Raw genomic sequence first — 57,671 nt, 5'->3', positions numbered from 1 at the left:
AGGCTGCCCACATGACTGAGCCCGCTGGTGCGTAACCGCGTCTCAAGGGTTTCTACCAATAGGGCTAGTTCAGGTGCGCCGCAGTAACGGCTTGCTCCATTGAGCCCATGTACCCAGTCAAGCAGCATCGCCAGGTTTTTCTGGGCATAGGCGGCACGCATTTGCGTTTCTGTTTCATCCAGGCTGTCAATCAGGCGTATAAGCTGTGCATAGGCAACGCTCTCTTTACCGCCCGCAAGCTTTGTGCCCATGGTTAAATCGACGGCCGCGAGTGCCTCACTGGGAAATTCAGTAGTGCCTTTTCGTTGCAAGGCAGTCGCTGATGTAACGCTAGGCAGAGAAGGGGTTACGGCCAAAAAACGCAGCAACAATTGTTGTAGCTGCGCCTCATCAACAGGCTTTATCAGTACATCATCCAGCCCAGCCGCCAGCCACTGCTGACGTTCGCTGCTTAAGGCATGAGCGGTTACCGCAATAATAGGGCAGCGTGACCAGTGATTATTGATACGGCGCAGCGCTTGGCTGGTTTCAACGCCGTCCATACTCGGCATACGAATATCCATTAGCACCATGTCAGCCGTGTAATTAACTGCCAAGGCAAGCGCTTCATGCCCACTATCGGCAAGCGTAATACGTAGCTGATCCGTTTCAAGCAGCGCCTTAAGCAACTCACGGTTGGAGGCATTGTCATCAACGATCAAAATATCAATGACGGAAGCGTCCGTTGGCGGAGGCGCTTTTGATTGAGCGGACGCTATCTCTTGATCTGCGGGCTGCAGCAAATGGCGCAATGTCGTGACCAACTGGGCTCGAGTGAAAGGTTTGCAGAGCATTTCCCCACCATGAGGAAGCTCCCAAGGCGGTAAGTCATAGCTGGTGGTATTTGCCAGAATCAATACGGGGCAGGCGGCTTGATCAATCAAATCTCGCCAGTAGTCTCTCTTCTCTATTTCGAACTCATCTTGATCCAGGCATAACATCAGCAGATCTTCGGGTTCATTAGCGGTAAAGGCGACGGGGGTAGCCCCCCAGCGCTCTAGCAAGTACTCAAGCGTATTGCGAGTAGGCGTATGGGTTTCATAAAGACGTACGACCGGGCTTTTCAGAGTAAGCTCTGCGGGGCGTTCGCCGCTTTGGTTAGCCAATAGTGGAAGGGTAAATGAGAACGTTGAGCCGTGGCCTACCTCGCTTTCCACGCTGATAGTGCCGCCCATTCGCTCAATCAACTGGCGACAAATCGATAAGCCCAGCCCGCTACCGCCAAATTGGCGTGAATGGCTGGGTTTTGCTTGGGAAAAGGCGCTAAAAAGCTGTTTTTGATGCTCTTCACTCAAACCAATGCCGCTATCACTAATACTGATACGCAGTACCACGTGCTGACCTTCCTGGGTGTCGAGCATCACACGAACAATAACGTCGCCTTCGTGGGTAAACTTGAGTGCATTGCCGATCAGGTTACTAAGCACCTGATGAATACGCAGCGGGTCGCCGCTAAGCGGCGTAGGCACATCATCGTAAATCATTGCCACCAAGTGCAGGTGTTTACGTTGCGCCTCAGGCGCATGCAAGCCAATCACTTCATCCAAAAGCGAGACAATATCAATGTCGACTTCTTCAAGTGTGAGGCGATTTGCTTCAAGTTTGGAAAAATCGAGCACGTCATTGACGAGCATTAGCAGGTTGTCACAGGCACGGTGAACGTGCTCTAACCACCCCTGTTGGCGGTTATCCAACCTGGAGCGGCCCAGTAACCGGCAAAAACCGATAATGCCATTGAGTGGTGTGCGTATCTCATGACTCATATTGGCTAAAAATTCGGATTTAACGGCATTAGCACGAAGCGCGCTGCGGTGGGCCAGGTCGAGCTTGATATTTTGCTCTTCAATGGTTTCCATTGATTCCTGCAATTCGCTGGTCGCCTGCTCAATCTGGGTCTGCATATCGCGCTGCGACTGCTGAAAGTGCTCAGCCAAGCTATTCACATGAACGGCTAGTTGGCGAAGTTCGCTTGGTCGTGCAGGCGTTAACTGCAGCCGATAGTCGCCACGAGATAAGCGATATAAGGCCTGGTTAGCTTCCTCAATAGGCCGGGAAATATACCGACTAACAGCAAAGGCACCCAGAAAAAGCAGTAGCCCTAACAGCATGCCGCCCAGGCTTAAACTGGCCAACAGTTTGTAGCGTTCAAGCGTCAAGGGGCGGGCGTTTGCCTCGGCTTCAAGCCAGCCCACCCCTGTCGGGTTCATGTTGGGGAGCGCGCTATCAAGAGGGACTAGAAGTCGCCAAATATGCTCTTCTTCTTCTATCAGGGGGGCACTGGGCGCTGTTAAACGTAGATGAGGTGGGGTGGAGCGGCCTAGCACGAACAAACGGTTACCTTGCTCATCAAAGAGGCTGACAGAACTAAGCCCATAACGGTCCAGCAGCCGTCGAGAAAGCCTTTCCATACGCTGGAAGTCTGCGTCTACCATGGCGAGCTGGAAACTTGGGGTTAATAGCTCACCGGCATCTTTAAGTCGCTCGTGAAGCGCAGCACGTTCAGCCGTATCACTTTGTACCATGAGCAAAATAGCCATCATGGCGTACACCAGAAGCGGAAAGCCGAGTAGCGCGAACAGCAAACGTGTGTTTAAAGACATGGAAGAAACTCGTTGATTCAATGTGGTTGCCTGTCCAGCGTACGACAGCACCGATATAATGCAGCATAACGGTAATGATAAGGAACGTGTGATGAATTATCCCATGCTAGAGGATGTGGTTGGCAACACTCCCTTGGTGCGTTTGAAGCGGATCACTGCTGGGCGCAACAATACGCTGTTGGCGAAGCTTGAGGGCAACAACCCCGCTGGTTCGGTAAAGGATCGTCCCGCGCTTTCGATGTTGAACGAAGCGGAAGCGCGTGGAGAAATAAAACCAGGCGATACCCTGATCGAGGCAACCTCGGGAAATACTGGTATTGCGCTCGCCATGGCGGCGGCTATCAAAGGCTACAACATGGTTCTGGTGATGCCTGAGAATGCGTCGGAGGAGCGTAAGCAGGCCATGGTGGCTTACGGCGCGACGCTGATTTCTGCCAGTAAGGCCGGTGGTATGGAAGAGGCCCGGGATATTGCCGATGCCATGATTGAACGGGGCGAAGGCAAGCCGCTGAACCAGTTTTCCAATCCGGACAACCCCTTGGCGCACTACCGTACAACGGGGCCTGAAATATGGCAGCAAACCCAGGGGGAGGTTACCCATTTTGTAAGCTCCATGGGCACAACGGGCACTATTATGGGGGTGTCTCGCTACCTCAAGGAGCAGAACGACGCTATTCAGATTGTCGGCTTGCAGCCCTCTGATGGCGCCAGCATTCCCGGTATTCGCCGTTGGCCGCAGGCGTACCTGCCCGAGATTTTTGAAGCCCCGCGGGTAGATATTACGCTGGATATTAGCCAGCAAGAGGCTGAGAGCAATATGCGCCGTCTGGCCCGTGAAGAGGGCATTCTGGCGGGTGTTTCATCGGGCGGCAGTCTTGCGGGTGCGCTGCGTATTGCTGAGCAAGTAGAAAATGCGGTCATCGTGTTTGTTGTGTGTGATCGGGGGGATCGTTACCTCTCAATGGGCCTATTCGGCCCGGAGCTATAAATGGCCATGCTGGGTAAGCGGCGCCCATCGCGCGCTGCATCAGGCAAATCAGGGCTGGTACGCCAGCCCGCTGCTAAATCAACAAGTGCTTCTGACACGAGTGATGCGCTGGTGGTTGAGCGATTGGCGCATGATGGCCGGGGAGTTGCTCATGACGCCACAGGTAAAACCGTGTTTATTGACCGGGCGCTTCCCGGCGAGCGTGTTGACGCTGCCGTGCATGTCAACCGCAAACGCTTTGATGAAGCGCATGTAAAAGCGCTGCTACACCGTTCTCAACAGCGCGTTGAGCCCCCCTGCGTTTATTTTGGCCAGTGCGGTGGTTGCCAATTGCAGCATATGGCGATTGAAGCACAACGCACGCATAAACAAGACGTTCTTTGCGAGCTGTTTGCTCGTCAGGGTATTGAACTGGGACCGCCCCATGTGCTTCATGGCAGTTCTGAGCACTATCGCCGCCGAGCGCGACTAGGCGTAAAAATAGATGGGCAGGGGAACGTGTTGCTGGGGTTTCGCGCAGCTCATAGTCATCGGTTAGTCGATATTCATCAGTGCCATGTATTGGTGGAGCCCTTACAAGCGCTTTTGCCTCCCTTGAGGGCCTTGTTAGCAACGCTTGAGGCGCCGCGTCTGGTGGGCCACATCGAGCTATTGGCCACTGCATCGGAATGCGTGCTCTTGGTCCGCCAGCTTAAAGCACATGCGCTGGATGCCGAGCGCTGGCAGGCGTTTGCCAAGCAACAGGGGGGGGCGCTTGGCGCGTGGCTGGGCCGCGAGTCTGCCAGTCTACACTGGTACAGCGCTGAACCGGTGCTGGAAGAGACCCTGCAGATAGAAGGCCAACCACCGCTCACGCTCACCTTTGCTCCCGGCGATTTTTTACAGGTTAATGCTGACGTTAACCAACAAATGGTGGCGCAAGTGGTGAAATGGCTTGCTCCCGCGCCTGGCCAGCATGTTATGGACCTGTTTGCCGGAATGGGTAACTTTAGCCTGCCCATCGCCTCGGGCGGTGCCAAGGTACATGCCGTTGAAGGCAGCGCTTCAATGGTGGCGCGCATCAGCAGCAATGCGGCGCGTAACGGGCTAGACGTAAGTGCTCAACAGGCTGATTTAAGCGATAGCGCAGCGGTTGAGACCTTGTTGACAAACCAGCAGCACCTTGATGCGCTGGTGCTGGACCCACCGCGTAACGGTGCAGAAACAGTGTGCAAGGCGCTGAGTCGTTACCCGGTACCCAGGCTTGCGTATGTGTCGTGTGACCCGGCAACGCTTGCCCGTGATGCGGCGCACTTGGTGCAGGCAGGCTATCGTATTAAGCAAGTAGCAGTGGCAGATATGTTCCTGCACACTGCACATATGGAATCGCTTATGCTGTTCGAGTACGAAGGCTAGTCCGCCTATCGCATCAAGCCACGGTATTCGCCGTCAAGACGAATACCCTGAAGGGATGAGTAAGAGTCATGGTGAAAGTGCGTGAAGACCAGCCGCTAATGGATAGCGGCGGGGTAGACATACAACAATGGTTAACGCGCCTGCAAGAAGATGTGCGTCTAAGTGAGCCTGAGCGTCTTATTGAAGCCTGCGAACTGGCAGAGCAACTCGAACGTGAGGCGCCTCGTACTCATCGTGAATGGCTATCTCTTGGTTCAAGCTTCCGTATGGGGCTTGAAATGGCAGACATTTTGGCAGACCTAAAGCTTGACCAGGCGACCCTGGAAGCGGCAGTGCTCTATCGCGCCGTGCGCGAAGGACTGTTGAGTCTGGAGGCCGTTTCCAAACGGTTTGGCAGTGAAGTTGCCACGTTAATTGATGGCGTCCTGCAAATGGCTGCCATCAGCTATCCACACGCTCCCAACCACGGTATGGCCCAGCATAATCAGCAGGAAAACCTGCGTAAAATGCTGGTCAATATGGTGAGCGATGTTCGCGTTGCGCTCATTAAAATCGCCGAGCGCACCTGTGCGCTGCGTCAGGTCAAGGATGCTCCGCTTGAAAAATGTCTGCAGGTAGCCCGCGAAGTCGCCGACATTTATGCACCCCTCGCGCATCGCTTAGGAGTGGGGCAAATCAAGTGGGAACTTGAAGACCTGTCGTTTCGCTATCTGCACGAAGAAGAGTACAAGGCGATCGCCAAGCTGCTTGCTGAGAAGCGCCTGGATCGAGAGCACTATATTCATGACGTGGTCGAAACGCTTAAAACGTTGATGGAAGCTCAGCATATTACCCATCACGACGTGAGTGGCCGAGCCAAACATATTTACTCGATCTGGCGTAAAATGAAGCGCAAAGGGATCGAATTTTCTGACGTACACGACGTTCGTGCAGTACGCATTTTGGTGCCAGAAGTCACCGACTGCTACACCGTATTAGGGATTGTTCATTCGCGTTGGCACCACGTCCCAGACGAATTTGACGACTATATCGCCAACCCTAAAAAGAACGGCTATCAATCGCTTCATACTGCGGTGGTCGGGCCTGAAAACAAAGTCCTCGAAATTCAAATCCGCACGTTTGCCATGCATGACGACGCAGAACTTGGGGTATGTGCCCACTGGCGCTATAAAGGGCACGACACCAACGCGAAAAGCCGCAGCTACGAAGAAAAAATTGCCTGGCTGCGTCAAGTGCTTGAATGGCAGGACGAAGTGGGCGATTTTGGTGATCTGCGCGAAGGGCTTTCAAGCGACGTTGCCCCGGACCGCAACTATGTCTTTACGCCTGACGGTCATGTTATCGACTTGCCGCGTATTGCCACCCCGATTGATTTTGCATACCGGGTTCATACCGAAATTGGCCACCGTTGCCGGGGCGCCAAAATTAACGGGCGCATTGTTCCGCTGACCTATGAGCTTAAAACGGGCCAGCAGGTGGAAATTCTTACCGCCACCAAAGCTGGGCCAAGCCGCGACTGGCTCAATCCTAATCTTGGCTACGTGCGCACATCACGAGCGCGCGCCAAAATTCAGGCATGGTTTAAGCATCAGGCCAGAGGCCAGAACCTGGAAGAGGGCCGGGTACTTTTTGAGCGAGAAATGCGCCGTCTTGATGTCGACGGGTTGGATCTACCCAAATTGGCCGACGCGGTTAATTATCAAAACGCTGATGATATGTATGCCGCTATCGGGGCAGGCGACCTGCGTATCGGGCAGGTATTGAACCAGGCCCAGCAGTTATTTGGCGAGACTGACGATCAGGAACAGCTGGAACGTTTACTTGCCAAACCGCGCAAGCAGCCGAGCAAACCCCCTAAAAGTGACATTACCGTGCTTGGCGTGGGCAATCTTAAAACCAGCATGGCTAACTGCTGCCGCCCCGTTCCGGGTGAGCAGATTGTGGGGTTTATCACCCAAGGGCGAGGAGTTACCGTACACCGTCAGGACTGCAGCAATATCCTCCAACTGCGTATGGAAGAGCCCCAGCGGATCATTGAAGTAGAATGGGGCGAGCGCGCCCATACGCGTTATCCGGTCACTATCGAAATCCAGGCTTGGGATCGCTCGGGCCTACTGCGCGATGTGACGGGCCTTCTAGGCAATGAGAAAGTCAATGTGCTGGCGGTGAATACGCTAACGGATACCAACGAAGGCATCGCCCGCCTGAGGATTACGTTAGAAGTGGATGGACTTGAATCTTTGGGGCGGCTCTTCTCACGTATTCAGCAACTGCCCAATGTGACCGAAGTGCGCCGCCTGCGAAACGCAGACCCTGAAAAAGGTGCCTAATATGGAGCGGCTTGATGCGCTATGATCTGGATGACCTGCTGACATTGATGCAGGTACTGCGCGACCCCGAACAAGGGTGCCCGTGGGATATTAAGCAAGGCTGGGACAGTATCGTTCCTCATACGCTGGAAGAAGCCTACGAGGTTGCCGATGCCATTGAGCGGCGCGCCTTTGATGAACTGCCGGGGGAGCTTGGCGATTTACTCTTTCAAGTCATCTATTACGCTCAGTTTGGTGCAGAAGAGCAGCGCTTTGATTTTCACGATATCGTACATACGTTGACGGCTAAAATGCTGCGCAGGCACCCGCATGTGTTTCCGGAGGGTACGCTTGGCTCGCGTAGGCCGCCAGGTGTTAGCGCTGAAGCGCTACAGACCCAACAGATTAATCAGCGCTGGGAGTCACTTAAGGCGGAAGAGCGCGCCCAACGTGTCATTGAGGCGCCTTCGGTACTTGATGACGTACCTCGCGCGTTGCCTGCGTTAAGCCGTGCGAACAAGCTTTCAAAGCGCGCGGCCCGGGTAGGTTTTGATTGGCCCGATACGCAGGGCGTTCTGGATAAAATTCGTGAAGAGCTGGGTGAGGTAGAAGAAGCACTGGCGACAGGAGATACACGCCATGCTCAGGAAGAAGTCGGTGATTTACTGTTTGCGGTCACCAATTTAGCCCGCAGTCTGGGTGCTGATCCTGAACAGTGCTTGCGTGGAACCAATCGTAAATTTGAACGTCGTTTTCGCTATGTGGAGCATGCCTTAAACGCGGCCCATCGACCGATAACGGAAGCCTCGCTGGAAGAGATGGAAGCTCACTGGCAGGCGGCTAAACATCAAGAATAAAGCATAAATTGATCATTAATAATGACGCGACCCCGCTAGGAGGCCTTGCCAATGAGTCACGACCTGCACGAATCGCTGCGCGATAACGTACGCATTTTAGGAGATAGCCTGGGACGCACCATAGCGGACGACCTGGGACAGGCATTTGTAGATAAAATTGAGACGATCCGAGCGCATGCCAAGCAAGGTCGTCAAGGTGACTCACTCCAGCAGCGCGCACTTATTGAGTATTTACGTCAGTTACCCGAGCGTGATCTGCTACCCGTTACGCGTGCCTTTAACCAGTTCTTGAATCTTGCCAACATTGCCGAGCAGCACTATCGCGCACGTTTTCGCCGTGTAGAAGACTACAAACCCGGCACCCAGCCAACCCTCAACGGGCTGCTTGAGCGGGCCCAACTGGCGGGTAATTCACCGCGTAAGCTGGTCGAAACACTCGCCAATATGCGGGTGGAACTGGTGCTTACTGCCCACCCGACAGAAGTTATTCGCCGTACGCTAATCCAAAAATACGACGCAATTGATGAGTGCCTAACCGCCATCGAAGGTTCTGGCGACTATCCAGAGCGCGGTACGCGCGCTCACGGGCGGTTAGAAGAATTGATTAGCCAGGCATGGCATACCGATGAAATTCGCCATGAGCGGCCAACCCCGGTTGATGAAGCCAAATGGGGATTTGCGGTTATCGAGAACTCGCTATGGCAAGCCGTGCCTGACTTCCATCGTGATCTGGATAATCTACTGCTGGATACTGCTGGTGAGCGCCTTCCGCTGGATGCTGCACCCATTCGCTATGCTTCATGGATGGGGGGCGACCGGGACGGCAACCCTAATGTTACTTCACGAATCACCCGAGAAGTGCTTCTTCTGGGGCGCTGGATGGCCGCAGACCTTTACCTGCGCGACCTGGAACAGCTTAAAACTGAGCTTTCCATGTGGAAGGCCAATAGCGCACTAAAAGCAGAAGTGGGCGATGTCGCCGAGCCGTATCGCGAGCTGCTTAAACGCCTTTTAGCCAAGGTGGAAGCAACCCGGGACTGGGCCAAGGCGAAGCTTGATGGCCGCAATTACGACGGCGGGCCGATTATTGAAACTCGCGACCAACTTTATGCGCCGCTGCTGGCTTGCTACCGCTCTTTATGCGATGTGGGTTTGGACACCATTGCCAATGGTGCCTTGCTCGATACGCTGCGCCGCGTCGCCGTGTTTGGAGTAACGCTGACCAAGCTGGATTTACGTCAAGAAGCCAGCCGCCACGCCCAAGTGATCGAAGAACTCACCAGCACATTAGGCCTGGGACACTACCAGGAGTGGAGCGAAGCTCAGCGCCAGGCGTTCCTGTTGGAGGAGCTGGCGTCTAGCCGACCCCTGATCCCACGCCGTTGGGAGTGTTCTGCCGAGTGTCGTGAAGTACTGGATACTTTTAAGGTCATCGCCCAGGAGCATTCAGAGGCACTGGGTACCTACATTATTTCCATGGCTGGCGAGCCGTCAGATGTACTGACCGTTGCGCTGTTAATGAAAGAGGTGGGTGGCCAAGTCACGCTGCCCATTGCACCACTGTTTGAAACCCTCAACGACTTGGATCACGCGGGTGCGGTTGTCGAACAGCTCCTGTCGCTGCCTGGTTACCGAGCACTGATTAATGACCGTCAGGAAATCATGATCGGTTACTCCGACTCTGCCAAGGATGCCGGGCAACTGGCGGCTGCCTGGGCGCAGTATCGGGCTCAGGAAGCGTTGGTTAATGTGTGTGAAAAACACGGTGTTGACCTGACCCTGTTCCACGGCCGCGGCGGCACCGTCGGCCGTGGGGGCGGCCCCGCTCACGCAGCGATCTTGTCGCAGCCACCGGGCTCGGTAAACGGCAGTTTGCGGGTGACAGAGCAGGGAGAAATGATTCGCTTCAAGTTCGGCCAGCCGGATATCGCGCTGCGGTCAATGGAAATTTACGCTTGCGCGGTGCTTGAAGCCACCTTGCTACCGCCACCGGCGCCTGACCCCCGCTGGCGCGAAGAGATGGATAAGCTCGCTCACATTGCGCACGTCGGTTATGTGGGCGTGGTGCGCGAGGACCCTGACTTTGTGCCTTACTTCCGTGCGGTAACGCCAGAAGGGGCACTAGGTAGGCTGCCGCTGGGGTCACGCCCCACCAAGCGGCGTCAGGACGGTGGCGTGGAAACGCTCCGTGCGATTCCGTGGATTTTCGCCTGGACCCAAATTCGCCTAATGCTGCCCGCATGGCTAGGCAGTGGCGAAGCGTTCCTGCAGCGCCTGGAAGAGCCCGGCGGACGCGAGCTGCTCCAGGAAATGCGTGATCAATGGCCATTTTTTGGCACCTATCTGGATATGTTGGAAATGTTACTGGCCAAAGCCGATGTGGCCATTGCGGCGTACTACGAGCACCGGCTAGTGGATGAGCCATCCTTAAAAGCCTTAGGCAAAAAGCTTCGCGAGCGTTTTGAGCGGTTGGAAAACGTGGTGCTGGAAATACTCGAGCAGGATGAGTTGCTTGAGAAGACGCCACTGATCCGCCAGGCCATTGACGTGCGTAACCCCTACATTGACCCGCTGCATGGGCTGCAGGCTGAGCTTTTACAGCGTAACCGCGACGCCGATGGCGCGATCAGCGGTGACCTTTCCCGGGCGCTCATGGTGACCATGGCAGGTATCTCGGCGGGGCTGCGCAATACGGGTTAATTAGCGGCAACATTAGAAATGCGTATACCGCCAGTACGGCTGGCGGCATTTATGTATGTTCTCAGGAGGCGGCAATGAATTTGGATGCTCAAGCGGTGTTGCAGTTCTGGTTTAATGAACTAACCCCGGCGCAGTGGTTTAAGAAAGACACCGAGATGGACGCCGCTATCATGGCGCGTTTTGGAGAGTTGCACGGCCATGTTGTCCAGTGCGAATGTTATACGTGGCGGGATACACCGCAGGGGCGTCTGGCCGAAATTATTGTGCTTGATCAGTTTTCGCGCAATATGTACCGCGATAATGCCCGCGCGTTTGCGTTTGATGCGCTCGCGCTTGCCCTCGCCCAGGAAGCCGTGGCAGCAGGTGCCGACATGGCGTTAACGCCTGAAGAGCGCAGCTTTGTATATATGCCTTATATGCATAGCGAATCGAAAACGATTCATGCCCAGGCAATGGTACTCTTCGACCAGCCAGGGCTTGAAAACAATCTTGATTTTGAAGTTCGTCATAAGGCGATTATTGACCGCTTTGGTCGTTACCCTCATCGCAATATGCTATTGGGGAGAGCGTCCAGCGATGAAGAAATCGCCTTTCTAGAACAGCCTGGCTCCTCTTTCTAGCGGCGCTTTTATCCACTTTTAGCCTTACGGCGTGTTATGTCATTACGAAAATCGACTCGAATCAATAAATATATTAGTGAAAGCGGCCTTTGCTCGCGCCGTGAGGCAGACCGCTATGTAGAGCAGGGCAATGTCTGGATCAACGGCCGTCGTGCGACAACCGGTGACCAGGTAGTGGCTGGTGACCGTGTAAAGGTGAATGGTCAGGAAATTGAACCCCAAGAGGAAGAGGACTTTATTCTGATTGCGCTCAATAAGCCTGTTGGTATTGTGAGCACGACTGAATCGAGTGAAAAAGACAATATTGTTGAGTTCGTAAAACATGGAGCACGTATTTTCCCCATTGGTCGGCTGGATAAAGACTCCCAAGGGCTGATTTTTTTAACCAATAATGGGGATCTGGTTAATAAAATCCTCCGTGCCAACAACAATCACGAAAAAGAGTACCAGGTAACGGTTAACAAGCCGATTACGGAGGAATTTGTTGAGGGGATGCAAAAGGGTGTGCCGATTCTTGGCCAGGTCACCAAAAAGTGCCAGGTGCAGAAAGTGTCCACTTTTGTGTTCACTGTCACGCTAGTGCAGGGGTTAAATCGCCAGATACGCCGGATGTGCGAATACTTCGGTTATGACGTTACCCAATTAATACGCACGCGGATCATGAATGTGTCTTTGAAGGGATTGGCGCTGGGTGACTGGCGTGATTTAACGCCCAAAGAGGTGGAGACTATCATTGCCCTGACGGAGAGCGCTGACGATAGTGCAGCGCCTCCTAAACCGGCTAAGCCGAAAGCCAAGCCTCGGGCACCTACTGGGCAACATCCACGTAAGGGAAAACCGGGAACGGGGGCAAAATCCGATAGCGCTGGTAAAGCGGCGGGCAGTAAATCGCGCTCAAACGCCAGGGGCAAACCCGGTACTTCCAAAGCTCACCCAAAAGCAAAAGCCGCAGCGGGCGGCAAACCGGCAGCCCAAGGTAAACGTAATGGTAAGCCTTTCGGTAAAGGGCAGCCCGGGGCAGGTAAACCAGCAGCGCGAGGAAAAGCGCCACGCCCCAAAACAAAACGCTAAGCTTTTTAGGCGATGAAGGTAAAGGTCGTTAAACCACTTGCCAACATTAAAAAGTGGGAGACGCCATTAAAGGGCCTCCCGCTTTTTTTGTGGTGTATTTTAAAATGAATTATGCCAGCAAGAAGTTGGCAATCAGCTCTTTACCCCCTTCGGTGGCAAAGGATTCGGGGTGAAACTGAATGCCGTGGATCGGATAGTCGCGGTGCTTGACGCCCATCAGCTCGAACTCCCCAGTGGCTTCCCAGTGCTCTCGCTGTTCAAAGTGGATCGCCTCCAGGCTACCCACCGCAGCGGTCACTTCCAGGCACTCGGGTAGCGAGCCTGCATCAGCAATTAGCGAGTGGTAGCGCATCACCTCAAGCTGGTCCGGCACGCCTTTAAATACCGACTGCTGATTATGCGTAACCGGACTGATCTTGCCGTGCATGGGGAGCGGTGCTTTCACCACTTGGCCGCCAAACACATGAACAATCCCCTGCATCCCCAGGCAGACACCCAGCAGCGGTGTTGTCTTCCCCAGCTCTTTGATGACCTCTGCACAGACGCCGAAGTAGCGTGGGTCGTCTGGCGAGCCAGGCCCCGGCGAGATAATAATACGGTCCGGCGCCATTGCCACAATATCGGTAAATTGAACCTGGTCGTTGCGCTTTACCACAATCTCAAAGTCATTCACCGCGCCACGGTTTTTTTCTGTAGTGAGAATCTCGCCAATAAATTGGTACAGGTTATAGGTGAACGAATCGTAGTTATCGATGATTAACACTTTCATGCCAGGCTCTCCGAATCCATAAAGGGGGCTAAGGCTTTACGCGTACCGGCAAATTTACGGCGTATTTCTTCATACTCATCGGCGGCGTTACTATCAAAAACGTTGCCACCACAGGTCTGCACATAGGCCCGCTCGCCGCTGACAAACACGGTGCGAATCGGAATCGCAAAAGTGCAGTCACCGTTAAACGAAAACTGGCCAACCGCGCCGCCGTAAGGGCCCCGGCCATCGTTTTCCAGGTCATCGATAATTTTCATGGCTTCAATTTTGGGCGCACCGGTAAGCGTGCCCGCAGGGAAGTTGCTGGCCAAGGCACTAAACATGTCTTCGCCCTCGGCAATAATGCCGACGATTTCGCTGGAAATATGCTGAACATGGCTAAAGCGCTTAATGTCCATCAGGCTGCGCACCTTGACCGTGCCAAACTGGGCAACCCGGCCAATATCATTGCGATGTAGATCAACAATCATATTGTGCTCGGCAATCTCTTTAGGATCGTTAAGCAGGGTACGGGCCAGCTGAGTATCTTCTTGGGGCGTTTGGCCACGGGTAGTGGTGCCTGCCAGCGGGAAGGTTTCCATTTCACCCTGGCGCAGGCGAAACAGCAGCTCGGGGCTTGCTCCTATCAGCTTCTGATCACCAAACTTCATGTAGTACATCTGAGGAGAAGGGTTAATCGTGCGCAGCTGGTCGTACAGAGCGACCGTATCGCCCTCGATACGAAAGCGCTTTTTAAACCCGACTTCACACTGGAACACCTTGCCGTCGATAATATCCTGCTTGACCTTGGCGACCGCTGCGGCGTGTTCTGCTTGGCTCATGGTGTCGCCAAGCGCGGTAATTTTCAGGTCGTCGCTCTCGATATCCTCAGCGTCGATAAGCGTTTGCAGGAAATCAGAGCGGCTATGGTCGTAATAGAAGTAGGTTACCTCGCCGGTCATCTTATCGAGGATAAGCCCATCTTTATAAAGCCCAAACCGAAACGTATCAAAGTCATCATTGGCTTTTAAGGAAAGCGTAGGCTCAAAGTACTGCATCGCGTCATAGCCTAAATACCCGCTCAGCCCACCAGCATACTTACGCGAAATAATATTTTGCGGGATCAGGCTGCGCAGTAATTCATAAGGATTATCGCTTGGGTAGTGCTCGGCCTTGCCGGCACGGTCCTCGATGGTCAGCGTCTGGCCATTCGCGTAAATGGTATATTCAGGATCAAATCCAATGATTGAATGACGGGCGATGTGGCTGTCTTCACCCAGCGATTCAAGCATGTAACAGGTATCGAACTGCTTCTCTATTTTTTTGAATAGGCCAAAAAAGTCACAGTCTGCGGCAAGTGTGACGTAGTGGGGCTTACGCGACAGAGTAAACGGACGCGGGCCAGCATCTGATTGAGCGTGGATAGTCATGATTCAGCGATCCAGTAATGAGTGAGAAGTGCCTAGCGCACGTGAGCCGCGAGAAACCGTCGCAATACCAACTCCCAGCAATTCAGCAATTTTGCGGTGTGGCACGCCATCACGCAGTAAATTAAAAATCTGCAGACGTTTGCTGATTTCCTGGTACTCCGCCGGCGTCAGAAGGCTTTCAAGTGCTTCATTCATGGCCTCAGAGCTATCAATGGCCACAAGGTAATTAATCAATTCAGTTTGGTAAACATCATCGGTAGAACTGGATATAGGCATGAGCGCACCAATATTTGAATGCTGTACTAGCGTACTAGTACGATATATTGGTTGGCGAAGAAGTCAAGTCATTCGAGGGGCAAGTCACTCAAAGAGCAAGTCGTTCGATGGAATAGCCCTACGAGTAATTTGGTGCAGCAAGGGCAGGGTACTGGCGTATCAAGTTATCTAAATACGAGAGGATGCTAAGGTTTTAAATAAAAAGCGCATGCTTGTATAAACAAGTGCGAAGCATTAACGGGCGCTCATCGTCTAATATAGCGATATCTTGTTTAAGGAGTGCGGTATGACGGCCTATTTTATTCAAGCATTTATCTACCTTTTGGCGGCAGTCATTGCGGTGCCACTGGCCAAGCGGTTGGGTTTGGGGTCAGTGTTGGGCTATCTTATCGCCGGGGTTGTCATTGGCCCGGTATTTGGCTTGGTAGGGCAGGAAACCAACACCATTCAGCACTTTGCCGAGTTTGGCGTGGTCATGATGCTGTTTCTGGTCGGTATGGAGCTTGACCCCAAAAGCCTTTGGGCGATGCGGGTTCGCCTGGTCGGCCTTGGTGGCTTGCAAGTAATCATTACCGCAGCGGCAGGTACGCTGATTGCATGGTGGTTAGGTCTGGTATGGCAAACGGCGCTAACCGTTGGGTTGATTTTTGCGCTCTCTTCTACCGCTATTGTGTTGCAAACCCTCAATGAAAAAGGCTTGGCTAGAACCGAGGGCGGGCGTAGCGCGTTCTCGGTTTTGCTTTTTCAGGATATAGCGGTTATTCCCATGTTGGCGCTTATTCCGCTTTTAGCTCTGCCCGAATTAATGGGGGCACCAGGTGGTGAGCCCGACCATGGTAGCTTCAATTTGGTCGCGCACCTGACTGGCTGGACCCATGCGCTCGTGGTGGTCGGCTCCATTGCTGCGGTGATACTTGGTGGGTACTACCTGGGGCCGTTGCTCTTTCGTTATGTGGTGGGCGCAGGGCTTCGCGAAGTATTTACCGCCACGGCGCTGATGGTGGTTATCGGTATTGCAGCACTTATGAGCCTAGTGAATTTATCGCCAGCACTGGGGGCATTTTTGGCCGGTGTCGTGCTTGCCAACAGTGAGTTTAAGCATGAGCTGGAAGCCAATATCGAGCCCTTTAAAGGTTTACTGCTGGGGCTATTCTTCATCACTGTTGGTGCGGGCATTAATTTCGATGTGCTGGCGGCCGAGTGGGCCACCGTCGTGTCGTTGGGTATTGCAGTTATTGTTGTTAAAGCGGTCGTGTTATTGGCGCTTGCCTGGTTGTTTAAGATCAAGGGAAGCAACTTTTGGCTCTTTGCGCTAAGCCTGGCCCAAGCGGGCGAGTTTGGGTTTGTACTGCTGACCTACAGCGTACAAAGCAGCGTGATACCGGCAGACACCGCGCAGATACTCTCACTGGTCGTCGCACTTTCAATGTTTTTAACGCCGCTTCTGTTTATTGCTTATGACCGCTTGGTGCTGCCGCATTATCTGGTTGCAAAAGAGGGCCGAGACGCCGATGCCATTGAGGAACAGGCGCCCGTTATCATTGCGGGAGTAGGACGCTTTGGGCAAATCATCTGCCGCCTGCTGCGGGCCAATAATATCCCGATGGTAGTGCTTGACCTTGAGCTGGAGCAGATCGAAAACTCTCGTCGAATCAATATTAAAAGCTACTTTGGCGATGCCAGCCGTTCTGATCTCTTGGAAAGGGCGGGCATTGAAAGCACCCGCCTTTTGGTGGTCGCCATTGATGATCGTGAGCGTGCTGTACAGATGATTCAACACGTAAAACACTATTATCCCAACGTGTGGGTGCTGGCACGCGCCTTTGACCGTGGGCATGGTTATCAACTGCGTGAAGCCGGGGCCGATGATGTGGTGAGTGAAACGTATCATTCCGCATTGGAGCTTGGTGGCCATGCACTATCGGCCATGGGCGTACATCCCATGCGGGCCAAGCAAATGACCTGGTCATTTGTACAAAATGAAGAAGCCCATGAAGACGAGCTATTTGAGGCTTGGAAAGAGATCGAAGGCGGCATCAGCTTTAGCCCGCGTTATGGTGAGCTATTTATGAAATTGGAGGAGTCACTTAATAGTGCTATGCAACAAGACTGGCAGGAACCCAAACGTGAGGATGTGCCGGTTTGGACAGCACCTGTAGAAGACCAGCGGTAGGTTAATAACGCAAACGTACTGAGAGGTAACGACTAAAACGGCAAATGCAGCGAGGCGCTGAGTTGATTGAGGTGGCTTAACGTCGGCGCATCTACGCGCTCATATTCCAAGCGCGTGACCATCTGGTTAAGCGTCATGGTGGCACCAAAGCCTTGAAGCCAAGCAGTGCCGCCTTCGTCTGCACCCTGAAGCTCATGGGTGTCGCCGCGCCACTCGGTCAGGCCAGATTTAGCGTACATGCTAAAAGCGCCCATACGTACGCCCGCTACAATGGCACCGCCTAAACTAAGCGTATCCATAATCATTGGCGACATGCTGGAGGCAATCGGGACTTCTTCGCTTTCGCGGTAGGCGATTTCAGCGCCAATATCCAATTGAGGGAGTTGCCAAGGGCTAAAACCAGCGGTCACTCGAAAGCCTGACGTGTAGGTGTCCAGGCTGCTTAAGTCGCTGCCTTCCAGCACCACACCATTGTCCAGTTGCAGGAGTTCACTGTTGGGTGAGGCATACGCGATCACCGGCAACGTATCATTGGCGGCAGCGGTGAGTAAAGGTAGGGTTGAACCAACAACGCTGTACAGGAGTACCCCAGTCAAGCGTTTCATTGATGTTCCTCATCCTTGGTCTTGATTGTTATCTCAACCAGCATAGCAAGAGGCTTTAACTTCTACCAAATTAATTGCGTGGTTTTGGAGGTTAAACACCAGATTTCTGCCCATTTCCATAAAGCGCTCACCAAAGATCCATTGGGGAGACAAGGCAGATGCCTGAGTCGTTTGCTCCTTTATTCGCTGGCGTTCACGCCACTCAAGCGCTCTATCACTCCAGTCAACGTTATGCTCGACAATAAAACCACAGCAGCTTAATTGTTCAATGAGCGCTTCATGGCTAAGCAGGCAGGAGTGAACGGGCGTTGCCGCCCAGGGAATAGGGTAGCGCAAGGCTTCTGCATTTTGGCCTCTCACCACTTCGTGCATTACCAAATGCCCGCCCGGGCGAAGTACGCGGTAGCTCTCGGTAAGCACCTGATTAATGTTAGGCATATTCAACAGGCTGTGCTGAAACACAAGCGCATCAAAGCTGTTATCGACAAAGGGAAGGGCGCAAGCATCACCGGTTACCCAATTTAGCGAGGCGCTCTGAGAAGATGCCAACGTGCTAAGCGTTTTATTAAGTGCGTTAAAGCGTTGGGTGATGTCCAGGCCGGTCATGTGAAAACCTAACGCCGACCCTTGGCGCATTAACCCACCCAGCCCCGCGCCAATATCCAATACGCGTGGATGAAGGGCCGGGTCCAGCAGGGCGAGCAGCCGGGCGGAGGCCGTTACGCCGCCTATATGAAGCTGGTCCAGCGGTGCTAACTGATGCAGAGTAGGCCCCGCAGGGTAATGGCGCTGAATCTGCGCTAGCACCTCGGCATCGCGTAGCCCTTGCTGATAATGCGCCGCTAACGAGGGGGTCATGACAACACTCTGGCCAAAGCAACGTTTGAGGTCGGCTTACGCCCCAGTGCTTGGGTAATCCAATGGCCTGTATCCAGCACGGCCTGCAGGTCAATCCCCGTTTCAATGCCTAAACCTTCCAGCAGGTAGAGCACGTCTTCAGTGGCGACGTTGCCAGAGGCACCTTTGGCGTAAGGGCAACCGCCCAAACCGCCGGTCGCGGCATCAATCACGCTAATGCCTTCTTCCATGACCGCATAAAGATTGGCAATAGCCATACCGTAGGTATCGTGAAAATGCGCCGCCAGCCGATCAATCGGCACCTGCCGAGAGACAGCCTCAATCATTCGTTTGGCCGCCAGCGGCGTACCCACCCCAATGGTGTCGCCGAGGGAAATCTCATAGCAGCCCATGTCATAAAGTGCCTTGGCCACCTGAGCGACTTTCTCGGGTGGAATATCGCCTTCATAAGGGCAGCCCAGTACGCAGGAAACGTAGCCACGCACACGCACATTGGCTTCCTGGGCACGCTTGAGCACAGGCTCGAATCGCTCAAGGGATTCCGCAATCGAGCAGTTGATGTTCTTCTGCGAAAACGCCTCAGAGGCCGCGCCAAATACCGCGACTTCATCGACCCCTGCAGCCAACGCATTTTCAAGCCCCTTGAGATTAGGGGTAAGAGCCGAGTAAACCACGCCGGGAGTGCGGGTAATGCCCTGCATTACTTCGGTAGCATCACTCATTTGCGGCACCCATGTAGGCGATACAAAGCTTGCCGCTTCAATATGGCGGATGCCGGCATTGGCAAGCCGATGAATCAGCTCAATTTTAGTTGCGGTAGGCACCATGGCCCCCGGCTCGTTTTGCAGGCCGTCTCGGGGGGCCATTTCGAACAGGCGTACGCGCAGGGGTAGGCTGGATGGGCGCAGTGCCATAGTAAAGCTCCTTATTCGCCAGGGGCGAAGTCGAGTAATACATCGCCCTGGCTAACGGTATCGCCTGCCTGAAAGCAGAAACCTTCCACGCGGCCGTTAGTCGGCGCGGTTATGGTGTGTTCCATCTTCATGGCTTCCATGACCATCAAGGGAATGCCTTTTTCAACGCTCGTACCGGCTTCAACCAATAGCGCCACCACCGTGCCATGCATGGGGGCGGTAAAGCTTGCCTGCACTTCATGCTGGCCGTGATCAATCGCATCAATGCGCTGCCAATAAAGGCGGGTTTCGCCCTGCGGGTCGACCATGATTAACACATTGCCATCGTGCTGGGCTTGCAAGCGGCGGCGGTGTCCGTTAAGGGTAATTGCCACGGCATTGCCGATAAGCGGTTGAAGGCTGGCGCTAAAGGTTTGCCCTTTAACGGCGTGGCCATTAATGGTTAGGTGCCATTCTGGGTCACCCGGGTGTCGTTTGCCTTCTACCACCACTAGGGGGCTTGCGTCCTCCAGCGCCTGAGCGTGCTTGGGATCATGCAAGGCGATGCGCACCGTGCGTGGCGCGTTAAGTCGAAATCCATCGTGACGATCCCAGGGCGAGTTGCTTTCACACTCCTGGGCCAGTTGGTGTAACGCCAGCAACGCGGCGCTGGCATACTCTTCAGGCTGATAGTGGTGCGCGGCAAACAGAGTGGCCTCGTGGCGCTCGATAAACCGCGTATCCAGCTCTACGTTCTTAAACGCGGGGTGAGTCGCCAGGCGCTGCAAAAAAGCCCGGTTGGTGACCACGCCCTGTATGTCGAGGGCCGCTAGCGCACGGTTAAGCGTAGCCAGGGCGGCGTCCCGGTCACTGCCATGCACAATCAGCTTGGCAAGCATGGGGTCGTAGTGCATGGAAACTGTATCACCGCTTTCCACACCGCTATCCAGACGTACTTGATCGGCCTGTAAGTTGGTACCCGCTAAATCGAGCGCAAAGCGAGTAAGCTGCCCCGTGGCGGGTAAAAAGTCCTGATCAGGGTCTTCGGCATAAAGGCGTGCTTCAAAACTGTGCCCGGTGATCGTCAATTCATCTTGCGTGCAAGGCAGTGATTCACCCATTGCCACGCGCAGCTGCCATTCAACCAAATCCTGGCCGGTGATCATTTCAGTCACCGGGTGCTCAACCTGAAGGCGGGTGTTCATCTCCATAAAGTAGAATGACCCATCCTGCCCTGGTGACGCGTCGAGCAGAAACTCAACCGTGCCCGCGCCCACGTAGCCAATTTCCTGAGCGGCACGTACCGCCGCATTGCCTATCGCTGCGCGTAATTCAGGCGTCATGCCGGGGGCGGGGGCTTCTTCGAGGACTTTTTGGTGGCGGCGTTGAACGCTGCAGTCGCGCTCGAACAGGTACACGCCGTGGCCATGGCGATCACAAAACACCTGTACTTCCACGTGGCGTGGCTGAACCAGGTATTTTTCAATCAGCATACGATCATCGCCGAAGGCGGCTTTAGACTCGCGGCGACAGCCTTCCAGTGCCGCCTGAAAGGCCTCGCTTTTTTCGACCACGCGCATGCCTTTGCCGCCACCACCGGCGCTGGCTTTGAGCATGACCGGGTAACCGATGTTATCGGCCTCGGCGCGTAGCAAATCATCATCCTGGTTATCGCCGTGGTAGCCCGGCACCAGCGGTACATCCGCATTGGCCATGCGCGCTTTGGCGGCCGATTTATCCCCCATGGCGGCAATGGCTGACGCGGGCGGCCCTATAAAGGTGATACCTGCTTCTTCGAGCGCTTTTACAAACGCGCCGTTTTCCGAAAGAAAGCCGTAGCCAGGGTGAATGGCGCCACTACCGGTGCGCTTGGCGGCGTCAATCACCGCCTCGATATTTAGATAACTTTCGCGCGCAGCGGCGGGGCCAATGCGAATGGCTTCATCGGCTTCACGTACGTGGCGGGCGTTGGCGTCGGCATCGGAATACACGGCAACGGTTTTAAGCCCCATAAGGCGTGCGGTGCGCATTATCCGGCAGGCAATTTCACCCCGGTTGGCGATCAGCAGCGTGTCAAAGGGTGTGGTACGCAGGTTAGGTTCAGACGACGTTAGGTGGCTCATGAGCGGCGCTCCTTGGCATAGCCGGATAGAGGCGTTTCAGCCCAGGCGGGGCGACGCTTTTCAAAAAATCCAGCCAGACCTTCCTGGCCTTCCTGGCTAACCCGCAGCTTGGCAATCACCTGACAGGTTTGTTCGCGCGTGGCGTCAGAATCAGGCGATTGGCTGACTATTTCGAGCAGCGCTTTGGTAGCCTGCTGCGCCTGCGGTGAACCGGCGAGCAACGTTTCCAGCATGGCGTCTACCGCGCTATCCAGTGCGCCGTGTTCAACGGCCTGATGGGCCAGGCCCAGGCTGAGCGCCGTAGGCGCGTCGATGACTTCAGCGCTCAACGCGTAACGGCGCATCTGGCGCGCGCCGAGTGCACGCTGCACATAGGGGCTGATGACTGCAGGCGAGAGGCCAATCTTGACTTCTGAAAGGCAGAACCTGGCTTTATCGGAGGCAATAACGATATCGCAGCAGGCGGCCAAACCTACGGCGCCGCCAAAGGCTGGGCCTTGAACCCGGCACAGCGTGGGGCAGGGCAGCGTATCCAGGCGATGCATCAGGGTGGCGAGTTTGCGCGAATCGGCCAGATTGTCTTCAACGTCGTAATCGACCATGCGCTTCATCCAGTTCAAATCCGCGCCCGCTGAGAAACTGTTGCCTTCAGAACCCAGCACCACCACGCGAATCTCTCCGCTTTTTATCAGCGGTTGAAGCTGGTCAAGGTGTGCGTTCAGCTCGGCAATCAGCTGGTCATCAAAGGCGTTATGAACGTCCGGTCGATTAAGGGTTAAGCGGGCAACGCTTGCATCAATAGTTAACGTTGAATTTGTCATGATAGAGCCCCTTACATCCGGAACACGCCGAAGCGTGTCTCTTCAATCTCAGCATTCATGGCCGCGGCCAGCGCTAAACCCAGTACATCGCGGGTTTGTAGCGGGTCGATCACGCCGTCATCCCATAGCCGGGCACTGGCGTAGTAAGGGTGGCCCTGGTGCTCATACTGTTCGCGGGTGGGCTGCTTGAACGCCTCTTCGGCCTCTTTAGTCCATTCGCTGCCTTCGCGCTCATACTGCTCGCGCTTAACCTGAGCCAGTACGCCGGCGGCCTGCTCGCCACCCATGACGGAAATACGCGCGTTGGGCCACATGAATAGTAGGTTAGGGTCATAAGCGCGGCCGCACATACCGTAGTTGCCCGCCCCGAAGCTTCCGCCAATCAGCACGGTGAACTTGGGCACCTTGGCGCACGCCACGGCGGTGACCAGCTTGGCGCCATGCTTGGCGATACCTTCGTGCTCGTACTTGGAGCCCACCATAAAGCCGGTGATGTTCTGCAGAAAAACCAGCGGAATCTTGCGCTGGGCGCACAGCTCAATAAAGTGGGCGCCCTTGACGGCGCTTTCTGAAAACAGCACGCCGTTATTGGCCACAATGCCCACCGGGTGGCCATGAATATGCGCAAACCCGGTGACTAAGGTGTCGCCGTAGTAGCGTTTGAATTCATCAAAATCAGAGCTGTCGACGATGCGCCCGATAACTTCGCGAACATCAAAGGGCTTTTTAAGGTCGGTGCCCACAATGCCGTAAAGCTCCAACGGGTCGAGCTTGGGCGGTTCGGGCGCCTGCATGGCAAGCTTGCCGCGCTTTTGCCAGTTCAGGCGCGAGACACAGGCCCGGGCAAGCTGCAGGGCATGCATATCGTTTTCGGCATAATGGTCTGCCACGCCGCTGACTTTGGCATGCACATCGGCGCCGCCCAACGCCTCGGCACTGATGCTTTCACCGGTGGCCGCTTTGACGAGCGGCGGGCCGCCCAGAAAGATGGTGCCTTGCTCTTTAACGATAATCGATTCATCGGCCATGGCGGGCACATACGCGCCGCCTGCCGTGCAGGAACCCATCACCACGGCAATTTGCGGAATGCCTTCAGCCGACAGGGTGGCCTGATTGTAAAAAATGCGCCCGAAGTGGTCGCGGTCAGGGAAGACTTCATCCTGACGGGGTAGAAAGGCACCGCCGGAATCGACCAGATAAATACACGGCAGGCGATGCTTGCGGGCGATTTCCTGGGCGCGAATATGTTTTTTGACCGTCAGCGGAAAGTAGGTGCCGCCTTTTACCGTGGCATCGTTGGCCACAATCACGCATTCAACGCCCGAGACGCGTCCAATGCCGGTTACTACACCGGCGGCCGGTACGTCACTTTCATACACCTTGTGGGCGGCAAGCGCTGAAAATTCTAAAAAGGGCGAGCCCTCGTCGATCAGGTGATCGATGCGATCACGCACAAACAGCTTGCCACGGCTCTCATGACGCTCACGAGATTTAACGCCGCCACCCTGGGCAACGGCGGCGGTGAGTTCATGTAGCTGGGTAACCACGCCACGCATCGACTGCTCATTGGTTTGGAAGAGTTCGCTACGCGGATTAATCTGAGTGCTGAGAATGCTCATGGCGCGCCTCTACTGGCTTTCGGTAAAGAGTTCTCGGCCAATCAACATCCGCCGAATTTCACTGGTACCCGCGCCGATTTCATACAGCTTCGCGTCACGCAGCAGGCGCCCGGTGGGGTATTCGTTGATATAACCGTTGCCGCCCAGTAGCTGAATGGAATCCAACGCTACCTGAGTGGCTTTTTCGGCGCAGTAGAGGATGACGCCGGCGGCATCCTTGCGCGAGGTCTGGTCACGATCACACGCGGCGGCGACGGCATACAGGTAGGCGCGGCAGGCGTTTAGCGTGGTGTACATATCCGCCACTTTGCCCTGCACTAGCTGGAACTCGCCAATCGACTGATTAAACTGTTTGCGTTCATGAATATACGGCATCACGACATCCATGGCGGCCTGCATGATGCCGACCGGCCCGGCGGCCAGCACAGTGCGCTCATAATCCAGCCCGCTCATCAGTACGCGCACACCTTTGCCTTCTTCACCCAGCACGTTTTCAGCGGGCACCTCGCAATCCTGAAACACCAGCTCGCAGGTGTTGGAGCCGCGCATGCCCAACTTGTCGAGCTTCTGCGCCGTGGAGAACCCCGGCATGCCTTTTTCGATCAAGAAAGTGGTAATGCCTTTGGAGCCGGCCTCCGGGTCAGTCTTGGCGTAGACCACCAGCACATCGGCATCGGGACCGTTGGTGATCCACATTTTGTTGCCGTTTAAAATGTATTTGTCGCCGACTTTTTTAGCCCGCAGCTGCATGGAAACCACATCGGAGCCAGCGCCGGGTTCGGACATGGCAAGCGCGCCTACGTGCTCGCCACTGATCAGTTTGGGGAGATACTTGGCTTTCTGTTCGGCGGAGGCGTTGCGTTTGATCTGGTTCACGCACAGATTGGAGTGCGCGCCGTAAGATAGCGCTACCGATGCGCTCGCCCGGGAGATTTCTTCCATGGCGATACAGTGGGCAAGGTAGCCCATACCGCTGCCGCCATCCTCTTCAGACACGGTGATGCCTAAAAGGCCCATGTCGCCGAACTTCTTCCATAAGTCGTTGGGAAACTCATTATTGCGATCGATTTCCGCGGCGCGCGGGGCAATTTCGCTGGCGGCGAAGGCATTGACCTGCTCGCGCAGCATGTTCATTTCGTCATCCAAACCGAAATTGAGTTCTGAGTAGAGAGAGTGCATGGTCAATCACCTTTTTATTAGAAATTGTTTATTAGAAATCGTTTATTGAAAATAATTGTTGGGTAGGGAATGAGGCGCCGCTAGCGTTTGTACAATGAGTCAGGCTGGTACGACGAGGCAGAGTTTATGAAACGTCAGGAGGAGGGCGAGGGCGCTCCGGTGTGTTTTTCGTCAAACTCCTCTTTGTCATGAAGCTCATCTAGCGCTTGGCGACAGCGAATCTCGGCGTTCTCAAGCTCCAACTGCATCATGGCGATATCTTTCATCTGTTGCTCAAGAACGGCCCGGCGTTCGCTGATTTTGTTCAGCATAAGTAAAAGCTGCTTCTCACTCCCCACGCGGGTTTCATCCCACAGCTCAAACAGCTCACGAATCTCTGCCAGTGAAAGCCCTAATCGTTTACCCCGTAAGGTCAATTTAAGCCGTACGCGGTCCTGGCTGCTGTAAATGCGCGTTTGGCCTCGCCGTGCTGGGTAAAGCAGCTCCTGGTCTTCATAAAAGCGAATGCTGCGCGTGGTGATATCAAACTCGTTGGCAAGGTCGCTGATCGAGTAGGTTTTGCTCATCGTCGTTCTCTTTTTTAAAAGATTTGCTTTTCTAAAGGTTTGCTTTTACGAAGCGCATACCCTGAGGCTAAAACAAGTTTACGTTAACGTAAAGGTGCTATTGTGAAGGTTAACGCTGGCAGAGCAGTTGCGCAGCGATAATTTAGGCGATAGGTTGACGTATACGTTAACCTATCAATTTGATCAGCCGATGCTGGCGCCATTGAGTAATGCGTGGCGGCGAGGGGCGGCAAAGGCTTTTCAGCGGAGCACCGCCATGGATTTTGAGCTGAGTGAAGATCAAACCGCCTTTGCCGAGTTGGCGCGGGCATTTTCTCAAAAAGAGCTTGAGCCACATGCGGCCCAGTGGGATGCAGAGGCCTTCTTCCCGGTCGATGTTATCCGCAAAGCGGGCGAGCTGGGGTTTTGCTCGCTTTACGCGCCGGAAAGCATCGGAGGGCTTGGTCTCTCACGGCTGGATGCCAGCATTATCTTCGAGCAGCTTTCAATGGGCTGCACCTCTACCACGGCGTATCTCACCATCCATAACATGGTGACCTGGATGCTCGCGGACTTCGGCCAGCCAGAGGCTGTTAAGCAGTGGGGCGCAAAGCTTGCGACTGGCGAGCTTCTGGGTTCGTACTGTTTAACAGAACCCAATGCGGGCTCCGACGCGGCCTCGCTTAAAACCACGGCCAAGCGAGAGGGCGATGCGTATGTGCTCAACGGCAGCAAAATATTTATTTCCGGCGCGGGCAGCACTGATTTTCTGGTGGTGATGGCGCGTACCGGTAGCGAAGGTGCGGGCGGTGTTTCCGCATTTGCCGTGGATGCCAAGGCCGAAGGCATCAGCTATGGTCGCAAGGAAGACAAGATGGGCTGGAACAGCCAGCCCACCCGAATGATTACCTTTGAAGACGTGCGCGTGCCCGCGAATCATCTGCTGGGTAACGAAGGCGATGGCTTTAAAATCGCCATGAAGGGGCTGGACGGCGGGCGAATCAATATCGCCACCTGTTCTATTGGCACTGCCCAGCAGGCGCTCAATAAAGCGCGTGACTACCTGCTGGAACGCAAGCAGTTCGGCAAGCGTTTAGCGGATTTTCAAGCGCTACAGTTTCGCCTGGCGGATATGGTCACCGAGCTGGTCGCCGCCCGCCAGCTGGTGAGAATGGCCGCTGCCAAACTGGATGCCGACCATGCTGACGCTACCACCTACTGCGCCATGGCCAAGCGCTTTGCCACCGATGTAGGTTTTAAAGTGTGCGATGAGGCGCTACAGCTTTATGGCGGCAATGGCTACATTAAGGAGTACCCCATGGAACGCTATGTGCGCGATACCCGCGTACACCGCATTCTGGAAGGCACCAATGAAATCATGCGCCTGATCATTTCGCGCCGGGTACTCGCCGAAGGTGCCGCTGAGCTGTAAAAAACAGGGTTGCCGACATGATCGCGGTCGCCATTTGAGCCGATACGTAAGGATGCTGAATGAGTAGCGTACTGTTTACCGAACACGCCACCCAGGATGGCCACACGGTGGTGGAAATCAAGCTTAACGCCGAGCGTTCGCTTAACGCGTTAACGCTGGACATGATCGACGCCATTCTGCCGCAGCTGGATGCCTGGGAGGCGGACGAGCGGGTTGTTGCCATACTGCTGGATAGCGCTGGTGAAAAAGCCTTTTGCGCCGGTGGTGATGTGGTCACGCTGTATAAAGCGATTAACGGGGAAGCTGACCCAAGCTTCCCTGAACGCTTTTTTGAAAGAGAGTATCGCCTGGATTATCGGCTACACACCTATCGCAAACCAATTATTTGCTGGGGTAGCGGCATTGTAATGGGCGGCGGTATGGGCCTGCTCAACGCCAGTAGCCATCGTGTGGTGACTGAAACCTCCCGGCTGGCCATGCCGGAAGTGACGATTGGCCTTTATCCGGATGTTGGCGCCAGCTGGTTTTTAAACCGCCTGCCGAACGGGATGGGGCGTTTTCTGGCCATGACCGGCGCGCAGATCAATGCATCAGATGCCCTTTACCTGGGCCTTGCCGACCGTGGCATTGCCAGCCATCGCCGGGAAGAATTGCTTCAGCAACTGACTAGTGCCACTTGGGGAAGCGGTGAGAAGACCGATGCTCACGGCGTGGTCAATCAAGCGCTGCGCGAGCTTGAACAAGCCTCGAAAGCAGAGTTTGACGCGCTGGAAACACCCATACGACACTTCGCGCCATTAATTCGCGAGCTGATGGACCACGATACCGTCGAGCAAAGGGTGGCCGCCGTACTGGCGGTAGAAAGTGAGGATAAATGGTTCAGCAAAGCACAAAAGACGCTGGCGCATGGTAGCCCGGTCTCCATTCGGCTTATCCATGAGCAGCTAACGCGTGCCCGGCACATGTCGCTTGCCGAGGTGTTCCAGGCAGAGCTGGCGCTTTCTGTGCAGTGCTGTCGTCACCGGGAGTTTCCAGAAGGCGTACGCGCATTACTGGTGGATAAAGATGGCTTGCCAGGCTGGACGTATTCAACGGTAGGGGAAGTGGAAGATCACTTTATGGATGCGCTGTTAGCATCGCCGTGGCCCGATAGCCCGCTTGCGGACCTGAAGTAAATAAGCCGTACCGCCGGGGTGCTAAAGCGGACACTGCCAACATTTCATAATCAACGGTTATTACCAGCAGCTCGTTACTCGCCGTTTGTTATTAGCTGCTTTTATTAACTGTTTGTTATTAACAATAAGGACAATCGTTATGGCTACTGTGGCATTTATTGGTTTAGGCAATATGGGCGGCCCGATGGCGGCTAACCTGGCGAAAGAGGGGTATACCGTGCGTGCGTATGACCTTTCTGAACAAGCGCTTGAAGCCGCTAAAGATCACGGCTGTGAAGTGGCAGGCTCGGCGCGTGAAGCCGCCGCCGAGGCTGACTTTGTTATCTCCATGTTGCCTGCGGGCAAGCACGTGAAGGCGCTTTACGTTGATGGCGATGAGGCGTTGTTTGAGGTGATCAAACTAGGCGCTTTGGTGATTGATTGCTCCACCATTGATGCCGACACGGCGCGCAGCGTCGCGGCCATTGGCGAACAGCGCGGGATCGACTTTGTCGATGCTCCGGTATCGGGTGGGGTTAGCGGTGCGCTGGCGGGCACGCTGACGTTTATTGTCGGCGGGTCAAAGGCCCAGTTTGAAAAAGTGACGCCTGTGCTAGGCGTAATGGGCAGAAATATTTTCCACGCGGGCGACCATGGGGCAGGGCAAGTGGCCAAGGCGTGTAACAACATGCTGCTTTCGGTGTTGATGGCGGGCACCTGCGAAGCGATCAACATGGGCGTCAAAAATGGCCTCGACCCTGCGGTGCTTTCTGACATTATGCGCAAAAGCTCCGGCGGCAACTGGGTGCTCAATGTTTACAACCCCTACCCAGGCGTTATGGAGAGTGTGCCCGCTGCCAACGCGTATCAGGGCGGGTTCCTGGTGGACCTGATGATGAAAGACCTGGGCCTTGCCATGGATATCAGCCAGCAAAGCGCTTCCCCTGTGCCGATGGGTTCCGCCGCCCGCACGCTGTTTACTCAGCACAAGGCAAACGGTAACGGCAAGCTCGACTTCTCAAGCCTGATGCAGCTCTATCAGGATAAAGAGGGTGAAGGGTGATAGGCGAGGGGTAAGGTGTTGTAGCGCGCGGTACGCGTCTTGTGAGGAACGAGCAAATGCGGCCCCACACCCAAACCACCTTTATCTCATGGCGTGATCAGGTAAACTCTTAAAAAAACCAACCAATAAGGAACATTATGATTACGCTTTGGGGTCGCGATAACTCTACCAATGTTAAAAAAGTGCGCTGGGTGCTTAACGAGCTGGAAGTACCGTTTGAACAAATTCAGGCGGGGCTCCAGTTCGGGGTCAACAACACGCCCGAATACCAGGCCATGAATCCTAATGGGTTGGTGCCGTTACTCAAGGACGACGCCACCGACAGCCTGTTGTGGGAATCCAACACCATCATCCGCTACCTGGCCGCGCAGTATGGCCAAGGAAACTTGTGGATTGAGGAGCCTGCTCAGCGCGCCCAGGCAGAAAAATGGATGGACTGGGCCAACAGCACGCTTTCCCCTGCGCACCGAGTAATTTTAATGGGCTATGTGAGAACGCCCGAAGCGCAGCGCGATAACGCCGCCATTGAAGCAGGCATGCAAGCCTGTGAAAAACTGTTTGAACTGCTGGATAACGCACTCGCCAACCAGGCATGGTTCTCAGGCGAAGCGTTTGGCCTGGGCGACATTGCCGTTGCGCCCTTCGTTTATAACCTATGGAACATCGGCCTCACCTGGCAGCCGCGCCCCCACCTGGAACGCTGGTATCAGCAGCTAACCGAGCGCCCCGTGTTCCGCGACGTTGTGATGATCCCGGTTACCTAAACCATAATAAGCCCGCGGCAACCCCGCGGGTGTCAAATCTTGCGATGGGCATGAAGCTGGATGTAGGAGTCCGCTTCAGCGCGCGACGATCAAGCCGCCCTCCTTAAAGCCCGTCTCCAACAACGCTACCTCTCGATCCAATCCCTTCAACACCTTACACTGCAAACCATAATGCGCTTGATCTTTCCCCCAAAATAGCTTCACTCATTTGGCCCCAGCATGGTGGGGGGGCGCTAGTAGAGATTGGCTAGGTTGATAAAAATAAAGGTGAAATTTAAGTTGCTATAAATATTTGAAAAATATTGATTAATTTTATTTTGTTCGCTCTGCTCGCAAGAGTTTAAACGTGGATGCTGGGAAGTGGAGGGCCAAGATAATACCATCTGCTTACATTATGATTCGTAAGATGTTTGGTGATTCTAATCAGCTTGGCAATTACAAATGCTGGTAGGGGTTGGGCATGGTGGGCTAGGCCAAAACGCGCATCTTGTGAACGATTTATTAAAAGATTTGTTAAGGACAGCTCATGTCTCAAAATGATCCATCGGTCATCAAGCTGCACGCGACACTGGTAGAAAAAATTAACTTTGCCTGCCACCAAAGTGCCTTTGCAGTTTTGCGTGATTTGCGTATTGAAAACACAAATGAAGAACAAGACCTCTCTGACCTAACCGTCACATTAGATGCCTCTCCTGCCTTTGTTAAACAGAAAAGCTGGAGAGTTGATCGTTTAGCAGCAGGTGGGCTATTGGCGTTAAAAGACCGAGATCTTGAGCTAGATGGTGGTTTTCTTCTTGGGCTCACAGAATCGATGCGTGGGACGGTAACGTTTACGGTTCGACAGAATAGCGAGGTTTTGACTGAGCAGAATACGCCGGTGGAGCTGTTAGCCTGCAACGAGTGGGGCGGGGCTTCCTATATGCCTGAGCTATTGGCAGCCTTCTGTACACCCAACGACCCAGCAATAGACAAACTGTTGGGGCAAGCGAGCCAAATTTTGCGCAAGGCAGGCAAGCCCGATCAAATTAACGGTTATGATGCTAATAGCCGTGAGCAGATTTGGCTAATGGCTTCAGCCATTTACACTGCAATTGTCAAGTTGCAACTAGGGTATGCGCTACCGCCAGCCAGCTTTGAGAAAAACGGCCAGAAAGTTCGTCTTCCTCATCATGTTGAAAGTGCCAAGGTAGCCACCTGCTTAGATACCACCTTATTATTTGCAGCCGTACTAGAGCAGGCTCAGTTGAATCCACTGGTCATTCTTACTGAAGGCCACGCGCTGGTAGGACTTTGGCTCGAAAAAGAAGATCTTGCCAGTGTAGTGATTGATGAAGCGGAAACGTTACGTCAGCGCATCCCTTTACAAGAACTCATCCTCATTGAGACTACCTATACGACTAGCCATCCTTCGCCGCCTTTTTCTAAAGCGGTTGAGGCGGGTAACAAGCAAGTCTCGCTGGACAAAGACCATGAGTTTATTGCAGCGGTGGATATTCGTCGGGCGCGGGCGCACCGTATCAACCCTATTAGCTTAAAGTCTCAGGCAGGGGCCAGCAGCGATACCAGCGGAACAGCCGATATTTTTGAACCGGCATTAGAAGAAGCCCCAGACCTACCGGCAAATACTGTTCATATAGAGCAAGAGGTATTTGAGGATTCGCCAAGCGGGCGTTTAGAGCGCTGGCAGCGTAAGTTGCTAGACCTATCGGCTAGAAATCCATTGCTAAACCAAAAGCCCAGCAAAAGTAGTCTGCAATTGGTATGCGGTGACCCCAGCGGGCTTGAAGATTTATTGGCAACAGGTGCGCGCATTTCAATCGCTCCTTTTCCTAGATTACAGGCTCAAGAGCAAGACCAAGATATTCATCAGCAGCGAACCGGGGAGGATCTTAAAGATGTTTACTCCCGCGACGCGCTGACGAAGAAGCAAGTATTGGTCGAGCTGACCCAAGAGGAACTGGAGAAACGCTCAGTAGACATTTACCGTAAGGCCCAAACCTCATTGAAGGAGGGTGGCTCTAATACTCTGTTTTTAGCGGTAGGTTTTTTATTGTGGAAACCGAACGATAAAGGTAGCCGCCGCTATCGCGCTCCGCTGATTTTGCTGCCTGTTTCGCTAGAACGTAAGTCGGTACGCAGTGGTGTGAAGATGGTCGCAAGCGATGATGAACCGCGATTCAACACAACGTTGCTAGAGTTATTGAAGACAGATTTTGCTATCGATATCAAAGGCCTTACTGGCGCTTTGCCTGAAGACGAGAGTGGAGTCGACGTGAGCGGTATTTGGAACCGAGTGCGCCATGCCATTAAGGCGGTGCCTGGTTTTGAGGTAGTGGAAGATGTAGTGCTTGGGCACTTTTCTTTCGCTAAGTATTTGATGTGGAAAGACCTGATGGATCGCTCCGAAGCGCTAAAGGAAAGTCCAGTGGTGAAGCATCTTCTGGATACTCCTCGTGAGCCTTATGACAGCGATATTCGTTTTGTAGAAGCTAAAGATATTGATCGTGAGTACACGCCTGCAGATTTGTTAACCCCTCTGCCTGCTGATTCTTCCCAGATGTCGGCCATTGCCACAGCAGATAGAGGGAAAGATTTTGTCATCATCGGCCCGCCCGGTACGGGTAAGAGCCAAACGATCGGCAACCTTATTGCCCATATGCTAGGCAAAGGCAAAAAAGTACTTTTCGTATCTGAGAAGACAGCAGCGCTTGACGTGGTACATCGCCGCTTACGTGAAATTGGCCTTGGCCAGTTTTGCCTGGAGCTGCATTCCAATAAAGCGAAAAAAGCGGATGTGTTGGATCAGTTGCGGACTTCCTGGACTAACGCTTCTGCTTCGTCAGTTAGCGATTGGAAAGCAGAGAGCGAACGTCTTAAAACACTGCGCGATCGCTTGAATCACGTCGTGAATGCCTTGCATCGACGCCACCGTAACGGTTTGACGGCACACTATGCGATGGGCGTTAAAATTCGCGATGCCGACTTGGCTGCTAAGTTGAAACTGAGCTGGGCCAAAGCCGAGATTCACGATGAACAACAGTTGGAGCAGCTTCGCGAAATAGCGTCACTGTTAAGCCTTCAGGCGAAGGCAGTGGGTAACGTGGTGGACCACCCTCTAAGCGTCATCCAGCAACACGATTGGCGACCTCAGTGGCAGGAAGAGGTCGTCAGTGTTGCTCGGCAGCTAAAGAAAAGTGCCGATAAAATGTCGCATGAGCTATCAGCCGTTGAGAAAGCTTTGGGTATTCGCTTAGGCACTCTCAATTTTGCCAAGCTCTCTGCTGTGGCGGAGTGCTGCCAAGTGCTGTTGGATGCCTATCGTCAATCAGCTTCGTTTGCTCTTGAGCCTGACGCTCCTGACCGGCTTGACGCGCTAGAGCAGGCAGTAACTCAGCTTAAAACCTATATCGCCACCCAGGCTAAACTAAGCTGCAGCTATGCGCCTTTGGCTTGGCAGCAATTAGATACTACGGTGCTAGGCCCGGCTTGGGCGGCAGCCAATGAAACGTGGTGGCCAAAAAGCTGGTTTGCCAAGCGTGGTGTGATGAAGCAGTTGCGTGAAGGAGGAGCGCAAGGCACACCAAATCCCGATAACGATATTCCCGTTTTAACGCAGCTACGCGAAACGGGCAGCAATATTGATCGTTTAGATGCTGTGTTAAAAGGGCTTAAGGGATGGGATGCCTACAATTCTGACCCAGAAGCCATGGCTGCGTTAAAACTCTTAGGAACACGGGCCCGTGTTGCGGTGGGTAAACTGGCCGATGATGCTGAGTCCTTGGCGGCGCTGCGCACTAAGATTCGCTCGTTGTTATACGACGCCAATGATTTGCTAGCGCCAGAGGCTCCGATAGGTCGAGTCATTATTGATTTCCAAGCAACCTTTGATGAGTTTACGGCGCTGAAAAGCCAGTTCGAAGACTTGATTGGTGCAGCTCTGGAAAGACATTTACCTGCTGAAGAGCCAGCGTTAAGCGCGGTGAGCGCGCACTGCCAGCAGATTTTAGAACACCATATTTCACTTAAAGAGTGGTGCGCTTGGATGCGTCGGCGTACTGAGGCTTTGGATTATCAGCTTGGCCCGCTGGTCGATGCCATTGAGCAGGGGAGCATTGATGCAGATCAAATTGAAGATGTGTTTGAAGCCGCCTACTGTGAATGGTGGTCGTCGGCAGTCATTGGCGAAGATGACGTACTGCGAACTTTCTCATCCCCTGAGCATCAGGCTGCTATTCTAAATTTCCGCGAGCTTGATACTCGTTTCAGTGCTCTGACAGCAAAGTATATTGCTGCGCGCTTGTCTGGTGAGATTCCTGACCAAGACGCGATTCAGAAAAGCTCTTCTTGGGGTGTGCTACGTCACGAATTGCAGAAAAAAATGCGTCATAAGCCCGTTCGGGAAATGATGGAAACCATCCCGGATGCGATTACTACGCTGGCTCCGTGCCTTATGATGTCGCCGCTCTCTATCGCACAATTCCTCTCACCAGGTCAGGCATTGTTCGATGTGGTGATTTTTGATGAAGCCTCACAAATCACGGTGTGGGATGCGGTTGGCTCTCTCGCCCGGGGTAAACAAGTCATTGTGGCAGGCGACCCGAAGCAAATGCCTCCAAGCAACTTCTTTGGTCGCTCTGATGATGATCCTGATGGCGAGGTGGATGGTGAGGGAGATCTTGAAAGTATTCTTGACGAACTAATGGGCGCTAGTATTCCCCTGCGAGTACTCAATTTACATTACCGCTCTCGCCGAGAGAGTCTGATTGCGTTCTCTAATAGTCGTTACTATGACAACTCACTCGTCACCTTTCCTGCACCTGTTCATCCTGACAAAGGTGTATCGCTGGTGCGCCCAGAAGGTTTTTATGCGCGAGGCAAGGCGCGGCATAACCAAGGAGAAGCCAAGGCAATCGTCGCGGAAATTATACGGCGTCTTACCTCTGAAGATGTCGCCATACGTCGGCAGTCAATTGGCGTGGTGACCTTCAATACCGAACAGCAGAGCCTTATTGAAGACCTGCTCGATAAAGCACGTGGAGAAGACCCAAGCATTGAATGGGCGTTCTCTGATGACGAGCTAGAACCGGTATTTGTGAAAAACCTGGAAACCGTACAAGGCGATGAGCGAGACGTCATCTTGTTTAGCATCACCTACGGACCGGACGAATCTGGGCACGTGACGATGAACTTTGGCCCGTTGAACCGTAATGGTGGCGAACGACGGTTGAATGTCGCCATGACCCGCGCTCGCTCTGAAATGGTGGTATTTTCCACCCTAGCACCGGAGCGCATTGATTTATCAAGAACGTCCGCCAAGGCGGTTGCTGACTTAAAACACTTCTTGGAGTATGCCGAGCGGGGGGCTTCAGCGTTGGGCGCAGCCGTACATGGCTCTATCGGTGATTTTGAATCACCTTTTGAAGTCGCCGTAGCGAGGGGGCTGCGCGAAAAGGGCTGGATAGTGCATCCACAAATCGGTGTGTCTGCCTACCGTATTGATATGGGGATCGTGCACCCGGATAAACCCGGTGTCTACCTCGCAGGTATTGAGTGTGATGGAGCCATGTATCACAGCTCCGTTTATGCCCGTGAGCGCGACAAAGTGCGCCAGAGTGTGTTGGAAGGCTTGGGCTGGACGCTATTCAGAGTGTGGTCAACAGACTGGTGGACCCATCGTACGAAAGCGCTAGACACATTAGATACAGCATTAACCCAGCGGTTGGAGAAAAGTACCTCTGACGAGTAGCCAGGCCAATATATGTACCATCCCTCGAAATTCGGGGGATGTGAGCTCTGCTGAACAGTCGAATGTAAGAGGGGAGGTTAGCTCTAGTAACTAGCCTCCAACACCACTAACTCACGATCCAAGCCCCGTAATACCTCACAACCCACTCCACGCCGCTCACCACTCTCAATCAACGGCCCCAAAATAGCACCACGCTCGGTAAGCCGCTTACCCTCAACATCCTGCAACATCGACGCCTTATTATTCGCCGTCTTCTCAATAACGTCCCAAGCCAACGCTAGCCAAGCATCCAAGCCGCTGCCCCCGTTGGGCGCTTGAATGCCCTCGGCCCGCATAATCGCCGCTACTTCCTTAACAACCGCCTCAACACGGCCTGCGTAAGCAGCGCCACGCAACTCGCCATTACGAAGCCCATTTAACGCCACCAACGGATTAATCGCTGCATTCACCGCCAGCTTTTGCCATAGGCGGCTATGGATATCATCCACCGCCGTAGCCGCAAGCCCCGCTCGGCTAAGCTGATGCGCTAACCGCTGTGCCAACGCACCATGGCGATTCGTCAGATCCCCCACAAACGTATGCCCGCGCCCCGCATGAAACACGCCATCATCACCGGTTAAATAAGCGCCTTCCGTCGTGGTCGCACACAACACCGGCTCCCGCCAACATTCAGTCAGCCTCGGCTGGGCTAAGAAACCGTTCTGCCACAACACCAGCGGGGTAGTTGCGGGAATAACGCGCGCCACGCTTTCCAACGCCGCTTCAGCAGCCATCGCCTTGGTAGTGATATGTACAAAAGCAGGAGGCGCTGGCGCATTGGCTACTAGTTGCGAGGTGGTTATCACGTTTAAATGCTGGCTACGCGCCTCACCTTCGGGGGTTGTTATTGTTTGTTGCTCAGGTAGCGCACGGCGACCGACTAAGGTGATGTCAGCAAGAGGAGAGAGCGAATGGGCTAACAGGCGACCGATGGCGCCTGGGCCGAGAATCCAGTGTGAAGTCATCGAGTGCGTACTCAGGGGCGGTGTTGCCGATCAGCTTACCCTTTTTGTTACAAGGAAATGAAGGCGAGTAAGAGCAATGGTATGTAAGGCTAATTTCTAGTGACGTGAGGACGAGCAATCTGTTAGCGTTAGGGCTAATTATATTTGGTTCTTGTGGCGTGTTGAGTGGGTTAATTGTGGTTTTTTGATGCTGTAGTGAATAGCAGCTGACTGCCTGCTTTCGACCCAAAGCAGACGTTCTCTGAAACCCTAATTTTCGGGAGCTTTTAGCTGACACTGCGCGTTTTTCTGGTGGCGGTTGTAATATGAGTGCGCATATTTTTGGAAAAGTATGCTGTAAGTTTTGGTAAAACAATAGTTTATAAAAAGGCGTTGTGTGCTTATGTACCATTTTGAAAAAATGATCATAAAGTTAGCGCGCATGCGCATTTTTCTAACGAGCCTTACGAAAAAAATAGTATTCAACCCTTTTCTATCAGTAATTTAGGTACCTGTTGGCAAGGTACGGCTTTCCAGAAAAACGCGCATGCGCATGAATAAAACTGTTAGCTTTTTTGGAGAATCATGTGATTGAATTTAAGGAACAGATGAAGGGAATTTCTGCTATAAAAAAAGTAATTTCTAGCCTTATAGGTGAGCACGAAGCTTATCAAAGTGCGATGGAAGACCTACCTGTATCAGCTGAAGTAAATGGCAAGCTCATAATCGATAGAGAAATAATAAAGTGCCAGTTTACGATACATCACAATAATGCCGTTGTACATATTATGTGGGAAGATTATGGGTATAAAGCTTATAAAGCACTTGGCCTGTTTGGCACCATGAATACTGACTGGCAATACTTCCGTACTATCAGCGATAGCGCCTTAGAAATTAAAGATAAAGATGGTAAATACAAAATAAAAATTAATTATGCAAGCTAACAAGGCAATCAAATTCACTACGGCACTTCGTGCCTCCGTCGGACAGCTACTGCGTAGCTGCCGTTTATTGCGGCGCTACATGCCAAGGCGTGCGAACTATTGGTGTGATACCTGCTGGATTATGAAGAAGGATTTATATGAGAGATTTAAAGTATAATCGCGGCTCCGAATGGCGGAAGTGGGATCTTCACATACATACGCCAGCATCGTTTCACTGGAATGGGAAAAGGTTTAAGGCTGAACCTGACTGCTCTGATAATATAGCTCTTGTCGATGAAATGATTCGTGCAATAAATGCCGCAGAACCGGCAGTTGATGGTGATGCAAAATTATTAGGATTAGATATAAATGAAGTCATTCAAATAAAAATAAATGAACAGAAAATTACTGATGCTGATAGCATAGTATTGGCACGTGAAACTGATATTAGAAGTGAAAATGAAAAGCTAGAAAAATATGAGGTTGCGCTAATTTCTAAGCGCGAATCCATTAGTCTAAAATTAAATGCTCCACAACAAGTTTATCAAAATTATCTAGACAAACTAAAAGAATGGGAAGAAAAAAGAGCTGGCATATTAGGAAGCAGGGATTTACCAGACACCTTGAAAGGATTGGAGCATCGGAAGGAGCAGTTGGATAACTTGCCAATTAGAAGAAAAGGTTTGCAAGAGAATAGGCTAGAGAAAACCGCTCAAATATTTGATTTGTTGGATGAGCAAAGAGTTAATAGAGAGACCCTGTTTCAGCCTGTTCAGCAACTGATTCAAAATAACAGCCTTATCAGAAATGAGTATAAGTTACAGTTTAAAGCTGAACTAAGCAGCACTACAGAATTGATTGCTGATAAATTATTTTCGCTCGTCAAACAAGCGTCCGGTGAATTTAGAGGGGAATCGGAGAGTTTGGCTACAATCAAGGAATTAACAGATAGGCACGATCTAAATAGCAAGCAGTCTCTGCTCGATTTTTTATCTGAGTTACACGATAAACTTGAAAGTTCTTCGAATGGACAGATAGGCATTGAATCAATGCTACGAAAAGGTCGCTCTGCAGATGAAGTTTATGACTTCCTATTCGACTTGGAATATCTTAAACCTAGATACACTCTGATGTTTCAAGGTGCTCATATAGGGCAGCTTTCTCCGGGGCAAAGAGGCTCTTTACTTTTGATTTTCTACCTTCTGGTGGATAAAGGTAATAGTCCGATTATCTTGGATCAACCGGAAGAGAATCTAGATAACGAAACGATCGTGAGTTTATTGGTGCCAGTGTTAAATGAGGCGAAGCAAAAGCGCCAAATCATAATGGTTACGCACAACCCTAACTTGGCTGTGGTTTGCGATGCAGAGCAAATAATCCACTGTGAAATTGACAGAAAGAATTCGCAGAAAATTTCATATACATCTGGTGCTATTGAGTGCCGTGCTATAAATCGAAAGGTTGTCGATGTGCTGGAAGGTACAATGCCAGCATTTGATAATAGAAAAATGAAGTATCACTGACTTGCATGCAACAAGGCACTGCACTCGGAAATTGAACTCGCTTCGCTCCTTAAATTCCGGTGAGTGCGGCGTTATGCACAGGAGGATTGAGTGGCGTACCTCTATTTCGATGAATCAATTCGAGATCAGGGCGAATTTATTGTTGGCGCACTCATAATCTCAGATACAGAAGTATCGAATGAGATCCGCGAGCAATGGATTGCCTTTGGCTTGGATCCTGATGCGAATGAATACAAAAGCTCATCAATTAAAAATGGTGATGAGATATCGTTAAGGCAGCGCGATTATGTTGGCTACATGGTAACCCGTTCAAAACTAGCGCTTACTATACTTCCCCTTAATGATCGGAGGCAGCTTGGTAATAATCTTGCAGAATTAATTTTTCAACTAATTAAAACTGGTTTACTTGAAGAAAGCGAACATAGCGCTTATGTAGATGAAAATATAAAAATTAGCCAAGCTTATCAAGCTCGCCTCCAAGAGGCTGGGGTTAAGTTATTTTTAAACTCTAACTCTGCAACTATTGCAGGAATACAACTCTCCGACCATGCGTCGCATATTTTGGGAAGCATGTTACTTGAAGAGTTAGGAATAATTAAAAAACAAGTTAAAGCCGGAGAGAATTCTGGCTACCATCCGGATGAGTTATTTGAGCTTGGCTTTGAGTTATGGGCCAACGTGCGGTATGCATTACTTGGTAAACAAACGTACATAGAGGGGGTTTCACCACCTCCCGATGACCCCGCCAATCCTTATTTTAAAATTGAAGGCTATGGGCTTCACATAGCACCTACCTGCCCTGAACCACTAGCGCAGAGCGCTAGAAAAAGGTTTGGGATTAACTATCTTGGATGCATACACTGATAATCAGTGCATGCCTAACAAGTGGTTCAAACCGTTCGCTTCGCTCACAGGGACGGGCTAAAGCCCGCCCCTTAACTAAACGTTAAAGTACTACATTAGCGACTTCTAAAAGGCTGCTTCTGGCCGAATGCAGAGCTTCAAGCTACGCTGATGATAAGATGGCAGTTGACAACTCTGAGCGGCCATTGAGTGTCTACGAGACTAGGGTCGATTCAGCCTCCGTGCTTAATGCATTTAGCAAAGTTGAAAATATACGATGACTTGGCTTATAACCTGGGTTTAACTAACCAACTGTAAAGAGCTTCGCGCTCGTTTACCGCTCGACTATAGCGTTGCAGCTATTGCCTACCACCATGATTTATTCCCTTTGTATGCTCCATTTATCCCTGAAGAGCGCCGTAAACGATGACTTGCATGGGGGAATGGGGCACAGGGAACAGTAAACCTGGCGACGGACGTGGCGGCATCACTTGTGAAAGTACTTTGCCACGTTTAAACCCATAACAACCACTAACATTCACTAAAAAGATGGACTAAATTAGCGGCTCTATGGATCCATTCCCCCTTCTAAGCGCGTTCTGCATTACTTCATAATCAATGTTTGAGCGCTTTTTTTCCGGTAATTTGTCGGCATAGTTAACGATATCCAGCAAGTCGTTCATGTTCGTTCCTTGTTCATTAAGCGACGTAAATGCCTGCAAGTGCGGTAAGTGGTCGGCGTCCCAGCCAAGCTTGACCGGTTCATCGATAATATTGACTTGGGTGCCGTTCGGTATTTGCTCAAATACGGCTTTAATATCGTCGGGGTGCATACGAATACAACCCCGACTGGCACGCATACCAATACCATCTGGTTGGTTCGTGCCGTGGATTAAATAGCCAGGAATATCCAATAAGATAGCGTGCTGACCGAGTGGGTTATCAGGCCCTGGCGGAACGACATTGGGCGGTGGGTCGCCGCGTTCAGCCGCTTCCTGGCGAACAGATTCGGGTGGATACCAAGCGGGATCCTCAAGGCGCATAGTGGTTTTAGTAATCCCCAATGGTGTATCGAATCCATCTCGGCCGATGCCAATGGGATAAGTCTCGACGCGAGGTGTTTCTCCCTCTTGCACCTCGGGATAGTAGTAAAGCCGCAGCTCTGCGATATTAATGACCACACCTTTACGCTCCACATCCGGCAGTATGTGCTGCGCCGGTATCTGAACCTTCGTTCCTTTCCCAGGAACCCAAAGACTAGTGTCAGGATTGGCCCGTCGAATTTCCTCATATCCGACACCGTGCGCGTGAGCAATATCGAGCAAGGTATCCTCTTCGTTCTCTACTTGAACGGTATAGGCTTCACCCACGATATTGCCGGTTTCAGGCAATAGATAATGTCCTAGTGGCCGTGAGGTCTCGCCAAAAGCCGAAAATGAAACAAGCCACAATGCCATCATGAATACGCAGCGAAGCAGTCGACCACTGGCTGCAGGTTTTACAAAGCAAGAGTTCATAAGAAACGTTACTCACTATACGACCAAAAGCTCATTAGGCATGATGAACATTAACTGTAAATGAAGCGTGGATGTGGATAATGGCGGCTTTTGGCATTAAATAATGCTGTTTAGTTGTTGGTTTGGATGGTTTCGATCTGTCGGCTGCAAAATGGGGCTGCCTCATATTAACTTCATCCCCTAATGGCATACTGCTGATAGAAACCATTTTCTATGACCTTGAGGAGTAAGTATGCGGGTATTACTGGTCGAGGATGATGCCCCGGTAGCGGCTGGCGTCGAAGCAGGATTGGCACTGAGCGGCTTTGTGGTTGATACCGTCACCACCTTGGATACTGCGAAAGGCGCGCTAGCCACCATTAACTACGATGCTGTTATTCTCGACCGTCGATTGCCCGATGGAGATGGTTTGACGTTATTGAAGCATTGGCGTCATGCGAGCGTGGCGACGCCAGTGCTGATGCTAACGGCTCGAGATGCGGTAGCGAGCCGCGTCGAGGGCCTTCAGGGAGGCGCAGACGACTATTTGATCAAGCCGTTTGATCTTGACGAGTTAACAGCCCGGCTCCAATCGTTATTACGCCGTACGGCAGGGCAAGTGGATCACGCCATTCGTCACGGCAGCCTGGCATTAGACCCCGTCACACGTAGCGTCACGTTGGATGGAGAACCCGTCGTCCTGTTGCGACGCGAGTTAATGCTGCTGGAAGCATTAATTCGAGCTCGCGGGCGAATTCTGAGCGCCGATCAATTGAAGGACTGCCTTTACGGTATTGATGATGAGATCGAAAGCAATGCGCTTAATGTGCACATCTACCAACTGCGTCGCAAGCTGGGACGCAATGTGATCGAAACCGTGCGAGGTTTGGGTTATCGACTTGGCAAATACAACAGTGATGCGACCTCATGAATCTGCGCTTACGTCTGGTTGCTACACTTGGAATTACTCTCGTGCTGCTATGGAGTATCACTGCCATATGGTCAATGCGCGACCTGTCGGCGCAGTTGGAAGAGTCTCTGGATCAGCGTCTGGCTCAATCGGCGCGAATGGTGGCTGGTTTGTTGGATCGCGTGCCAGCAACGTCTTGGAACGGTACAGAAGATGAAACGCCAACGATTCCTTCGCTGGATGGTATCGCTTGTCGAGTATCATCGCTTCGTGGCCAAGTGGTGGCGGGTACGCATCCGGAAATGAACGACGTGCTTGCCGTTGAGGCTGAGGGGTATCGTTATCGCGAGCACAACGGGCAGCGCTGGCGAGTTTACACGTTAGTTGATAACGACAAGCGTATTACGGTGGCTGATCGTCTGAAAGAGAGAGAAGCACTGCTGCTGCAGGTTCGCCGGGCCGCGCTTTACCCATTTCTACTGGCGCTGGTGGGCAGTCTTGTTGCGCTATGGTGGGGGGTAACACGAGGACTTGCGCCGCTTGCCAAGTTACAACAACGACTTATTCTGCGCGAACACAATGACCTTTCGGCACTACCTCTTCATGGATTGCCTGGTGAAATTCGCCCGCTGATCGATAGTTTCAATACGCTACTGGCACGAACGCGACGTATGCTTGAATTGGAGCAGCGCTTTACCGACGATGCTGCCCACGAACTTCGTACACCGTTAACTGCCGTTCGCACACATCTGCAAATCGCGAGGCGTGTTGACGGTCACCAGCAGTACGAAGCGATGCAGCAAGCTGAAGCTGGGGTAGATCGACTAACGAAAACGCTTGGTCAGCTTTTGCTATTGGCGCGAATGGAAAGTGAGGACATCACACGTGCCCGTCGTCCTGATCCTACTCCTCTTGGGGGGGCACTGGTGGCTGCGATGACAGAAACCGGTAGCCGTGATCATTGTCATTATCCCCAAGGCGTTAACCAAGTACATGTCGCCCTATCTGAGCCGCTTCTCGTGACGGTTCTACGCAACCTGCTCGAAAATGCGATGCGTCACGGCGCACTCGGTGCGCCGATAGAGATTTCCGTACAGGAATCAAAGGGAATGACAGTCATCGATATCACTAGTCAAGGTGAAACCATTGCTGCCGAACACCTCTCCCGACTGACGGAGCGCTTTCATCGGGGAGATCATCCTAAAGGTAGTGGCTTGGGTCTTTCGATCGTCGAGGCGATTGTCACCCGGGCAGGAGGCCGAGTGACGTTCGCATCTGGCAATGGTGTTGGGCTACGAGTGACGCTTCAATTGCCTTCGGGTTGAACCCGTTTAGATTAAGGTGAATCACTCCCCATAATGGCTCGAAGCTTATCGGGCGAGGGAGCACCCATCACACTGTGCACGTCACCGTTGTCATCCTGATAAAAGGTCGCTGGCGTTGCAAAGAGTTGGCCATCGCGCATTAGCTGGGTGTTTTCGCTAACCCACTGCTCGCTTTGGTCATCCCCTTGATTTTCGGGCATGGCATCGTTGCGGTAATGCTCAGCCAGCGCTTCGCCAGGATTATCCGCATTGAGTATCGCGGCTGCCTTTTCAGGGCTGTCTGCTTTGAGAATACCTACCATCAAATGACGAACCTGAACGTCGCCACTTTCAACCCAGGGTTGGGCGTCTTCCCACAGTTGGCGGCAGTAAGGACAGTTGGGGTCACTAAAGGTATATACGATACGGGGTGCCTCTTTATCGCCATCGCGCACCCAGTGTTGGCTATCCATTTCTTGCCATAACTCGGCGTTTCTTTGACCGTTGACGAGTTGCTCTAGCCGTTCAGCTGAAACGTCCTGGCCCTCGGCATTGATCAGTGTACCAACTAGGGCATGCTCGCCTCCCGAGGTAAGGTATGCCGCAATCGTCTGGCCACGAGCACTACCTGCATATCCAGTCAGCCCGTCCGGCGCATCGAATTCTCCATGAATCGTGAGACCTTGCTGTTCGAGCTCTTGAATAGGGGCGGGCCACTCAGCGGCAGTTGCAGGCAGACTTGTTGCCAGCGCGATGCTAGTCCCAAGCGTTAGTGTGAGGCGTAGTGGTGTCATACAGGCGTTGAAAGCGGCCATGTGTGTTGTCTCCAAAGTGAGGTGAGTTAGAGGTTGAAACGCGCTAGACTGCGATCGAGCGTGGCGCGAGACAGCTCTCCAAAGTGGGTGTCGATAAGCGTGCCATCGGCGTTGTAATAAAGCGTGGTGGGCATGGCCATGGCACCCACGTCATGGCCGAGCGCATTGTTCCGGTCGAGGTAGACATTATCGAGGGTGAGTGACTCTTGCTGTAAAAAGGCACTAACGGTGCTGAGGCTCTCGCCCTGATTGACGAACACGAACGTCACGTCGTCTCGCTCTTGTTGAGCCTGCTCAAATACAGGCATTTCGCGTCGACATGGCGGGCACCAACTGGCCCAAAGATTGACCACCATGGGGCGATCAGCTTCGCTTAGCATAGTGGGAAGAGTCACTTCGTCATGCTTAAGCGTGGTTAACGTCGTCGAAGGAATGCTAGCACCTTGAGATACCATGAGTGTCAGTGCCCCCGCCGTCAGCGACCAGGTCAGGGCCCCTGATATTACGGCTGTTCCGAGAGGGCCGCGCTCGTGAGGTTGGCGCCATAGCCGCCAAGCAAGGTAAACCAAGGCGACGACAAGGCCCGCTAGCGGCTCGAAGCCGCGATCGCGTATGTCAAACCACGACCAGAACGTATCGTAGCTTTCGCCATATTGGACGATGAAAACAAGTCGCGCCCCGATCACACCCAAGAGCATGGCATTGAAGATGCTATCGCCAACGTTGACCTTTCGACGGCGGCCTAGCCAGCCTCCGATGATCAGTGCGATAACTATCGAAAGCATCAGCAAAAGCTGCCCTACGCTCAGAGCTAACGGGCCGATAACGAGGCTGCGATCCAGGGGACTCATGAACCACCTCCAGTGGTACTGCTGCCGGTTTGTTTGGCCTGATCGAAGCGCTTCAGAAATGTGTCAGCGTCTAGTTCGCCGATAATGCGCGCACTGCGCCGCTCGTGCCCGTCAGAGCCGAACCACATTAGCGTTGGCGGCCCAACGATGCCGAAGTGCTCCATGATCTCCTTGTCAGATGCGTCGTAGTTAGTTACGTCGATGCTCAACCGTTGCACATTCTCCAGTTCGGCTTGAACAGTGGGGTCAGCGAAAACTTCCTGTTCGATCACCTTACAAGAGATGCACCAGTCGGCCGTAAATTCAACGAGCGTCATCTGGCCGCTAACCCCGGTTTGGTCAATACGGGCATCAAGCGTGGCTAGATCTTCAACCTCATCAAAGGTAAGCGGTTGCTCATTGTTTGAGCCTCCATTAGTTGATGTAAAAATCGCTAGCGGACGCCAAGGATCAGAGGCACCGCCGGCAGCGCCGATTAACATTAGCGCGCTCCATATGGCTATGCTTGCTGCACTGGCCGTCAAGACTTGAGGCGTGATGCCACTAAGGCCTTCGTTCCGAGCAAGCGACATGAGGGCTATCGCAAAGCTAAGTGTTAGAGCGCCCCAAAGGCCGAGAACGATGGCATCAGGTATTACGCGAGCCACAAACCAAATCGCCATCCCCAGTAATACAAAGCCGAAAAGCGCTCTAATGCGAATCATCCAGGCACCCGGCTTAGGTAGAAGCTGGCTACCCACGGTGCCGATCAGGATGAGTGGTAGGCCCATTCCGAGTCCAAGCGATAACAGGGCTGCGCCGCCCAACCAGGGGTTGCCACTATCGGCAATGAACAGTAGCGCTCCCGCTAGCGGTGCGGTCATGCAGGGACCCACTAGCAGTGCAGAGAGCACGCCCATGATGGCAACCCCTTTTAAACGCCCGCCGCGTTGACGCGCCATGCCTGCATCAAGCCGCTGGCGAAGCGCTCTCGGTAGCTCTAATTCGAACAAGCCAAACATGGCCAGGGCGAGAACGATAAACAGTAGCGAGAACAGGCCTATAAACCAGACGTTCTGAAATAGCATTTGTAGATTGGCGCCTGCCATGGCAGCGGCCACGCCGAGTAACGCATAGGTGGCCGCCATGGGCAGGACGAAGGCAGTAGACATTACGAAGCCTGCCGCTCGGTGGCTCTCACCCACCTCTCGTCGCCCCACGATCAGGCTCGAAAGGATCGGTATCATCGGCAATACACAAGGCGTGAACGTCAGTAACAGCCCCATGCCGAAGAATGCCGCCAACGTCCAGAACCAATTACCTCCGGCCAGTTGCGCCGCCAGTTGCTGGTCTTCTGCCAACGTACTTTCTGGGTCAGAAGTAGGGTTTTCTCCAAATGAGGATTCGTTCGTGGCATCCGATGTTTCGTCCGTTTTGGCTATGTCCTGGCCAGCAGACGCTAAGTCAAAGGTCTGTTCCTGAGGTGGATAGCAAAGGCCCGCATCGGCGCAGCCCTGCCAGCGAAGAGTAATCGTTTCAGCGTTGCCAGGCTGGGTGGTCATACTCAACGAATGACGATAAACCTCAGAACGTCCAAAATACTCGTCCTCAATGGTTTCCCCATCAGGAATATTCAGCGATAGCTCACGCCCTTCGGCTTCGGCAGAAAAACGGTGCCGATAAAGGTAGTAGTCGGGCTCAATTTGCCAATCAATTTCCAACGATTTGCCATCATGGCTAAGTGTTGGCTTGAAAGCCTGCTCTGGAGGAAGAACGCTCTCGTGCTGACTAAAAAAAGATTGTGCGGTGGCTACAGTAGTAACACTTAGCAAACCCAGTAATAACACCCATTGCACTAGCCAAAAGCAAACGGCCTTTTGTTGTGGCCTGTTCATAGCTCGCATTTCCAGCACTTCTGATTCGATGCTGGGTAGGATGGCTTATGGGGATTAACTGAAAATGAAGCTTTTTCTGCTAATGGCTTGGCTGGTGTACAGACGGCCCTATCTGACACTCGGGCAGTGACCGACGCCTTGCTTTCAGCGGCCCGGAGCAGGATCCCATGAAGTCCCTATCCGCCGTCAACTATGTTAGTTCAGCACGAAAAAGCGAGGTTATAGGATGGGGGCGAGTACAACTTTTGTGCTGCTGGCGGAGCTTTTCTGGGGGTTAGCTGGCGGGGTCGTCGGAATCCTTATGGCCGACGGTTGGGACGCGCTCGTGGTTTACTTCTACCGGGTTGCGAGCGGACTGCTGTGCGTTCTCATCTGGATAATACTGCGTCCACAAAGTAGAGGCCTGACAAATCGCCAGTATCGGCGTAACGGGTAACTTCTTGTTCTATTTCTTAAGTATTGCGCACGGCAGCGTTGCTGTTGGGGCTGCGCTGATGTACAGCGCCCCAGTCTTCGTATATCTCGTATCCTTCGCTCTAAGGCTCGAAAGTCCCACGCCGCTGAAGTGGGCCGCGATCGCAGTCGTACTTCTTGGTGTCGTGTTGCTTACACGGATTTATGACATCGGTGCGAGTGGAGTTACGGCGGTGGGTGTAGGTGCTGGTCTGCTTGCCAGACTGTCCTACGCAATATTCATTTTCGGATTCAAGTATGCGGCGCCACATGGTAGCCCGCGGGCTATTCTCTCTATAGCGCTTACGGTACTTGCCACTAATCTTATCTGGCCGAGGAGTGATGTTGGCCAAGCGGTTGCTGTCCTGGGCACTCCGGGTTGGCCGCTATTCGCAGTACTCGGTGTGCTCGGCGCAGGTTTGTCTTTTGTTCTTTATAACTTCGGCTTGCATCATACTGCCCCGGCCGTGCCTCCGTTGTGGAAATGGTCGAACCGGTCACCGCGACGCTGTTTGGAGTCGTGGTGTTAAGCGAAACCCTGGTAGGGCCGCAAATTCTGGGTATGGGATTGATATTAGTCACAGTGACCGCGCTGAGCGTCTTTTTAAACTCTGGACGGCCATCTCCGGATAGAGCCACTAGCTGGTTAGCATTCTGATCCAGAATCCACCGCTGTGATTGCTGATATCTGTAGGCATCGATAACTTGCGAAGGGTGAACAGAGAAAGGTAACGAGTTATTTCATGGTTTATTTGCTTGCTGCCTAGCTAAATATTATAGAAGGCGCGGAGTAGCCAAACCGCTCAAACTACCCATTATATCAAAACTTACTAAATTTCCGATCTTGGCCGACACCAGAAGCTAGGCAGAAACCCTGCCTAGCTTCCATCCAACCTAAATCCCTATTCAGCTCACCCCGCAGACAACACCGGCAACCAAAACGCCAAAGCAACCAGTGTCGCCAATAGCACCGGCGGCGTTATCAGCAACCCGATTTTCATATACTGGCCCCAGCCAATTTTGTATCCCTTGCCCGCTAGCACGTGTAGCCAGAGCAGGGTGGCGAGACTGCCAATCGGGGTGAACTTGGGTCCTAGGTCATTGCCAATCACGTTGGCGTAGACCATCAGCTCCTGAGTGACTGCAGGCACGTTTGCCTGGTCGATTGCCAGCGCGCCGACCAGTGTCGAGGGCATATTGTTCATTATTGAGGCCACGATGGCCGATAGAAAGCCGGTGCCCAGCGTGGCGATAAAGTTACCTTGTTGTGCCAGCCATTCAAGCGCCATCGCGCCATAATTCGTCAGTCCTGCATTACCCAGCCCGTAAACGACGAGATACATGCCGATTGAGAACAGCACTATCTGCCAAGGGGCGCCGCGTAGCGCATCCGATACGGAGACGATGGCACCGCGGCCTGCTTGCCACCAGCGTCCGGCAATTGCCATTAGCAGCACGGCGGCTGTTCCCGTTACAAAGGCGATGGGAATGCCCAGCGGGGCAGTCACGAAGTAGGCGATCAGAAGTGTCGCCAGCAACGGAAACGCCACTCGAAAGATGAGCGGGTCCTTTATAGCCGAGCGCGGTGGGTCGAGGTTTTCGACGGCGTAGTATTTGGGAATGCGGCGGCCAAAGGCTATCCACAGCACGGCCAGCGTGGCCGTTATTGACACCAGGTTCACCGGCACCATGACTGCCGCATAGCGATCAAAGCCAATATCAAAGTAGTTGGCACTGACGATATTAACGAGGTTAGAGATCACCAGGGGCAGGCTTGCGGTATCGGCGATAAACCCCGTCGCAATAATGAAGGCCAGCGCCGCAGGCGGCTCAAACTTCAGGCGCAGCAGAATAGCGATAACGATGGGCGTCAGCAGTAGGGCGGCGCCATCGTTAGCGAAGAAGGCGGCAATGACCGCGCCGAGTAACACGACCAGCGGGAAAAGCAGATGCCCGCGTCCGTTGCCCCAGCGCGCCACGTGCAGCGCGGCCCAGGCGAAGAATCCCGCTTCGTCTAAAATCAGGGAAATGATAATCAGGGCAACGAACGTAAAGGTGGCATCCCAGACGATATCCCACACCACAACGATATCAGCCAAATGCACCACGCCCATGAGCAGTGCCACTAAAGCGCCGCCCAGCGCGCTCCACCCGATACCCAAACCTTTAGGCTGCCAGATCACCAGAACCAGGGTGACGACAAAAATGGCCAGTGCCAACATGAAAGGACCTTACGTCAGTGAGTGTTTTGGTTAACGCGGCGAGAGAGTTCTTCAGCACTTTCGACACGCTCTGAATAGCGATCGGTAAGGTAGGCGGACCTGTCCCGCGTCAACCAGGTGAATTTCACCAGTTCTTCGCATACATCGACGAGACGCATATAGAGAGGTGAGGGCTTCATGCGTCCGGCATCGTCAAATTCGGTGAACGCTTTAGGCACAGAGGATTGGTTAGGGATGGTGATCATGCGCATCCAACGCCCGAGGATTCGCATCTGGTTAACGGCGTTAAAGCTTTGGCTGCCGCCAGACACTTCCATCACCGCCAGCGTTTTACCCTGAGTAGGGCGAACACCGCCCAGCGATAGCGGTATCCAGTCGATTTGCGTTTTCATAATGCCCGTCATCGCACCATGCCGTTCGGGGCTGACCCAGAGCATGCCTTCGGACCACTGGGCAAGGTCGCGCAGCTCTTTTACCTTCGGGTGATCGGCCTCTGAATCATCTGGCAGCGGTAAGCCAGAAGGGTTAAAGGTACGTACTTCACAGCCGTACCAGCGCAGCAACCTCGCCGCTTCTTCGGACGCCAAGCGTGAAAAAGAGCGTTCGCGCAGAGAGCCGTAAAGCACCAGAATCCTGGGGGAATGACGCGGCGCATCGGGCCCCGTCAATACGTCCACGTCAATCGGCTGGAGCTTTTGGAGATCAATGTTGGGCAGGTCGTTGAAACTGATAGGTTCGTTCATTGGTGACTGCCCTTAAGGTGCACTACATCACCATCTTCTTTGGTAAACATCGTTACTGGGTTGGCCAATAACTCGAGTACACGCTCTGAAGGGCGGCACAGGCGTGCGCCTTTTTCTGTTACCACAATGGGGCGATTGATCAGGATGGGGTGCGCGATCATGGCGTCTATCAGTTGATCATCGCTTAATGCTGGATCATCGAGATTGAGCTCTTCAAAGGGCGTGCCCTTGCGGCGCAGTAACTCTCTTGGGGTAATCGCCATCATCGAGATCAGTTCGACCAGCCGCTCGCGACTTGGTGGTGTTTTTAGATATTCTATGACGTACGGTGTCTCACCGGATGCTTCGATGATCGCTAACGTATTGCGTGATGTGCCGCAGGCGGGGTTGTGATACATAGTCGTTTTCAAAAGAGTTATTCCTTCTCTGTATTGAGAGAACAGTCAGTGAAGGCCGTCAAAAGCGGCTCACAAACCTCGGGGTGGCCTGCACAGCAATCGCGAATCAAAAAGCTTAGGGTTTGTTGCATATGGCCGAGATTAGCGCGATAGATAATGGAACGGCTCTGCCGGCGAGAGTTGACCCATCCTGCCCGTGAAAGCACTGAAAGGTGCGCCGACATCGTGTTATGTGGCACCGATAACTGACGTGCAATTTCCCCCGCAGGAAGACCTTCGGGCTCATGGCGTACCAGAAGCCGAAAGGCTTCGAGACGCGTTTCCTGAGAAAGGGCACTAAAACTGGCCGTGACGTTTTTAATTTCCATATGTCCAGTATTGTAGACATATTGGGAAATAGCAACCAAATTAGCTTGTGTGCATTGCTTGGAATGTTAGATGTAAGCGTTGATCGTCAGGCGTTGCCGCCGAAGGTTTTGCGCCAATCGCGTGGGCTAACTTGATGGCGCTGCCGGAAATGTTGGCGGAAAGACGTCGCCGTGTGAAAGCCCGCCTTTTCTGCAATCGCTTCTACCGACAACGAGGTGGTTTCCAAAAGCTCGCGTCCACGCCGCAACCGCTCGCTCACCAGCCACGCCACGACGGTCATGCCGGTGGCTTTGTGGAAATTTCGCGTAAAGGTACGTCGGCTCATGGCGGTGCGCTCAGCAAGCTCGTCGATAGTATGCGATGCCGATAAGTTTTCTCGCAGGTAGTCGAGCAGGCGATTGATATGCGCATCTTGAGTTGAGGCGGCAACAGGTTGCTCTATGAACTGCGCTTGCCCACCTTCCCGGTGGGGCGGAACGATCATGGCACGGGCCACCTTGTTGGCAACCTGCGCGCCATAGTATTCGCGTACCAGGAATAAGCAGCAATCCAGACCAGCAGCGGTACCGGCCGACGTCACTAGACGGTCTTCCTCCACATAGAGCGCATTGGTGTCTAGCTTAACGTTGGGAAAGCGGCCACTAAAATCTTGCTCGGCCATCCAGTGGGTCGACGCCCGTCTGCCATCCAACAGCCCGGCGTAAGCCAGCGCATAGGTGCCGTAACACAGCCCCACGACGTGAGCGCCACGCTCATGACAGCGGACGAGCGCCTCACACAACTCTGGCGGCGGTGCTTCATTCAGGTCGTGCCATCCAGGCACTATCGCAATATCCATGTTATCCAACAGTTCTAAACCGCCATCGGGCTTCACCGTCATCGCCCGTTCGCCTTCGATGGAATTTCCCCCAGGTGCCACAATGGAAAGATTGAACAGCGTGCGATCAGACAACGCTATACCAAACACCATATAGGGCACGGAGAAGTGGAAGGGGCTGAAGTGTGGGTGAAGGATTAGGCCGACATTGGGTAGAGACAAAGCGCGACTCCTGCTATGCGTTTTATAAACAGTAGCATCATGGCCCAAAAGTTTCGATAAATGTCTTTCAGGCCAATTCTTTTGTTGATTGAGCCTCTCTAAACTACTTGCCATCACCCGTAACGAATTTAAGGAAGTACACAGATGCTCATCAAGACCCTCGCTAGTTCTCTCGCCATCGCCACGGTTCTTATCGCCCATAGCGCATCCGCGGACTCGCTCTCACAGGAGGCAACGCAGCAGGTACAGCAGATTCGCAATGCGACGGTGAAAATCACCTATGGGGGTACCACTTTCCTGATTGATCCTATGCTGGCCGAACAGGGTGCCTATGCGGGCTTTGAAGATACCTACCGTAGCGAGTTGCGTAATCCGCTGGTTGGGTTACCAATGCCGGTGGAAGATGTGATCGGCGATATAGACGCCGTCATCGTCACTCACACGCACCTCGACCACTGGGATGCCGCCGCGCAAGCGCAATTGCCGAAGGGCATTCCCTTATTCGCTCAGAATGCAGCCGATGCCGAGCTGATTCGCTCTCAGGGATTCAGCGATGTGCGCATCCTTGAGGACAGCGCCGAGTTCGGCGGCGTACAGCTTCACAAGACGGGCGGCCAGCATGGCTCCGATGCTCTCTATGCTGTTCCTGAGCTGGCGCAATCGCTAGGTGACATCATGGGTGTCGTCTTTGAAGCTCCGGGGCAGAAAACGACGTATTTAGTCGGCGATAGCGTATGGCGCGATGAGGTCGAGCAGGCAATGGAGCGCTACAACCCAGAGATGATCGTGCTGAATACCGGTGCTGCCGAGGTAGACGGTTTCGAAGGTGATCCCATCATTATGGGTAAGGAAGATACGCTGCGTACCCACCAGAAAGCCCCGAATGCCACCATCATCGCGGTGCATATGGATGCCGTAAATCATATGACGCTAAGCCGTGACGAACTGGCCGATTACGTGCAGCAAGAGGGAATTCAGGAACACGTACTTATTCCCACTGATGGCGAAGTCATTTCCTTCTAATCCCAAGGGCCGCTTCTTTATATAGCGGCCTGCTTCTTCTTGCCAGCTTATTGGCAAACGCTACTAAAAGGATTGATAGTATGAATAATCGCGCAATCATCGTCGTCGATATCCAGAATGAATATTTCCCCGGCGGTAAGCTGTTGCTGAACGGTATTGAAGAGGCTGCCACGAATGCAGCTAACGTCATTGAACATGCCCGGTCGGAAAACGATCTTGTCGTCTATTTTCAGCATGAATCTGCCGATCCAGACATCCCTTTCTTCACCCCCGGCACGCAAGGGGTAGCCATCCACCCCATGGTCGCGCCGTTGGGCGAGGAAACGGTACTAGTGAAGCATTTTCCTAACTCGTTTCGTGAGACCGGTTTGCAAGAGCTGTTGGACCAGCAAAATATTGAGGAGGTCGTCATTATTGGCGCAATGAGCCACATGTGTATTGATGCCACCAGCCGTGCAGCGTCGGATTTGGGTTACAAGACAACGATTATCCACGATGCCTGCGCCACGCTGGATCTTGAATTCGATGGCGTGACGGTGCCAGCGCCTCAGGTTCACGCAACGATAATGGCAGCCTTGGCATTCGCTTACGGTACGGTCACTACAACAAAACAGTATATTGGCTAATGCCATCGCTCTATGTGGCCGCCTCATCGCCGCCTTCGAAGCCTCTTGTATCCAAGGCATTACAACAAGGCTTGGAAGACGCCACGGCGGCCTTACGCACGGTTCTCCTGCTAACTGTTCAGCACCTGTTAACCGTGCGGGTTAACCAGACTTGCCCGCTAACGTCGATAACACATTTGGCGCAAGAATCTGTGAAAGGACTTCAGGCTCGTTTTGGTCTGGCGTGTACCACAAGTAGAGAGGTACCCCTGAGCGGCCGTGTTGTTCCAAAAAAGCGGTGATGGCTGGGTCACCATTGGTCCAGTCACCTTTCATAGTGATCACATCCGCCTGCTCAAATGCTTGTTGCGTGCTGGCTATATCAATGGCTCGCTGTTCGTTCATATGGCAAGTGACGCACCAGTCTGCGGAAAAGTAGACGAAGATGGTTTGCTCCTGTTGCCGAAGTTCGGCCAAGCGGTCCGCGTCAAAGTCGAGTGTGCGTGTGGCGGGTGAATTTGCGGCTGCATTAATGGGCGCCTCGTGCCCCGCAAAAGAGCCCGGAACGAGGATGCTTCCCGTCAGCGCGAGTACGGCCGCGAGTGCTGCCGGTACCCAGACCAAGCGCTTGCCATTGCGTTGGCGCAGGCCGGTGAACCAAAGTCCTATCGCCAGTAGTAAGATCAGAGCGAGGCTTGCAATCATGCCGTTATTGCTGAGCTGGCGGCCAAGCACCCAAGCTAACGCTAAAGCGGTTAGGAACATTGGGATGGCCATGATATGCCGAAAGGTTGCAAGCCAAGGGCCCGGCCGAGGAAGGCGGCGACGAAGTATCGGTATGAAACCAAGCAGCAAAAACGGTAAGGCAATGCCCAAGCCCAAGCCCACGAAAACCGTCAGTGCGGCAACCGTAGGGAGTACCAAGGCAGCGCCAAGCGCTGTGGCCATAAATGGGCCGGAGCAAGGTGTTGCGACAAAGGCGGCAAGTACGCCCGTCCAGAAAGCGCCGGCCATGCCATCCTGGCTAGCCAGTTTGGAGCCAGCATTGATGGAGCCTAGTTCAAAAAGGCCTGCCAGGTTAAAGCCAATCGCGGCAGTCAACAGCGTAAGCACCACAATGACCCGTGGGTCTTGCAACTGGAATGCCCAGCCAACGTGAGTACCGGCTGCGCGCAGAGCAATAATCGTTGCGCCCAGGATCAAGCAAACGAGGACCACACCGGCGGTATAGGCTAGCGCCTCACGCCGGGCTTCGCGTTGACCACCGGACAGGCGTGCAAGGCTAAGGACCTTAAGGCTGAGAATAGGGAAAACGCAGGGCATGATATTGAGCAGAACGCCGCCAAGGATGGCACCGAGAAATGCGGTCAGTAGTAATGTAGAACTACTTTGTACGCCAGCTGTGCTTGCGTTTGGCGTTGGCGCACCATCACTACGGCTAACCAATGCTAAACCGGTTCCATTGCCCAGTGACAGAAGTGCTTCGAACTCGTCAGGTGGATTGTCTGTCTGCCAGTATTTTGCCAACTGGGTTTCAATAATCAATGTGTCGCCTTCACGACTAAAAACCTGCTCAGACGCGGGATCAACCACGTTGTCGGTGGCAACAAACAAGTGTGGATCGTTTAGTTCCACGCTGGTGGGCAAGGGGATGCTTAAACGCAGCTGGTTATCGTCGGTCGTCACAAAGCTGGCTTGCGAACCGAGAGGCCTGGGAAGCTCGCGTCGCCATTCATCGAGGCGTGCTTTGCGCTCAGGCGTAATGTGGCCATCGCCTGCGACCAGCGTAGTGGCAAGCGATGCTTCCTCTGGAATGCAGGCATCAGCGCGACAAGCCAGATAGTTGAAATCAACGCTAATCGGTAGTGAGGTCCCTGCGGGCACAGAGGCATCAATTTCAATGGGCAGCAATAGTGCATAAGGGTGCTCGTAGACATGATTCATCAGATCGCCAGTCATTAGCGTCTGCGGTACTGGGTAAGCGGCATCGCCTACGCTGACACCTTCCGGCAATTGCCAATTGAACTGCGGTGGTAGGCCAATGCTACCCGGCTGCTTCCAATACCCATGCCAACCTGATTGCGGCTCCATGAAAACGGCTAACGTGCTGGAGGTGCCAGGTGCCGGTTGATCTGTTTCCGCTATCAGAGTGCTCTTAATCAGTACTTCGCCCGAGATGCCGGGAAATTCCTGTGCAGCGCCGATCTGGGGAGTCAGCATTAACACCAGGCAGAAAAGGACAAAATAGCGATAAAGGAACGTGGGCATTGGCTATCAGCCCACATGACGCGGGCTGCTCCAGTGAAAAAAGGGGGCCGCGCCATGGCTTGCGCGGAGTGGCTTACGCTTATTGGCTGAGGCGCTCGACAGCTTCGCCTAATGCGGTGTCTTGTGGTCCAAGCTTGTCGGTTATCTTGCCGTCAGCATCAATTAACACAACGGTGGGTATCTGCTGAACGCCGAATGCACGGTGTATATCGCCCTCGGCGTCAAGCAACACCGGTATCGCCGTCTCGGTGGTATCAAGATAACTTTCGACATCGGACTCTTGAGTCCAGAGGCCAGAAATAATGCCTACCCACTGTACGCTTTGGTCTTCGCTCAGCTGGTTGACGGTTTCGCGTACGCGGCGGCAGGCGGTGGAGGTTTCTGGCTGGCTCTCGGCAAGATAAGGCTCACACCACGTGGCAAAAAACACCACACCCAGTGGCTTGTCTGTCGTCTTCCGAGTCAGGTCGATGGTCGTGCCGTCACGTGTGGTGACATCCAGGTGAGTCACCGTATCGCCTACCGTTAAAGCGTTGGCGTCGATATCCTTGACGGCGGCTCCTTCGGTCGCTGCTGAGTCGGGATCAGCGGGTTCAAGCACGGCCTGTAGCGCCTGTTCCAGGGCTTGATCGTCACGATGACCAATGTGAGTGATGTGGCCACTGCGATCAATCAGAACGTGCTGCGGGGTAACGCGTAGATTCAGCGCTTCGGCTAGCGTGCCGTCATCTACCGTGATGGGCATGGTCAGGCCCATTTCCTCGCGATAGACACGTGCGGACTCTTCGGTGTCAGCGTAGCCGGTGTTCACGGCGATGACTTGGATATCATCACCATGCGCTTCTTGAAATGCCTGGAACCCGGGCATCTGCTGGCGGCAGGGCACGCACCAGGTTGCCCAGAACTTTATATACACGGGTTTTTCGCCATATAGCGCGCCTAGATCAATAGTCTCACCATCCAGCGTGGTAATGCTCAGCTCGGGGCCTGGCTGGCCAATTAAGGATTCGCCAGCCGCTTT

At 53.3% G+C, this 57,671-nt stretch carries 45 protein-coding genes (2 of these 45 cut by a window edge); 21 read left to right on the top strand and 24 right to left on the bottom strand.

All coding sequences use genetic code 11. The features are described from left to right. On the bottom strand, positions 1-2,639 hold the 5' portion of the coding sequence (locus tag ACT3RU_RS04270) for an ATP-binding protein (RefSeq protein ID WP_192526397.1). Its footprint begins 82 nt before the window's first position; 2,639 of the gene's 2,721 nt are visible here — the first part of the coding sequence; the start codon lies at positions 2,637-2,639; the stop codon falls past the left edge of the window. Between the two features lie 91 nt (positions 2,640-2,730). On the opposite strand from ACT3RU_RS04270, the gene cysM reads away from it, so the two are divergent. The 7 genes from cysM to rluF all read left to right on the top strand — a co-directional run bounded on the left by cysM (position 2,731) and on the right by rluF (position 12,579). Then, positions 2,731-3,627 carry a cysteine synthase CysM gene (cysM, locus tag ACT3RU_RS04265; RefSeq protein WP_087109203.1) on the top strand — a complete coding sequence of 299 codons (897 nt, stop codon included), beginning with the start codon at positions 2,731-2,733 and terminating at the stop codon, positions 3,625-3,627. Continuing rightward, the gene (gene rlmD, locus ACT3RU_RS04260) at positions 3,628-5,022 is read left to right on the top strand and encodes a 23S rRNA (uracil(1939)-C(5))-methyltransferase RlmD (protein WP_192526398.1); all 1,395 of its coding nucleotides are present in this window, start codon (positions 3,628-3,630) and stop codon (positions 5,020-5,022) included. Positions 5,023-5,090: 68 nt separating this feature from the next. Continuing rightward, positions 5,091-7,352, top strand: a complete 2,262-nt coding sequence (gene relA / locus ACT3RU_RS04255; protein WP_192526399.1) for a GTP diphosphokinase — start codon at positions 5,091-5,093, stop codon at positions 7,350-7,352. A 14-nt stretch (positions 7,353-7,366) separates the two neighbouring features. Continuing rightward, on the top strand, positions 7,367-8,188 hold the full coding sequence (gene mazG, locus ACT3RU_RS04250) for a nucleoside triphosphate pyrophosphohydrolase (protein ID WP_192526400.1): 822 nt from the start codon (positions 7,367-7,369) through the stop codon (positions 8,186-8,188). Positions 8,189-8,239: 51 nt separating this feature from the next. Next, positions 8,240-10,888 (top strand): phosphoenolpyruvate carboxylase, encoded by a 2,649-nt coding sequence (ppc, locus tag ACT3RU_RS04245; RefSeq protein ID WP_087109194.1) that lies wholly within the window; start codon positions 8,240-8,242, stop codon positions 10,886-10,888. A gap of 74 nt (positions 10,889-10,962) precedes the next feature. Next, on the top strand, positions 10,963-11,508 hold the full coding sequence (locus tag ACT3RU_RS04240) for a DUF924 family protein (protein ID WP_192526401.1): 546 nt from the start codon (positions 10,963-10,965) through the stop codon (positions 11,506-11,508). A gap of 36 nt (positions 11,509-11,544) precedes the next feature. Continuing rightward, positions 11,545-12,579 carry a 23S rRNA pseudouridine(2604) synthase RluF gene (gene rluF, locus ACT3RU_RS04235; protein ID WP_192526402.1) on the top strand — a complete coding sequence of 345 codons (1,035 nt, stop codon included), beginning with the start codon at positions 11,545-11,547 and terminating at the stop codon, positions 12,577-12,579. Positions 12,580-12,688: 109 nt separating this feature from the next. On the opposite strand, the gene ACT3RU_RS04230 is transcribed toward rluF, so the two are convergent. Genes ACT3RU_RS04230 through ACT3RU_RS04220 form a run of 3 tightly spaced genes read right to left on the bottom strand, consistent with a single transcriptional unit; the run spans position 12,689 to position 15,033 of the window. Further along, positions 12,689-13,348, bottom strand: coding sequence for an anthranilate synthase component II (locus ACT3RU_RS04230; protein ID WP_192526403.1), 660 nt, complete (start codon positions 13,346-13,348; stop codon positions 12,689-12,691). After that, the gene (locus ACT3RU_RS04225; protein ID WP_192526404.1) at positions 13,345-14,757 is read right to left on the bottom strand and encodes an anthranilate synthase component I family protein; all 1,413 of its coding nucleotides are present in this window, start codon (positions 14,755-14,757) and stop codon (positions 13,345-13,347) included. The genes ACT3RU_RS04230 and ACT3RU_RS04225 overlap by 4 nt, the downstream gene beginning before the upstream one ends. A gap of 3 nt (positions 14,758-14,760) precedes the next feature. Next, positions 14,761-15,033: a Trp family transcriptional regulator gene (locus tag ACT3RU_RS04220; RefSeq protein ID WP_087109185.1), complete on the bottom strand. Its 273-nt coding sequence runs from the start codon at positions 15,031-15,033 to the stop codon at positions 14,761-14,763. Between the two features lie 286 nt (positions 15,034-15,319). Between ACT3RU_RS04220 and ACT3RU_RS04215 the strand changes: the two genes are divergently transcribed. Continuing rightward, positions 15,320-17,206 (top strand): monovalent cation:proton antiporter-2 (CPA2) family protein, encoded by a 1,887-nt coding sequence (locus ACT3RU_RS04215; RefSeq protein WP_192526405.1) that lies wholly within the window; start codon positions 15,320-15,322, stop codon positions 17,204-17,206. 32 nt (positions 17,207-17,238) lie between these two features. Here the strand turns inward: ACT3RU_RS04215 and ACT3RU_RS04210 are convergent, their stop codons facing one another. The 8 genes from ACT3RU_RS04210 to ACT3RU_RS04175 form a co-directional block, all read right to left on the bottom strand. Next, a complete protein-coding gene (locus ACT3RU_RS04210) occupies positions 17,239-17,811 on the bottom strand; it encodes a hypothetical protein (RefSeq protein WP_192526406.1) in 573 nt (190 codons plus the stop codon). A gap of 33 nt (positions 17,812-17,844) precedes the next feature. Then, positions 17,845-18,669 carry a methyltransferase domain-containing protein gene (locus ACT3RU_RS04205; RefSeq protein ID WP_192526407.1) on the bottom strand — a complete coding sequence of 275 codons (825 nt, stop codon included), beginning with the start codon at positions 18,667-18,669 and terminating at the stop codon, positions 17,845-17,847. Continuing rightward, positions 18,666-19,583, bottom strand: coding sequence for a hydroxymethylglutaryl-CoA lyase (locus ACT3RU_RS04200; protein WP_192526408.1), 918 nt, complete (start codon positions 19,581-19,583; stop codon positions 18,666-18,668). The genes ACT3RU_RS04205 and ACT3RU_RS04200 overlap by 4 nt, the downstream gene beginning before the upstream one ends. 11 nt (positions 19,584-19,594) lie before the next feature. Beyond that, the gene (locus ACT3RU_RS04195; RefSeq protein ID WP_192526409.1) at positions 19,595-21,685 is read right to left on the bottom strand and encodes an acetyl/propionyl/methylcrotonyl-CoA carboxylase subunit alpha; all 2,091 of its coding nucleotides are present in this window, start codon (positions 21,683-21,685) and stop codon (positions 19,595-19,597) included. Further along, positions 21,682-22,506, bottom strand: coding sequence for an enoyl-CoA hydratase/isomerase family protein (locus ACT3RU_RS04190; RefSeq protein ID WP_192526410.1), 825 nt, complete (start codon positions 22,504-22,506; stop codon positions 21,682-21,684). Before ACT3RU_RS04190 ends, ACT3RU_RS04195 begins: the two co-directional genes overlap by 4 nt. An 11-nt stretch (positions 22,507-22,517) precedes the next feature. Then, positions 22,518-24,125, bottom strand: coding sequence for a carboxyl transferase domain-containing protein (locus ACT3RU_RS04185; protein WP_192526411.1), 1,608 nt, complete (start codon positions 24,123-24,125; stop codon positions 22,518-22,520). A gap of 9 nt (positions 24,126-24,134) precedes the next feature. After that, positions 24,135-25,304: an isovaleryl-CoA dehydrogenase gene (locus ACT3RU_RS04180; protein ID WP_192526412.1), complete on the bottom strand. Its 1,170-nt coding sequence runs from the start codon at positions 25,302-25,304 to the stop codon at positions 24,135-24,137. A 134-nt stretch (positions 25,305-25,438) separates the two neighbouring features. After that, positions 25,439-25,870, bottom strand: a complete 432-nt coding sequence (locus tag ACT3RU_RS04175) for a MerR family transcriptional regulator (protein ID WP_192526413.1) — start codon at positions 25,868-25,870, stop codon at positions 25,439-25,441. A 256-nt stretch (positions 25,871-26,126) separates the two neighbouring features. Here ACT3RU_RS04175 and ACT3RU_RS04170 point away from each other — a divergent pair, with 256 nt between their 5' ends. From ACT3RU_RS04170 to ACT3RU_RS04150, 5 genes are all read left to right on the top strand, one after another. Further along, entirely contained in the window at positions 26,127-27,281 is a 1,155-nt protein-coding gene (locus ACT3RU_RS04170; RefSeq protein WP_192526414.1) for an acyl-CoA dehydrogenase family protein, read from the top strand. Between the two features lie 59 nt (positions 27,282-27,340). Beyond that, positions 27,341-28,456 carry an enoyl-CoA hydratase/isomerase family protein gene (locus ACT3RU_RS04165; RefSeq protein WP_192526415.1) on the top strand — a complete coding sequence of 372 codons (1,116 nt, stop codon included), beginning with the start codon at positions 27,341-27,343 and terminating at the stop codon, positions 28,454-28,456. A gap of 139 nt (positions 28,457-28,595) precedes the next feature. Beyond that, positions 28,596-29,498, top strand: a complete 903-nt coding sequence (gene mmsB, locus ACT3RU_RS04160) for a 3-hydroxyisobutyrate dehydrogenase (RefSeq protein ID WP_192526416.1) — start codon at positions 28,596-28,598, stop codon at positions 29,496-29,498. Positions 29,499-29,635: 137 nt separating this feature from the next. Further along, positions 29,636-30,262, top strand: coding sequence for a glutathione S-transferase family protein (locus ACT3RU_RS04155; RefSeq protein ID WP_087108633.1), 627 nt, complete (start codon positions 29,636-29,638; stop codon positions 30,260-30,262). 526 nt (positions 30,263-30,788) lie between these two features. Continuing rightward, positions 30,789-36,008 (top strand): anti-phage protein ProA, encoded by a 5,220-nt coding sequence (locus ACT3RU_RS04150; protein WP_192526417.1) that lies wholly within the window; start codon positions 30,789-30,791, stop codon positions 36,006-36,008. An 83-nt stretch (positions 36,009-36,091) separates the two neighbouring features. On the opposite strand, the gene ACT3RU_RS04145 is transcribed toward ACT3RU_RS04150, so the two are convergent. Continuing rightward, positions 36,092-37,012, bottom strand: a complete 921-nt coding sequence (locus tag ACT3RU_RS04145; protein ID WP_192526418.1) for a ketopantoate reductase family protein — start codon at positions 37,010-37,012, stop codon at positions 36,092-36,094. Positions 37,013-37,578: 566 nt separating this feature from the next. Here ACT3RU_RS04145 and ACT3RU_RS04140 point away from each other — a divergent pair. The 3 genes from ACT3RU_RS04140 (at position 37,579) to ACT3RU_RS04130 (ending at position 40,301) form a co-directional block, all read left to right on the top strand. Then, positions 37,579-37,935 carry a hypothetical protein gene (locus ACT3RU_RS04140; protein ID WP_192526419.1) on the top strand — a complete coding sequence of 119 codons (357 nt, stop codon included), beginning with the start codon at positions 37,579-37,581 and terminating at the stop codon, positions 37,933-37,935. Between the two features lie 137 nt (positions 37,936-38,072). Further along, on the top strand, positions 38,073-39,437 hold the full coding sequence (locus ACT3RU_RS04135) for an AAA family ATPase (RefSeq protein WP_192526420.1): 1,365 nt from the start codon (positions 38,073-38,075) through the stop codon (positions 39,435-39,437). Positions 39,438-39,527: 90 nt separating this feature from the next. Then, positions 39,528-40,301 carry a hypothetical protein gene (locus ACT3RU_RS04130; protein WP_192526421.1) on the top strand — a complete coding sequence of 258 codons (774 nt, stop codon included), beginning with the start codon at positions 39,528-39,530 and terminating at the stop codon, positions 40,299-40,301. Between the two features lie 533 nt (positions 40,302-40,834). Here ACT3RU_RS04130 and ACT3RU_RS04125 read toward each other — a convergent pair. After that, positions 40,835-41,797: a L,D-transpeptidase family protein gene (locus ACT3RU_RS04125; protein ID WP_192526422.1), complete on the bottom strand. Its 963-nt coding sequence runs from the start codon at positions 41,795-41,797 to the stop codon at positions 40,835-40,837. A 232-nt stretch (positions 41,798-42,029) separates the two neighbouring features. On the opposite strand from ACT3RU_RS04125, the gene ACT3RU_RS04120 reads away from it, so the two are divergent. Together ACT3RU_RS04120 and ACT3RU_RS04115 are read left to right on the top strand one after the other, a co-directional pair. Beyond that, positions 42,030-42,707 (top strand): response regulator, encoded by a 678-nt coding sequence (locus tag ACT3RU_RS04120; RefSeq protein WP_041158404.1) that lies wholly within the window; start codon positions 42,030-42,032, stop codon positions 42,705-42,707. Then, a complete protein-coding gene (locus ACT3RU_RS04115; RefSeq protein ID WP_192526423.1) occupies positions 42,704-44,011 on the top strand; it encodes an ATP-binding protein in 1,308 nt (435 codons plus the stop codon). The genes ACT3RU_RS04120 and ACT3RU_RS04115 overlap by 4 nt, the downstream gene beginning before the upstream one ends. A gap of 11 nt (positions 44,012-44,022) precedes the next feature. Here ACT3RU_RS04115 and dsbG read toward each other — a convergent pair whose 3' ends face one another. Genes dsbG through dsbD form a run of 3 tightly spaced genes read right to left on the bottom strand, consistent with a single transcriptional unit; the run spans position 44,023 to position 47,530 of the window. After that, entirely contained in the window at positions 44,023-44,805 is a 783-nt protein-coding gene (gene dsbG, locus ACT3RU_RS04110) for a thiol:disulfide interchange protein DsbG (RefSeq protein WP_225733647.1), read from the bottom strand. Positions 44,806-44,831: 26 nt separating this feature from the next. After that, positions 44,832-45,656, bottom strand: coding sequence for a TlpA disulfide reductase family protein (locus ACT3RU_RS04105; RefSeq protein WP_192526424.1), 825 nt, complete (start codon positions 45,654-45,656; stop codon positions 44,832-44,834). Then, on the bottom strand, positions 45,653-47,530 hold the full coding sequence (dsbD, locus tag ACT3RU_RS04100) for a protein-disulfide reductase DsbD (RefSeq protein ID WP_192526425.1): 1,878 nt from the start codon (positions 47,528-47,530) through the stop codon (positions 45,653-45,655). Before dsbD ends, ACT3RU_RS04105 begins: the two co-directional genes overlap by 4 nt. Before the next feature lie 440 nt (positions 47,531-47,970). Between dsbD and ACT3RU_RS04095 the strand changes: the two genes are divergently transcribed. Then, entirely contained in the window at positions 47,971-48,513 is a 543-nt protein-coding gene (locus ACT3RU_RS04095) for an EamA family transporter (RefSeq protein ID WP_318779677.1), read from the top strand. 381 nt (positions 48,514-48,894) lie between these two features. On the opposite strand, the gene ACT3RU_RS04090 is transcribed toward ACT3RU_RS04095, so the two are convergent. From ACT3RU_RS04090 to ACT3RU_RS04070, 5 genes are all read right to left on the bottom strand, one after another. Next, entirely contained in the window at positions 48,895-50,205 is a 1,311-nt protein-coding gene (locus ACT3RU_RS04090) for an arsenic transporter (protein ID WP_192526426.1), read from the bottom strand. Between the two features lie 14 nt (positions 50,206-50,219). Then, positions 50,220-50,948, bottom strand: a complete 729-nt coding sequence (arsH, locus tag ACT3RU_RS04085) for an arsenical resistance protein ArsH (RefSeq protein WP_087105668.1) — start codon at positions 50,946-50,948, stop codon at positions 50,220-50,222. Then, the gene (arsC, locus tag ACT3RU_RS04080) at positions 50,945-51,358 is read right to left on the bottom strand and encodes an arsenate reductase (glutaredoxin) (protein ID WP_192526427.1); all 414 of its coding nucleotides are present in this window, start codon (positions 51,356-51,358) and stop codon (positions 50,945-50,947) included. Before arsC ends, arsH begins: the two co-directional genes overlap by 4 nt. Positions 51,359-51,363: 5 nt before the next feature. After that, positions 51,364-51,714: an ArsR/SmtB family transcription factor gene (locus tag ACT3RU_RS04075; protein WP_087105666.1), complete on the bottom strand. Its 351-nt coding sequence runs from the start codon at positions 51,712-51,714 to the stop codon at positions 51,364-51,366. 86 nt (positions 51,715-51,800) lie between these two features. Further along, the gene (locus tag ACT3RU_RS04070; RefSeq protein WP_087105665.1) at positions 51,801-52,754 is read right to left on the bottom strand and encodes a GlxA family transcriptional regulator; all 954 of its coding nucleotides are present in this window, start codon (positions 52,752-52,754) and stop codon (positions 51,801-51,803) included. A gap of 144 nt (positions 52,755-52,898) precedes the next feature. Between ACT3RU_RS04070 and ACT3RU_RS04065 the strand changes: the two genes are divergently transcribed. Together ACT3RU_RS04065 and ACT3RU_RS04060 are read left to right on the top strand one after the other, a co-directional pair. Further along, a complete protein-coding gene (locus ACT3RU_RS04065) occupies positions 52,899-53,777 on the top strand; it encodes an MBL fold metallo-hydrolase (protein ID WP_192526428.1) in 879 nt (292 codons plus the stop codon). Between the two features lie 80 nt (positions 53,778-53,857). Continuing rightward, entirely contained in the window at positions 53,858-54,403 is a 546-nt protein-coding gene (locus tag ACT3RU_RS04060) for a cysteine hydrolase family protein (protein WP_192526429.1), read from the top strand. 141 nt (positions 54,404-54,544) lie between these two features. Here ACT3RU_RS04060 and ACT3RU_RS04055 read toward each other — a convergent pair whose 3' ends face one another. Together ACT3RU_RS04055 and ACT3RU_RS04050 are read right to left on the bottom strand one after the other, a co-directional pair. Then, complete coding sequence (locus ACT3RU_RS04055; protein ID WP_225733648.1) at positions 54,545-56,650, bottom strand: protein-disulfide reductase DsbD family protein; 2,106 nt, start codon at positions 56,648-56,650, stop codon at positions 54,545-54,547. Positions 56,651-56,729: 79 nt separating this feature from the next. After that, on the bottom strand, positions 56,730-57,671 hold the 3' portion of the coding sequence (locus ACT3RU_RS04050; RefSeq protein ID WP_192526430.1) for a TlpA family protein disulfide reductase. It continues 147 nt past the right edge of the window; the window shows 942 of its 1,089 coding nt (coding positions 148-1,089); the start codon falls outside the window, past its right edge — the gene reads right to left on this strand; its stop codon occupies positions 56,730-56,732.

The sequence above is a fragment of the Halomonas sp. TP35 genome (assembly GCF_052375975.1).
GTDB classification, from domain to species: Bacteria; Pseudomonadota; Gammaproteobacteria; order Pseudomonadales; family Halomonadaceae; genus Vreelandella; species Vreelandella citrativorans.
This window is presented reverse-complemented; position numbering and strand designations above follow the sequence as displayed.

Coding starts and splice junctions, on each gene's coding strand:
- ACT3RU_RS04105 (WP_192526424.1), bottom strand. CDS start 45,656: ATGAGTCCCCTGGATCGCAGCCTCGTTATCGGCCCGTTAGCTCTGAGC.
- ACT3RU_RS04215 (WP_192526405.1), top strand. CDS start 15,320: ATGACGGCCTATTTTATTCAAGCATTTATCTACCTTTTGGCGGCAGTC.
- ACT3RU_RS04220 (WP_087109185.1), bottom strand. CDS start 15,033: ATGCCTATATCCAGTTCTACCGATGATGTTTACCAAACTGAATTGATT.
- ACT3RU_RS04165 (WP_192526415.1), top strand. CDS start 27,341: ATGAGTAGCGTACTGTTTACCGAACACGCCACCCAGGATGGCCACACG.
- ACT3RU_RS04180 (WP_192526412.1), bottom strand. CDS start 25,304: ATGCACTCTCTCTACTCAGAACTCAATTTCGGTTTGGATGACGAAATG.
- ACT3RU_RS04060 (WP_192526429.1), top strand. CDS start 53,858: ATGAATAATCGCGCAATCATCGTCGTCGATATCCAGAATGAATATTTC.
- ACT3RU_RS04205 (WP_192526407.1), bottom strand. CDS start 18,669: ATGACCCCCTCGTTAGCGGCGCATTATCAGCAAGGGCTACGCGATGCC.
- ACT3RU_RS04120 (WP_041158404.1), top strand. CDS start 42,030: ATGCGGGTATTACTGGTCGAGGATGATGCCCCGGTAGCGGCTGGCGTC.
- rluF (WP_192526402.1), top strand. CDS start 11,545: ATGTCATTACGAAAATCGACTCGAATCAATAAATATATTAGTGAAAGC.
- rlmD (WP_192526398.1), top strand. CDS start 3,628: ATGGCCATGCTGGGTAAGCGGCGCCCATCGCGCGCTGCATCAGGCAAA.
- ACT3RU_RS04115 (WP_192526423.1), top strand. CDS start 42,704: ATGAATCTGCGCTTACGTCTGGTTGCTACACTTGGAATTACTCTCGTG.
- ACT3RU_RS04155 (WP_087108633.1), top strand. CDS start 29,636: ATGATTACGCTTTGGGGTCGCGATAACTCTACCAATGTTAAAAAAGTG.
- ACT3RU_RS04210 (WP_192526406.1), bottom strand. CDS start 17,811: ATGAAACGCTTGACTGGGGTACTCCTGTACAGCGTTGTTGGTTCAACC.
- ACT3RU_RS04135 (WP_192526420.1), top strand. CDS start 38,073: ATGAGAGATTTAAAGTATAATCGCGGCTCCGAATGGCGGAAGTGGGAT.
- ACT3RU_RS04055 (WP_225733648.1), bottom strand. CDS start 56,650: ATGCCCACGTTCCTTTATCGCTATTTTGTCCTTTTCTGCCTGGTGTTA.
- ACT3RU_RS04150 (WP_192526417.1), top strand. CDS start 30,789: ATGTCTCAAAATGATCCATCGGTCATCAAGCTGCACGCGACACTGGTA.
- ACT3RU_RS04190 (WP_192526410.1), bottom strand. CDS start 22,506: ATGACAAATTCAACGTTAACTATTGATGCAAGCGTTGCCCGCTTAACC.
- ACT3RU_RS04230 (WP_192526403.1), bottom strand. CDS start 13,348: ATGAAAGTGTTAATCATCGATAACTACGATTCGTTCACCTATAACCTG.
- ACT3RU_RS04090 (WP_192526426.1), bottom strand. CDS start 50,205: ATGTTGGCACTGGCCATTTTTGTCGTCACCCTGGTTCTGGTGATCTGG.
- ACT3RU_RS04175 (WP_192526413.1), bottom strand. CDS start 25,870: ATGAGCAAAACCTACTCGATCAGCGACCTTGCCAACGAGTTTGATATC.
- ACT3RU_RS04225 (WP_192526404.1), bottom strand. CDS start 14,757: ATGACTATCCACGCTCAATCAGATGCTGGCCCGCGTCCGTTTACTCTG.
- ACT3RU_RS04065 (WP_192526428.1), top strand. CDS start 52,899: ATGCTCATCAAGACCCTCGCTAGTTCTCTCGCCATCGCCACGGTTCTT.
- ACT3RU_RS04240 (WP_192526401.1), top strand. CDS start 10,963: ATGAATTTGGATGCTCAAGCGGTGTTGCAGTTCTGGTTTAATGAACTA.
- dsbG (WP_225733647.1), bottom strand. CDS start 44,805: ATGGCCGCTTTCAACGCCTGTATGACACCACTACGCCTCACACTAACG.
- mmsB (WP_192526416.1), top strand. CDS start 28,596: ATGGCTACTGTGGCATTTATTGGTTTAGGCAATATGGGCGGCCCGATG.
- ACT3RU_RS04125 (WP_192526422.1), bottom strand. CDS start 41,797: ATGAACTCTTGCTTTGTAAAACCTGCAGCCAGTGGTCGACTGCTTCGC.
- cysM (WP_087109203.1), top strand. CDS start 2,731: ATGAATTATCCCATGCTAGAGGATGTGGTTGGCAACACTCCCTTGGTG.
- ACT3RU_RS04200 (WP_192526408.1), bottom strand. CDS start 19,583: ATGGCACTGCGCCCATCCAGCCTACCCCTGCGCGTACGCCTGTTCGAA.
- mazG (WP_192526400.1), top strand. CDS start 7,367: ATGCGCTATGATCTGGATGACCTGCTGACATTGATGCAGGTACTGCGC.
- ppc (WP_087109194.1), top strand. CDS start 8,240: ATGAGTCACGACCTGCACGAATCGCTGCGCGATAACGTACGCATTTTA.
- ACT3RU_RS04170 (WP_192526414.1), top strand. CDS start 26,127: ATGGATTTTGAGCTGAGTGAAGATCAAACCGCCTTTGCCGAGTTGGCG.
- dsbD (WP_192526425.1), bottom strand. CDS start 47,530: ATGAACAGGCCACAACAAAAGGCCGTTTGCTTTTGGCTAGTGCAATGG.
- ACT3RU_RS04185 (WP_192526411.1), bottom strand. CDS start 24,125: ATGAGCATTCTCAGCACTCAGATTAATCCGCGTAGCGAACTCTTCCAA.
- relA (WP_192526399.1), top strand. CDS start 5,091: ATGGTGAAAGTGCGTGAAGACCAGCCGCTAATGGATAGCGGCGGGGTA.
- ACT3RU_RS04195 (WP_192526409.1), bottom strand. CDS start 21,685: ATGAGCCACCTAACGTCGTCTGAACCTAACCTGCGTACCACACCCTTT.
- ACT3RU_RS04145 (WP_192526418.1), bottom strand. CDS start 37,012: ATGACTTCACACTGGATTCTCGGCCCAGGCGCCATCGGTCGCCTGTTA.
- arsH (WP_087105668.1), bottom strand. CDS start 50,948: ATGAACGAACCTATCAGTTTCAACGACCTGCCCAACATTGATCTCCAA.
- ACT3RU_RS04075 (WP_087105666.1), bottom strand. CDS start 51,714: ATGGAAATTAAAAACGTCACGGCCAGTTTTAGTGCCCTTTCTCAGGAA.